This window comes from Streptomyces sp. ITFR-16 (genome assembly GCF_031844705.1).
Lineage (GTDB): Bacteria > Actinomycetota > Actinomycetes > Streptomycetales > Streptomycetaceae > Streptomyces.
In genome coordinates this window covers 7,764,122-7,819,083 of sequence record NZ_CP134609.1, presented here as the reverse complement: position 1 = coordinate 7,819,083, position 54,962 = coordinate 7,764,122, and the positions used below count along the sequence as shown (strand labels likewise).

General features: G+C 71.3%; 53 protein-coding genes and 1 pseudogene (2 of these 54 running past the window's edge). 20 read left to right on the top strand and 34 right to left on the bottom strand.

All coding sequences use genetic code 11. The annotated features are described in order from the left end of the window. Window position 1, bottom strand: partial view of an ArsR/SmtB family transcription factor gene (locus tag RLT58_RS34600; RefSeq protein WP_311314314.1) — a 1-nt sliver only. It extends 536 nt beyond the left edge of the window; just 1 of its 537 coding nucleotides falls inside the window; only part of the start codon is in view: it crosses the left edge, with 1 base visible at window position 1; its stop codon lies beyond the left edge, outside the window. Between the two features lie 384 nt (window positions 2-385). Between RLT58_RS34600 and RLT58_RS34595 the strand changes: the two genes are divergently transcribed. Next, window positions 386-1,978, top strand: a complete 1,593-nt coding sequence (locus tag RLT58_RS34595; RefSeq protein WP_311314744.1) for an RICIN domain-containing protein — start codon at window positions 386-388, stop codon at window positions 1,976-1,978. A 60-nt stretch (window positions 1,979-2,038) separates the two neighbouring features. On the opposite strand, the gene RLT58_RS34590 is transcribed toward RLT58_RS34595, so the two are convergent. The 4 genes from RLT58_RS34590 to RLT58_RS34575 all read right to left on the bottom strand — a co-directional run bounded on the left by RLT58_RS34590 (window position 2,039) and on the right by RLT58_RS34575 (window position 7,169). Next, window positions 2,039-3,862 carry a glycoside hydrolase family 2 protein gene (locus RLT58_RS34590; RefSeq protein WP_311314313.1) on the bottom strand — a complete coding sequence of 608 codons (1,824 nt, stop codon included), beginning with the start codon at window positions 3,860-3,862 and terminating at the stop codon, window positions 2,039-2,041. A 70-nt stretch (window positions 3,863-3,932) separates the two neighbouring features. Then, window positions 3,933-4,832, bottom strand: coding sequence for a carbohydrate ABC transporter permease (locus RLT58_RS34585; protein ID WP_311314312.1), 900 nt, complete (start codon window positions 4,830-4,832; stop codon window positions 3,933-3,935). Between the two features lie 2 nt (window positions 4,833-4,834). Then, a complete protein-coding gene (locus tag RLT58_RS34580) occupies window positions 4,835-5,773 on the bottom strand; it encodes a carbohydrate ABC transporter permease (protein ID WP_311314311.1) in 939 nt (312 codons plus the stop codon). Window positions 5,774-5,795: 22 nt separating this feature from the next. After that, window positions 5,796-7,169 (bottom strand): extracellular solute-binding protein, encoded by a 1,374-nt coding sequence (locus RLT58_RS34575; RefSeq protein WP_311314310.1) that lies wholly within the window; start codon window positions 7,167-7,169, stop codon window positions 5,796-5,798. Window positions 7,170-7,437: 268 nt separating this feature from the next. On the opposite strand from RLT58_RS34575, the gene RLT58_RS34570 reads away from it, so the two are divergent. The 3 genes from RLT58_RS34570 (at window position 7,438) to RLT58_RS34560 (ending at window position 9,930) form a co-directional block, all read left to right on the top strand. Continuing rightward, window positions 7,438-8,508: a LacI family DNA-binding transcriptional regulator gene (locus RLT58_RS34570; RefSeq protein WP_311314309.1), complete on the top strand. Its 1,071-nt coding sequence runs from the start codon at window positions 7,438-7,440 to the stop codon at window positions 8,506-8,508. A gap of 113 nt (window positions 8,509-8,621) precedes the next feature. Beyond that, window positions 8,622-9,149 (top strand): ferredoxin family protein, encoded by a 528-nt coding sequence (locus tag RLT58_RS34565; protein ID WP_311314308.1) that lies wholly within the window; start codon window positions 8,622-8,624, stop codon window positions 9,147-9,149. Window positions 9,150-9,381: 232 nt separating this feature from the next. Continuing rightward, window positions 9,382-9,930 carry a hypothetical protein gene (locus RLT58_RS34560; RefSeq protein WP_311314307.1) on the top strand — a complete coding sequence of 183 codons (549 nt, stop codon included), beginning with the start codon at window positions 9,382-9,384 and terminating at the stop codon, window positions 9,928-9,930. A 187-nt stretch (window positions 9,931-10,117) separates the two neighbouring features. Here RLT58_RS34560 and RLT58_RS34555 read toward each other — a convergent pair whose 3' ends face one another. The 3 genes from RLT58_RS34555 to RLT58_RS34545 form a co-directional block, all read right to left on the bottom strand. Then, window positions 10,118-10,384 carry a DUF4235 domain-containing protein gene (locus RLT58_RS34555; protein WP_311314306.1) on the bottom strand — a complete coding sequence of 89 codons (267 nt, stop codon included), beginning with the start codon at window positions 10,382-10,384 and terminating at the stop codon, window positions 10,118-10,120. Next, window positions 10,381-10,842: a DUF3618 domain-containing protein gene (locus RLT58_RS34550; RefSeq protein ID WP_311314305.1), complete on the bottom strand. Its 462-nt coding sequence runs from the start codon at window positions 10,840-10,842 to the stop codon at window positions 10,381-10,383. Before RLT58_RS34550 ends, RLT58_RS34555 begins: the two co-directional genes overlap by 4 nt. 447 nt (window positions 10,843-11,289) lie before the next feature. After that, entirely contained in the window at window positions 11,290-13,164 is a 1,875-nt protein-coding gene (locus tag RLT58_RS34545) for a transketolase (RefSeq protein WP_311314304.1), read from the bottom strand. 221 nt (window positions 13,165-13,385) lie between these two features. Between RLT58_RS34545 and RLT58_RS34540 the strand changes: the two are divergent. Continuing rightward, window positions 13,386-13,616, top strand: a pseudogene (locus RLT58_RS34540) (DUF664 domain-containing protein); the annotation flags it as partial. 81 nt (window positions 13,617-13,697) lie between these two features. Here RLT58_RS34540 and RLT58_RS34535 read toward each other — a convergent pair. Then, complete coding sequence (locus RLT58_RS34535) at window positions 13,698-14,213, bottom strand: hypothetical protein (RefSeq protein ID WP_311314303.1); 516 nt, start codon at window positions 14,211-14,213, stop codon at window positions 13,698-13,700. Window positions 14,214-14,477: 264 nt separating this feature from the next. On the opposite strand from RLT58_RS34535, the gene RLT58_RS34530 reads away from it, so the two are divergent. Then, complete coding sequence (locus tag RLT58_RS34530; protein WP_311314302.1) at window positions 14,478-15,518, top strand: hypothetical protein; 1,041 nt, start codon at window positions 14,478-14,480, stop codon at window positions 15,516-15,518. A gap of 1 nt (window position 15,519) precedes the next feature. Here the strand turns inward: RLT58_RS34530 and RLT58_RS34525 are convergent, their stop codons facing one another. The 3 genes from RLT58_RS34525 to RLT58_RS34515 all read right to left on the bottom strand — a co-directional run bounded on the left by RLT58_RS34525 (window position 15,520) and on the right by RLT58_RS34515 (window position 17,346). Then, complete coding sequence (locus RLT58_RS34525; RefSeq protein ID WP_311314743.1) at window positions 15,520-16,071, bottom strand: S1 RNA-binding domain-containing protein; 552 nt, start codon at window positions 16,069-16,071, stop codon at window positions 15,520-15,522. Window positions 16,072-16,078: 7 nt separating this feature from the next. After that, window positions 16,079-16,315, bottom strand: a complete 237-nt coding sequence (locus tag RLT58_RS34520) for a hypothetical protein (RefSeq protein ID WP_311314301.1) — start codon at window positions 16,313-16,315, stop codon at window positions 16,079-16,081. A 101-nt stretch (window positions 16,316-16,416) separates the two neighbouring features. After that, window positions 16,417-17,346: a DUF5937 family protein gene (locus RLT58_RS34515; RefSeq protein WP_311314742.1), complete on the bottom strand. Its 930-nt coding sequence runs from the start codon at window positions 17,344-17,346 to the stop codon at window positions 16,417-16,419. A 136-nt stretch (window positions 17,347-17,482) separates the two neighbouring features. Here RLT58_RS34515 and RLT58_RS34510 point away from each other — a divergent pair, with 136 nt between their 5' ends. After that, complete coding sequence (locus RLT58_RS34510) at window positions 17,483-18,391, top strand: aldo/keto reductase (RefSeq protein WP_311314300.1); 909 nt, start codon at window positions 17,483-17,485, stop codon at window positions 18,389-18,391. A gap of 61 nt (window positions 18,392-18,452) precedes the next feature. Here the strand turns inward: RLT58_RS34510 and RLT58_RS34505 are convergent, their stop codons facing one another. Continuing rightward, a complete protein-coding gene (locus tag RLT58_RS34505; RefSeq protein ID WP_311314299.1) occupies window positions 18,453-19,376 on the bottom strand; it encodes an NmrA family NAD(P)-binding protein in 924 nt (307 codons plus the stop codon). A gap of 122 nt (window positions 19,377-19,498) precedes the next feature. On the opposite strand from RLT58_RS34505, the gene RLT58_RS34500 reads away from it, so the two are divergent. Beyond that, complete coding sequence (locus RLT58_RS34500) at window positions 19,499-20,062, top strand: TetR/AcrR family transcriptional regulator (RefSeq protein WP_311314298.1); 564 nt, start codon at window positions 19,499-19,501, stop codon at window positions 20,060-20,062. 67 nt (window positions 20,063-20,129) lie between these two features. On the opposite strand, the gene RLT58_RS34495 is transcribed toward RLT58_RS34500, so the two are convergent. Both RLT58_RS34495 and RLT58_RS34490 read right to left on the bottom strand, forming a co-directional pair. Next, a complete protein-coding gene (locus tag RLT58_RS34495) occupies window positions 20,130-20,618 on the bottom strand; it encodes a hypothetical protein (protein WP_311314297.1) in 489 nt (162 codons plus the stop codon). Between the two features lie 223 nt (window positions 20,619-20,841). Beyond that, window positions 20,842-21,195 carry a hypothetical protein gene (locus RLT58_RS34490; RefSeq protein WP_311314296.1) on the bottom strand — a complete coding sequence of 118 codons (354 nt, stop codon included), beginning with the start codon at window positions 21,193-21,195 and terminating at the stop codon, window positions 20,842-20,844. Window positions 21,196-21,373: 178 nt separating this feature from the next. Between RLT58_RS34490 and RLT58_RS34485 the strand changes: the two genes are divergently transcribed. Beyond that, complete coding sequence (locus RLT58_RS34485) at window positions 21,374-22,162, top strand: restriction endonuclease (RefSeq protein ID WP_399131771.1); 789 nt, start codon at window positions 21,374-21,376, stop codon at window positions 22,160-22,162. Window positions 22,163-22,192: 30 nt separating this feature from the next. Here RLT58_RS34485 and RLT58_RS34480 read toward each other — a convergent pair whose 3' ends face one another. Then, complete coding sequence (locus RLT58_RS34480) at window positions 22,193-22,642, bottom strand: MarR family winged helix-turn-helix transcriptional regulator (protein ID WP_311314295.1); 450 nt, start codon at window positions 22,640-22,642, stop codon at window positions 22,193-22,195. 214 nt (window positions 22,643-22,856) lie between these two features. On the opposite strand from RLT58_RS34480, the gene RLT58_RS34475 reads away from it, so the two are divergent. After that, a complete protein-coding gene (locus tag RLT58_RS34475) occupies window positions 22,857-23,531 on the top strand; it encodes a nitroreductase family protein (RefSeq protein WP_311314294.1) in 675 nt (224 codons plus the stop codon). 224 nt (window positions 23,532-23,755) lie between these two features. Here the strand turns inward: RLT58_RS34475 and RLT58_RS34470 are convergent, their stop codons facing one another. Further along, window positions 23,756-24,733, bottom strand: a complete 978-nt coding sequence (locus tag RLT58_RS34470; RefSeq protein WP_311314293.1) for a GlxA family transcriptional regulator — start codon at window positions 24,731-24,733, stop codon at window positions 23,756-23,758. Window positions 24,734-24,893: 160 nt separating this feature from the next. Between RLT58_RS34470 and RLT58_RS34465 the strand changes: the two genes are divergently transcribed. Then, on the top strand, window positions 24,894-25,874 hold the full coding sequence (locus tag RLT58_RS34465) for an NADP-dependent oxidoreductase (protein ID WP_311314292.1): 981 nt from the start codon (window positions 24,894-24,896) through the stop codon (window positions 25,872-25,874). Between the two features lie 18 nt (window positions 25,875-25,892). On the opposite strand, the gene RLT58_RS34460 is transcribed toward RLT58_RS34465, so the two are convergent. After that, window positions 25,893-26,963 (bottom strand): glycoside hydrolase family 43 protein, encoded by a 1,071-nt coding sequence (locus RLT58_RS34460; RefSeq protein WP_311314740.1) that lies wholly within the window; start codon window positions 26,961-26,963, stop codon window positions 25,893-25,895. 222 nt (window positions 26,964-27,185) lie between these two features. Between RLT58_RS34460 and RLT58_RS34455 the strand changes: the two genes are divergently transcribed. From RLT58_RS34455 to RLT58_RS34445, 3 genes are all read left to right on the top strand, one after another. After that, window positions 27,186-27,623, top strand: a complete 438-nt coding sequence (locus RLT58_RS34455) for a glutaredoxin domain-containing protein (RefSeq protein ID WP_311314291.1) — start codon at window positions 27,186-27,188, stop codon at window positions 27,621-27,623. Window positions 27,624-27,800: 177 nt separating this feature from the next. Further along, window positions 27,801-29,309 carry a hypothetical protein gene (locus RLT58_RS34450; protein WP_311314290.1) on the top strand — a complete coding sequence of 503 codons (1,509 nt, stop codon included), beginning with the start codon at window positions 27,801-27,803 and terminating at the stop codon, window positions 29,307-29,309. 79 nt (window positions 29,310-29,388) lie between these two features. After that, window positions 29,389-31,383 carry a hypothetical protein gene (locus RLT58_RS34445; protein ID WP_311314289.1) on the top strand — a complete coding sequence of 665 codons (1,995 nt, stop codon included), beginning with the start codon at window positions 29,389-29,391 and terminating at the stop codon, window positions 31,381-31,383. Between the two features lie 77 nt (window positions 31,384-31,460). On the opposite strand, the gene RLT58_RS34440 is transcribed toward RLT58_RS34445, so the two are convergent. The 4 genes from RLT58_RS34440 to RLT58_RS34425 form a co-directional block, all read right to left on the bottom strand. Then, window positions 31,461-32,636: a spore photoproduct lyase family protein gene (locus tag RLT58_RS34440; RefSeq protein WP_311314288.1), complete on the bottom strand. Its 1,176-nt coding sequence runs from the start codon at window positions 32,634-32,636 to the stop codon at window positions 31,461-31,463. Window positions 32,637-32,720: 84 nt separating this feature from the next. Then, the gene (locus RLT58_RS34435; protein ID WP_311314287.1) at window positions 32,721-34,235 is read right to left on the bottom strand and encodes a cryptochrome/photolyase family protein; all 1,515 of its coding nucleotides are present in this window, start codon (window positions 34,233-34,235) and stop codon (window positions 32,721-32,723) included. Continuing rightward, window positions 34,232-35,404, bottom strand: a complete 1,173-nt coding sequence (locus RLT58_RS34430) for a serine hydrolase domain-containing protein (RefSeq protein ID WP_311314286.1) — start codon at window positions 35,402-35,404, stop codon at window positions 34,232-34,234. The genes RLT58_RS34435 and RLT58_RS34430 overlap by 4 nt, the downstream gene beginning before the upstream one ends. A gap of 134 nt (window positions 35,405-35,538) precedes the next feature. Next, window positions 35,539-36,795, bottom strand: a complete 1,257-nt coding sequence (locus RLT58_RS34425) for an NAD(P)/FAD-dependent oxidoreductase (protein ID WP_399131766.1) — start codon at window positions 36,793-36,795, stop codon at window positions 35,539-35,541. Window positions 36,796-37,012: 217 nt separating this feature from the next. Between RLT58_RS34425 and RLT58_RS34420 the strand changes: the two genes are divergently transcribed. Both RLT58_RS34420 and RLT58_RS34415 read left to right on the top strand, forming a co-directional pair. Continuing rightward, entirely contained in the window at window positions 37,013-38,152 is a 1,140-nt protein-coding gene (locus RLT58_RS34420; RefSeq protein WP_311314285.1) for a serine hydrolase domain-containing protein, read from the top strand. A gap of 329 nt (window positions 38,153-38,481) precedes the next feature. Next, window positions 38,482-39,507, top strand: a complete 1,026-nt coding sequence (locus RLT58_RS34415; protein ID WP_311314284.1) for a C40 family peptidase — start codon at window positions 38,482-38,484, stop codon at window positions 39,505-39,507. A gap of 40 nt (window positions 39,508-39,547) precedes the next feature. On the opposite strand, the gene RLT58_RS34410 is transcribed toward RLT58_RS34415, so the two are convergent. Then, complete coding sequence (locus tag RLT58_RS34410) at window positions 39,548-39,886, bottom strand: hypothetical protein (protein WP_311314283.1); 339 nt, start codon at window positions 39,884-39,886, stop codon at window positions 39,548-39,550. Window positions 39,887-39,939: 53 nt separating this feature from the next. Next, window positions 39,940-40,515, bottom strand: coding sequence for a type II toxin-antitoxin system RelB family anti-toxin (locus RLT58_RS34405; protein WP_311314282.1), 576 nt, complete (start codon window positions 40,513-40,515; stop codon window positions 39,940-39,942). 168 nt (window positions 40,516-40,683) lie between these two features. Here RLT58_RS34405 and RLT58_RS34400 point away from each other — a divergent pair, with 168 nt between their 5' ends. Both RLT58_RS34400 and RLT58_RS34395 read left to right on the top strand, forming a co-directional pair. Further along, a complete protein-coding gene (locus tag RLT58_RS34400) occupies window positions 40,684-41,094 on the top strand; it encodes a RidA family protein (RefSeq protein WP_311314281.1) in 411 nt (136 codons plus the stop codon). A gap of 75 nt (window positions 41,095-41,169) precedes the next feature. After that, window positions 41,170-41,514 carry a hypothetical protein gene (locus RLT58_RS34395; RefSeq protein ID WP_311314280.1) on the top strand — a complete coding sequence of 115 codons (345 nt, stop codon included), beginning with the start codon at window positions 41,170-41,172 and terminating at the stop codon, window positions 41,512-41,514. A gap of 29 nt (window positions 41,515-41,543) precedes the next feature. Here the strand turns inward: RLT58_RS34395 and RLT58_RS34390 are convergent, their stop codons facing one another. Together RLT58_RS34390 and RLT58_RS34385 are read right to left on the bottom strand one after the other, a co-directional pair. Then, the gene (locus RLT58_RS34390; protein WP_311314279.1) at window positions 41,544-42,122 is read right to left on the bottom strand and encodes a hypothetical protein; all 579 of its coding nucleotides are present in this window, start codon (window positions 42,120-42,122) and stop codon (window positions 41,544-41,546) included. A 20-nt stretch (window positions 42,123-42,142) separates the two neighbouring features. After that, the gene (locus tag RLT58_RS34385) at window positions 42,143-43,060 is read right to left on the bottom strand and encodes a hypothetical protein (RefSeq protein WP_311314278.1); all 918 of its coding nucleotides are present in this window, start codon (window positions 43,058-43,060) and stop codon (window positions 42,143-42,145) included. Window positions 43,061-43,154: 94 nt separating this feature from the next. On the opposite strand from RLT58_RS34385, the gene RLT58_RS34380 reads away from it, so the two are divergent. Both RLT58_RS34380 and RLT58_RS34375 read left to right on the top strand, forming a co-directional pair. After that, on the top strand, window positions 43,155-44,051 hold the full coding sequence (locus RLT58_RS34380) for an NAD-dependent protein deacetylase (protein WP_311314277.1): 897 nt from the start codon (window positions 43,155-43,157) through the stop codon (window positions 44,049-44,051). Between the two features lie 143 nt (window positions 44,052-44,194). Beyond that, complete coding sequence (locus RLT58_RS34375; protein ID WP_311314276.1) at window positions 44,195-44,656, top strand: Asp23/Gls24 family envelope stress response protein; 462 nt, start codon at window positions 44,195-44,197, stop codon at window positions 44,654-44,656. 18 nt (window positions 44,657-44,674) lie between these two features. On the opposite strand, the gene RLT58_RS34370 is transcribed toward RLT58_RS34375, so the two are convergent. The 8 genes from RLT58_RS34370 to RLT58_RS34335 all read right to left on the bottom strand — a co-directional run. Further along, complete coding sequence (locus RLT58_RS34370; RefSeq protein ID WP_311314275.1) at window positions 44,675-45,544, bottom strand: RNA polymerase sigma factor SigF; 870 nt, start codon at window positions 45,542-45,544, stop codon at window positions 44,675-44,677. 140 nt (window positions 45,545-45,684) lie between these two features. Then, window positions 45,685-47,736 carry a CocE/NonD family hydrolase gene (locus RLT58_RS34365; RefSeq protein ID WP_311314274.1) on the bottom strand — a complete coding sequence of 684 codons (2,052 nt, stop codon included), beginning with the start codon at window positions 47,734-47,736 and terminating at the stop codon, window positions 45,685-45,687. 35 nt (window positions 47,737-47,771) lie between these two features. After that, window positions 47,772-49,085, bottom strand: coding sequence for an ATP-grasp domain-containing protein (locus tag RLT58_RS34360; RefSeq protein WP_311314273.1), 1,314 nt, complete (start codon window positions 49,083-49,085; stop codon window positions 47,772-47,774). 91 nt (window positions 49,086-49,176) lie between these two features. Next, the gene (locus RLT58_RS34355) at window positions 49,177-50,046 is read right to left on the bottom strand and encodes a 3-hydroxyacyl-CoA dehydrogenase family protein (RefSeq protein WP_311314272.1); all 870 of its coding nucleotides are present in this window, start codon (window positions 50,044-50,046) and stop codon (window positions 49,177-49,179) included. 141 nt (window positions 50,047-50,187) lie between these two features. Next, on the bottom strand, window positions 50,188-51,300 hold the full coding sequence (locus RLT58_RS34350; RefSeq protein ID WP_311314271.1) for an FUSC family protein: 1,113 nt from the start codon (window positions 51,298-51,300) through the stop codon (window positions 50,188-50,190). 16 nt (window positions 51,301-51,316) lie between these two features. After that, window positions 51,317-52,741, bottom strand: coding sequence for a glucose-6-phosphate dehydrogenase (gene zwf, locus RLT58_RS34345; protein ID WP_311314270.1), 1,425 nt, complete (start codon window positions 52,739-52,741; stop codon window positions 51,317-51,319). Between the two features lie 53 nt (window positions 52,742-52,794). Beyond that, a complete protein-coding gene (locus tag RLT58_RS34340; RefSeq protein ID WP_311314269.1) occupies window positions 52,795-54,246 on the bottom strand; it encodes a sugar porter family MFS transporter in 1,452 nt (483 codons plus the stop codon). A 136-nt stretch (window positions 54,247-54,382) separates the two neighbouring features. Continuing rightward, on the bottom strand, window positions 54,383-54,962 hold the 3' portion of the coding sequence (locus RLT58_RS34335; RefSeq protein ID WP_311314268.1) for a hypothetical protein. Its footprint extends 191 nt past the window's final position; 580 of the gene's 771 nt are visible here — the last part of the coding sequence; the start codon falls outside the window, past its right edge; its stop codon occupies window positions 54,383-54,385.

Genomic DNA, 54,962 nt, shown 5'->3' with positions numbered 1-54,962 from the left:
TGCGCGCAATGGTCAACGATTCTTGACCATTGCGCAAGGGGATTCGCCCGGGTCGCACCCCTGCGGCCGCCAAAGACGCGGGGCGTCCGGGAGTGCACGCCTGTTTACATCGATGTACATGCGGCTCTACTGTGGCGCCGCCAGCAGGCCCGTACGCCCCCGTGCACCACTGACGTCAAAGCGCCTCGCCCTTGCGCAGATCCGAAGCGATGACAGCCGCGGCTCGTGCCGCGGTCCCCCTGTCACGCCTCCGTGCCCCCAGGGAAGGAAGCCTGTGCTCTCGCTCTTCTTACATCGAACGCCCCGCCCCGGAAGTCAACCCGTCTCCCCCGGACGCCGCCGTGCCCGGTGGGCGGCGTATGCCGTGGTCGCGGATCTGGCCACGATGCTGGGCCTGTCGCTCGGGCCGGCGGCGGCCTCGCCCGCATCCCCCGTCGCCTCCGTCTCGGCCACCGGCACGCCCCTGGGCAGCGGGACCGGCCTCTATCCCCGGGCCATCCGGCTCGAGCACAGCGGAGCCGCCAACGGCCGGGTGCTGGCGAGCGTCGTGACGTTCGACGGCGACAACGGTGTCGGCGCCATCCATGAGAGCACCGACGCCGGAGCGACCTTCCGGCAGGTGGGCAGGGTCGCCGACCCGGAGTCGGCCGGCGGGCAGGGGCTGTGCTGCTCCACGCTGTTCGAACTGCCCCGCCAGGTCGGCGCGTTGCCCCCGGGAACGCTGCTGTGGGCGGCCTCGGCCGGGCAGGACGAACCGGACCGGCGCATGGCCCTGCGCATCTGGAAGAGCGGCGACGTGGGCCGCACCTGGTCCTACCTGTCCTCGTGCGCCACCGCCGCCGGGACGGGCGGGCTGTGGGAGCCGGAGTTCTCCGTGGCCGCCGACGGCGCGCTCGTCTGCCACTACGCCGACGAGACGGACCCGGCCCACAACCAGAAGCTCGCCGCGGCCCGCAGCTACGACGGGGTCAACTGGCAGGACAGGCGCAACACGGTGGCCGGCGCCTGGGAACCGGACCGGCCGGGCATGCCCGTGGTGCGCAAGCTGCCGGACGGCACGTACTTCATGAGCTATGAGATCTGCAATCCCGGCGGCCAGTACCAGTGCGTGGTGCACTACCGCACCTCTGCGGACGGGTGGGACTGGGGCGACCCCGCTTCGCTGGGGTTCCGCCCGGAGACCGTGGACGGCAAGTACTTCCGCGCCGCGCCCACCATCGCCTGGGCGCCCGCGCCCGGCGGTGGACCGAACGGCCGGATCCTGCTCGTCGGCCAGCAGCTCCTCAACCGCGACGGCACGCCCGCGGCGGACAGCGGGCGCACCATCCTCGCCAACACGGAGAACGGCACGGGTCCGTGGTACGAGATCGAGGCCCCGGTACGGGTCACGGCACCGACCGCGACCTACTGCCCCAACTACAGCTCACCGCTGCTGCCCTCGGCGGACGGCCGTACGGTGCTCGAGATCGCGACGGACTGGGACGGCAGCGTCTGCCGTCCGTACGTGGCCACCGGCCCGGTCACCGGCAGCGGGGACGCGGCCGGAGTCGCGGACGGGGCGCTGTACCGGCTGGTGAACACCAACAGCGGTCACTGCCTGGACGTGGCCGGTGACTCCCGTGCCGCAGGCGGCAACGTCCAGCAGTGGACCTGCAACGGCCTGGGCCCGCAGGAGTGGACCCTGCGGGCGCGCGGGGGCGGGGACTTCACGCTCACCGGGCGCAACAGCGGCCTCTGCCTGGATGTGGAGAACGGTTCCGCCACCCCCGGTGCGAACGTCCGCCAGTGGAACTGCAACGCCCAGCCGGCGCAGGACTGGCGGTTGGAGAACGCCGGACGGGGCTACTACCGCCTTGTGGTGAAGTCCGCCGGGCAGTGCCTGGACGTCGCGCAGGGCTCCCGTACGGCGGGGGCCAATGTCCAGCAGTGGACGTGCAACGGCCGGCAGCCGCAGCTCTGGCGGCTCGAACGGCTCTGAGACACGGGAGACGAGGGTGCCCGCCCCGTGCGGGATCGGGCACCCTCGTCCTCGGACCGGTCAGCCGGCGTGCGGCCCCTCGATCGCGGCGGGCCGCAGCTGGGCCTCCCGGACGCGGGCGACGTCCAGCTTCGTGCCCCGGTCGAAGCGGTAGACGCCGTTCTGCTCCTGGAAGACGTCGGTCAGCTGGGTGTAGCAGTAGCCGAACATCTCCGGATCCTCCAGCAGCACGCCGGTGAGCCCGGCGAAGCGCTCGTGGAACTCGTCCTCGGTGCGCACCCGGTCGCCGTACCCCCAGGAGACCGTGCGGTCGCTGCCGGACTGCTCTGCTGCGGCCTCCGGGTCCCACCAGATCCCGCCGAACTCGCTGACGAAGTACGGCTGGCCCCGGTACGGCTGCGAGTAGGCGGCGCCGTTCTCGTAGGCGTTGACGAAGGGCTCGCCCTTGGCGAGTCCGGACACGAGCTCGCGGAAGGCGGCCGGGTCCTGCTCGTAGGTGTGGGAGTCGTAGATGTCCGTCTCCAGGACCCGGTGGGAGTAGCCGGAGGCGTCGACCACCGGGCGGGAGGTGTCCATGGCCTTGGTGGCGAGGAACATCGCCCGGGTCACGTCGTCGAGCTGGGTGATGCGGTCGTGGAGCTTCTGGTACGTCTCGTTCAGCGGGCACCAGCCGATGATCGAGGGGTGCGAGTAGTCGCGTTCCACGGCTTCGAGCCACTGGGCGACGAAGGAGGCGTCGGGCCGCTGGTTGTCGCCCGAGGACCCGCCGGTCTCGCAGCCCCAGTCGCCGAACTCGCCCCAGACCAGGTAGCCGAGCCGGTCGGCGTGGTACAGGAAGCGCTCCTCGAAGACCTTCTGGTGCAGGCGGGCCCCGTTGAAGCCGGCCTCCATGGCCAGTTCGATGTCGCGGACCAGGGCCTCGTCGGAGGGGGCGGTCATCAGTCCGTCCGGGTACCAGCCCTGGTCCAGGACGAGGCGCTGGAAGCGGGGGCGGCCGTTGAGGAGCACCGCCCTGCCCCGGATGCCGACGGCGCGCAGGCCCGCGTAGCTCTCGACGGTGTCGGCCGCTTCGCCCGCGGCGTCCAGGAGTTCGAGCCGCAGGCCGTAAAGGAAGGGGTCCTCGGGGCTCCACTCGCGGCGCCGGTCGTGCGGGAGGGCCAGGTGCAGGCGCGGTGCCAGGTCCAGGTCGGCGCGCGCCTCGGCGCGGCAGACCTCGCCCGCTTCGTCGCTGAGGACGGCGCGTACGCGGTGGCCGGGGCGGTTGGCCGAGAGGGGCAGTTCGAGGGAGAAGGCGGCGCCGGCCAGGTCGGGGGTGATGCGGGGGCGGCGCAGGTGGGTCTCCGGGACCGGTTCGGCCCAGACGGTCTGCCAGATGCCGGTCGTCCGGGTGTAGTTGCAGTCGTGGTTGGCGTACTGGGTCGCCTGCTTGCCCCGGGCCTGGGGGCCCGACTTCGGGTCGCGGGCGCGGACGGTGATCTCCACTTCCCGGCCGGCCGGGGCGAGGTCGCCGAGGTCGGCGGTGAAGGGGGTGAAGCCGCCCCGGTGGCGCACCACTTCGGTGCCGTCCACCCAGACGGTGGTGTCGTGGTCGACCGCGCCGAAGTGCAGGAGCACCCGCCGGCCGGCCCATTCGGCGGGCGGGGTGAAGCGCCTGCGGTACCAGACGGCTTCCAGGAAGTCGGTGTCGCCGACGCCCGACAGTGCGGACTCGGGGGCGAAGGGCACGAGGATCTCGCCGGTGAGGTCGCGGTCGAGGAGTCCTCGTTCGAGGCCGCTGTCCCCCTGGTCGGTCTCGAACTGCCAGGTCCCGTTGAGGTTGAGCCAGTCGCGACGGACGAACTGCGGTCGCGGGTACTCCGGACGGGGGACGGAGGGGGTGTGCACAGGGGCTCCAGTCTGGATGGTGGGGGCGGCCGGCCGGGAGGCCGGCGCGCGGGACGGGGAATGGGTGGGGTCAGGTGCCGCCGAGGCCGGTGGTGGCGACGGAGTTGACGATGCGGCGCTGGAAGAGGAGGAACATCACGATCAGCGGGAGCGCCGCGAGGAGGGCGGATGCCATGGACTGGGCGTACTGGATGCCGTAGGCGTCCTTGACGGTGGCGAGGCCCACCGGGAGCGTCATGAGGTCCGGGTCGTTGGTGACGATGAAGGGCCACATGAAGTTGTTCCAGGCCCCGATGAAGACGAAGATCGCGACGGCCGAGACGATCGGGCGGGACAGCGGGAGCACGATCGACCAGAAGACCCGGAGTTCGGAGGCCCCGTCGATGCGGGCGGCGTCCTCCAGTTCGCGGGGGATCCCGTCGAAGAAGCGCTTCAGGATGAAGACCATCATGGGGGCCACGACCTGCGGCAGGATGACGGCCGCGTACGTGTCGACCAGGTGGAACATCGTCATCTGCTCGAAGAGCGGGACGATGAGCAGCTGCGGCGGGACCATGATCGCGGCGACGGTGAGGGCGAGGAGGGTGCGCCTGCCCCGGAAAGTGCCCCGGGAGAATCCGTACGCGGCGAGCGTCGAGACGGCGACGGTGAGCGCGGTGACCAGGGCGGCTGTCAGGACGCTGTTGAAGGCCCAGGTCGGAACGTTGCCTCGGTCCAGGATCTGCCGGTAGGCGGAGAGTGTGAAGGCTCCCTTGAACGGCGACAGTCCCGACTTCATCACGTCCTGCTCGCTCTGCACCGAGGTGGCGACCGCCCAGAGGAGGGGCAGCAGCCAGGCGGCGGCGAAGACGGTCAGCGCGGTTCCGGCGAGCACGCGGGGCAGCCGTCCGTGGCCGAGCAGCAGGGGCGACCCGGGCTGCTCGGGGCGTGGCCGGCGCGGTCGGCGGACGGGGGTGGAGACGGCGGACACGGTCAGCCCTCCTGACGGAAGAAGCGGAGCTGCACGACGGAGATGACGATGACGATCGCGAAGAAGACGTAGCTGACCGCCGAGGCGTAGCCCAGCCGGTATCCGGTGAAGCCGACGTCGTAGACGTACTCGAGGATCGGCCGGGTGGAGCCGTTGGGGCCGCCCTTGGTGAGGATGTAGATCTGGTCGAACACCTTGAGCGAGGCGAGCACCTGGAGCATGGCCACGAGGACGGTGGTGTGGCGCAGCTGGGGCAGGGTGACGGACCACAGCCGCCGCCAGGCGCCGGCCCCGTCGAGGGCGGCGGCCTCGTCGTAGGTGACGGGCAGGGACTGCAGGGCGGCGAGGTAGAGCAGGAAGTTGAAGCCGACGGTCCACCAGACGGTGAGGGCCGCGACGGACCACATGGCCACCGACTCGTCGGAGAGCCAGCCGACGGGCTCCATGCCCAGGGACGTCAGCAGCTGGTTGCCGAGGCCGATGTCGGGCTGGTAGAGCCACGTCCAGATGAGTGTGACCACCGTGACGGGGAGCAGGTACGGGGCGAAGTAGGCCAGCCGCCACACCCATTGGCCGGCGAGGCCGCTGTGGACGAGAAGGGCCATGGCCAGGGCCACCAGGACGAGCGGTACGCAGGAGATCACGGTGAAGAAGACGGTGTTGCCGAGGCTGCTCCAGACGTCGGGGTCGCCGAACGCCTCGGTGTAGTTGGCGAAGCCGACGAATTCGGTGTCGCGCAGGCTGAGCGAGGCGTCGGTGAGGCTCATCCAGATGCCCTGGACGACGGGCCAGACCAGGAAGAGCCCGAAGAACACCAGGAAGGGCAGGACGAACAGCCCGCCGCCGCCCGTCAGGGAGAGGCGGCGCCGGGGCGCGGCTGTGGTGTCGGACGGGGGCTGGTGCGCTGGTGCCGTGGTTCCGGCGGGCGCGGTGGTGGTCACGATGCGGCTCCTTCGGCTGTCGTCAGGCGACCGGGTTGGGCCGGCGCAGCAGGGTGTCCGCTTCCCGGACCATCTGCCGTACCGCCTTCTCGGCGGAGGTGTTGCCGAGCAGCGCCGACTGGAGCGGCTGGCACATGCGGTTCTGAAAGTTGCCGCCGGCGCCGGCGAACCAGTTCGGCGGGTCGAGTACGGCGATCTCGCCGGCGGCCGCGTAGGAGGACTGGGGGTCGAGCCGGGCGTACTGGGGGCGGGCCTGTACCGGCAGGAAGGCGGGGATGTGTCCGGCGCTCGCCCAGGTCAGGCTCTGTTTGACGATCTCGGCGATGTACCGGTGGGCCTCGCGGCGGCGGGCCGGGTCGGGGTCGTCCTGGTGCGGGGTGACGAAGCTGTGCGAGTCGGCGTAGACGGCCGGCCGGTCGAAGACCTGCGGGAAGGGGGCCGCCCCCAGGTGCTTGATGCCGGACTTGCGGAACGTCGGCAGTTCCCACTCCCCCGCCATGATCATGCCGCCGCGGCCGTCCATGAAGGCGGCCATCGCACCGTTGTAGTCGAGGTTGTTGGGGTTGGTGCGGCCGTCGAAGAGCTGCTTCATGAAGCTGACGACCTTCACCGCGGCGTCGATGTCGATCTTCGGCGGGCCGCCGTCGGGGAGGGTGAAGGAGGCGCCGGTCTGGGCGTACAGCGCGGCGAACTGGCGCCAGCTCTGGGCCGTGTCGGTGACGTGTCCGAAAAGGACCCCGGACTTGCCGGTGACCTCGGCGAGCTTCTTCCCGGCGTCCAGGAACGCTTCGGGCGAGCCCATCGGTGCGAGGTGGCCGGACGGGTCGAGCAGACCGGCCTTGTCGGCGGCGTCCTTGTCGTAGAAGACGATGAACGGGTGTACGTCCAGGGGGATTGCGTAGACCGTGCCCCGGTGCTGGGCACGCTTCCACACGGCGGGGGCGAAGTCCTTCTCGGCCACGCCGAATTCGGCCAGGAGGTCCAGGTCGAGGGGGTCGAGCAGGCCGCCGGGGGCGTATCCGGCCAGGCGGGACAGGTGCAGGACGGCCACGTCCGATGCCCGGCCGCCGGCCGCCGACATGGCGAGCTTCGTGTAGTACGAGGGCCCCCAGTCCAGGATCGTCCGGTCCACGTCGAAACCGTGGGGCCCCCGGGAGACGGCCGCAATCATCTCGTCCATCAGCATGCCGTCGCCGCCCTGGAACAGGTCCCAGACCTTCAGCGCGGAGGCCTCACCGGCGCGGGCCGGCGAGGCGCAGCCGGTCAGCGGGCCCCCGGCCAGCAGCGCCGCCGCTCCGGCCGTCCCGTACCGCAGCAGCCGGCGGCGGCCGATGCCGGCCGGCCGGCCGGGGTCCCAGGCGCCGGGCAGCCCGCGGGCAGGAGGTGCAGAGTTCATCACTGACCTTTCGACGGCCGGAAGACGTGCCCGGCCGATGGCAGGGGCCATCGGCACGGCAGCCGTGGGCCGCCCGTGCACATCGGGGTGATCCGCACCGGGTCCGCCGGTGCGGTGACCTGTTTTTACATCGATGTACATTGGCTGTAAAGAGCTGTGTCATCACCTGTGCCGGATGCACCCCCTCGTCCGACGCTCCGGAAGCGTCCCGGGCCCCCCGGAAGGCACCGCATAGACTCGGCGCGAACCAGGGGCGGGGAGGTTGCGGGTGGCACGGCCGAGGATCAAGGACGTCGCACGGCATGCGGGGGTGTCGGAGAAGACGGTGTCCAACGTGCTCAACGACTACGTCCACGTGTCCGACCGGACCCGGCGGGTGGTGCAGGAGGCGATCGACCACCTCGGTTACCGCATCAACCTCGCCGGGCGGCATCTGCGCAGCGGGCGGACGGGCATCATCGCGCTGGTGGTGCCGGAACTCGACGTCCCGTACTTCGCGGAACTGGCCCGGCACGTCGTCCGGGAGGCCGAGAGCCGCTCCCTGACCGTGCTGATCCACCAGTCGGGCGGGGACCGGGAGCGGGAGCAGGCGGCGCTGGGCGGTTTCGGTTCGGACTTCGTGGACGGTGTCATCCTCAGCCCGCTGGCTCTCGCGCCGGAGGACCTGCGCGCGCATGCCGGACCCCCGCCGACCGTCCTGCTGGGCGAGCTGCTGACCGAGGGCGCCGACCATGTGGCGATCGACAACGAGCGCGCGGCCCGCGAGGCGACCGAGCACCTGCTCGCGCTGGGGCGCCGGCACATCCTCGCCGTCGGCGGACGGGACGACGGGTACGTCGGCACCGCTCAGGCGCGCGCCCGCGGTTTCCGCCTCGCGCTGGCCGGGGCGGGTCTCGCGCACGATCCGGCGTCCCTGCTGCCGGTGGCCGCGTTCCACATGGGTGACGGGGAGGCGGCCGTGCGCCGGGTACTGGACGAAGGGATCCGGCCCGACGCCCTGCTGTGCCTCAACGACCAGCTGGCGCTGGGGGCCTTGCGGGCGCTGCACGCCTACGGGGCGCGGGTGCCCGAGGACGTGGCCGTCATCGGCTTCGACGACGTCGAGGGCGGCCGGTTCAGCGTGCCGTCCCTGAGCACGGTCGCCCCGCACAAGGAGGCGGTGGCCCGGGTCGCGGTCGATCTGCTCCTTCGCCGCATCGACGAGGCCACCCGCCCGGAGCCGGGTCCGGGCGGCACGGGCCGGCCCGGTTCGGCGCGCCCGCAGGACCGCGTCGTGGCACATCGGCTCGTCCTGCGCGAGAGCACGGAGGGAGCCGTGGGACCCGGCGGGGTGTGGTGAGCGCCGGGCCCACCGCGTACCCGCGTGCGTTGCCGCCGATGAGCGACCCGGCACCGTGAGAGGGCACCGGGCCGAGTCCGGTGGACGGTACGGCAGCTGGCTAACCTTGCGCCATGGAACTCTACTTCGATCCGGTACCTGTGCTCGGCGATGCGCGCGAAGCCTTCCGGGGCCAGTGGCCGGACCGGAAGTGGCTCAATGTGCCCGGACCGTTCTACGGGGCGGACACGGACAACTGTGGCACCGGCCGTATCCACGCGCCGGGGCTCGTGCTGTACGAGGCCGACCACTTCACCGAGTACGTGTACCGGCAGCCGCGGACGCCGGACGAGCTTGAGCAGTTGGTGGAGGCAGCAGTGGCCGAGGCGTTCTCCGGCTACGGCTGTGACGGCGACGCCCACTGGACGCCGGCGGCGGTGCGGGAATGGTGGCACGACCGGAGGCGGATCAGGGAGTATCTGGCGCGTCACCGAGCCGACTGGGAGGATGACGACGCGAAGGCCGGGCAGCGGGTGGCCGAGGCTGCCAGGAGCTACGCCGCTTACCTCGACGGCGAGTTGGCATCGCACCTCCGCGTCTATCTCTTCTGGCTCGAGGAGCGACGCTCTCCGACGGGAGCGGACCGCCTGCCGCAGCTCTGATGGCGGTGCGGAGCTGAGGCGTCTTCAGCTCCTGCGTGCCGACGTGCCGCCCTGCCCATGAGTGGCTGTCAGCGAGCGCTGGTTGTCTCCGGTACGTCGCGGACCTCGGCAAACGGACGTGGGATCCGTGTTCCGGGGTACGCGCATCATTCTCGCGCCGTGTCCTGCGGTCAGCGTGACGGTGTCGCTCGGCCGTTGGTGGTCGGCGGACGTACGGAAGACGTGGAACTGGATGACGTTGACGCACGGTATCTACGCGGCGGCAGGCATCGCCGTACTGCTCGCCGCTGTCCTCCCCCCTCTGGTCCGCCGGCGGGCCTTTTCCATGCCGATGGTGTTCCTCCTCGCAGGCGCGGCGGTCGCCCTGCTGCCGCTGGGCATACCCGTCGTGGACCCGGTGCACGACCGGGTCTGGGTCGAGCATGTGACCGAGGTCTGCGTGATCGTGTCGCTGATGGGCGCGGGGCTGGCGATCGACAGGCCGTTCGGGTGGCGTGCCTGGGCCGGTGCCTGGCGTTTCGTGGCGCTCGTCACCGGCCCGGTCGCTGTCGCCTCGGCCCAGGCCGGATGCCAGTACAAGGTCGTGTGGCCGACCGCCGGGGTGTACGAGAACCCGAATCCGAACAGCGTCGTCGTCAAGACCAAGTACGCCGGTGACATCGTCGGCGCTTCGACCTGCGAGGGCGCCTCGTACAACGAGTACGGCTATGTGCTGGTCACCACCGACGCGGCTGCCGACGGGCGGGGCTGGATACGCGAAGGAGCGGTCGTCGCTCTCTGACGGCCCCGTCGGGTGAGCCGCCCGTGTGGTGCACCTGCCCGCCCGGGCAGGTGCACCACACGGCTTACGGGTGGGAATGGGCAACGAGCCCGGTGGCATGTCGTGGGCCCGCCGGCTCTGGGTGGGCTGTGAGGGCTCTGTCCCGGTACGCATCCCATGCCGCCGGCGGCAGATCGGCGGCCGTTCCTCAGCCCGGCCAGGTTCCCGTCAAACGTCTCGTGGCCACGGCGCCCGAGCGCTGCACCGCGGCCTTGACCACAGCGAAGATCGCGCCCTGGACGGCGGCGGCGGTCAGGATCTGCTGCCAGGAACGATCCTCGTCCATGGCGTCGGGCGCGTCGCCCTCGCCTTCGATGATCTTCCAGGTCCGCTTGAACGCGACCCCCGCGACCAGACCGCCGGCGGCGCCCAAGGCCAGCCCGACCGGCTTGTAGGCGATCTCGGCCCCGTTCATCGGCGGCTGCGGCGCACCAGCAGCAGGGCCGCGAGCAGCACGCCTCCCGCGATGACCGGCGTGCGGTTGGCCTGGGCGAGAGCCGCGGCCTGCCCCAGCTTCTCGCGGAGCGGGTCGGGGGTCCTGGCCGCCGCGTAGTGCCCCGCCCGCCCGGTGCTTTCACGCACCTGCGCCGCCGCCTGGGTCGCCTTCGCGAGGATGGGGTCGGGCGTCGTCTCCTTCACCAGTCGCGCGGCCTGCCCGGCCTTCTCGCGGATCTGGTCGGAGACGAGCGCGGCCTTTTCAGCGGTCTGTTCCTTCACGGCAGTGGTCCTTTCCTTCGCCTGCGCCTTGATGTCGGCCTTGGCCGCCAGTGCCTCGATCGTCTGCCCGAGTTCGTCACGCGTACGCTCGACCTTTTCGCGCAACTCCTCGGGGGCGGGGTTGCGGCCGGCGCCGGTCCGGGGTTCGTCGGTCATCGGTGTGCCTCCGCCCTGATCTCGGCCGGCTCCGCCCTGAGCTGTCCTCGGTCCGTTCAGGTGGCCGGGGCTCCGGCCTCGTCGCTTCGCCTCGTGTGTACCCCGCCCTTGCACCCGTATCCGCTCCCTCCTTCGCCCGTCCACATTGGTCTCGCCCTCGCGTCGGCGGGAGGCTTGCCCCAGGTCGTCCCTGGCTGAGGACCACGTGCGGAGACGGCCTCCGGGCATGCGGCCCGAACGGGCGGCGGCTCGGCGGCTGCTTGGCGGCTGCTTGGGCGGAAGGGAGCGGAGGTGAGCGGTGAGGACGGGCTGCGGACCTATCGGGGAAGCGTCACTTCGAGCGGACCAGCGAGCCGAGCGGCGCGGCATGCGCTGCGGAGTCCCCCGTGCTCCCTCAGGCGGGGGACTCCGCGGACATGGCCCCGGCGGGTGGGCGGGGCGGGTGCTTCAGCGGCCCTTGACCAGGGCCCGTGCGGACTCGGCGATGTGGGAGCGGGAGATGCCGGCGGCGTCGAGGAGTTCCTCGGTGGTGCCCGATCCCGGCAGGGTGGTGACGGCGAGATGGGCGAAGGCGGGGTGGCTGCCGGACGCCGCGAGGGCCGAGAGGACCGCCTCGCCGATGCCGCCTTCGGGGTGGTGGTCCTCTGCGACGACCAGGGCGCCGGTGTCCGACGCGGCGCGGGCCAGGGCGTCGGCGTCGACGGGCTTGACCGAGTAGAGGTCGATGACGCGGGCCTGGATGCCGTCGGCGGCGAGTTCCTCGGCGGCGGCCAGGCACTCGTGCAGGGTGACACCGGCGCCGATCAGGGTGACCCGGTCGTCGCCACCGCCCCCGCGCGGCGTCTTCGATCCTCCCGGCGGGAAGGTTTCGTCGCCGGCGTACAGGACCGGGTAGGCGCCTCGGGTGGTGCGCAGGTAGGAGATGCCCTCGATGTCGGCCATGGCGGCCGTCAGGGCGGCGGCCGAGGTCGCGTCGGACGGGTACAGGACGGTGGACCCGAGAACGGCGCGCATCATCGCGAGGTCCTCGACGCCCATCTGGGAGGGGCCGTCGGCGCCGATCTCGACACCGCTGTGGGTTCCGCACAGGGCCATGGTGATCTCGGAGACGGCGGCCATCCGGATGAAGTCGTGCGCCCGGGTGAGGAAAGCGGCGAACGTGGTGGCGTAGGGGCGGTAGCCGCGTACGGCCATGCCGACGGCGGTGGCGATCATCTGCTGTTCGGCGATGTAGGTCTGGAAGTACCGCTCCGGGTACGCCTTCTTGAAGTCCTCGGCGTGCGTCGAGTTGCCGACCTCGGCGTCCAGGGCGACCACGTCGGGGCGGGCGCCGAGGGCGGCCAGCGCCTTGCCGAAGGCGACGCGGGTGGCGACTTCGTCCCCGATGTCGTAGCGGGGCAGTTCGACGGGGCCGGCCGCCGGCGTCGGTACGGGGGTGGCCTCGGGCGGCCGTGGGCCGCGTACCCGCAGGTCGCGGATGCCGCCCAGTTCTTCCACGGCCCGCTCGGCGAGATCCTCGGGCAGCGGTTTGCCGTGCCAGTTCTCCTTGTCGGCGACCTCGCTGACGCCCTGGCCCTTGACGGTCCTGGCGACGATGACGGTGGGGGCCTGCCCGTCGGCGGCGGTGGTGAGGGCCCGGTCGACCTCTTCGAGGTCGTGTCCGTCGACCACGAGGGCCCGGCAGCCGAATGCCTCGGCACGCCGTGCGTATGCGGCCGTGTCCCACTGGAGCTCGGTGGGCCCGCTCTGCCCGAGCCTGTTGACGTCGACGATCGCGGTGAAGTTGGCCAGCTGGTGGCGGCCCGCCTTGTCGAGTGCCTCCCAGACGGATCCTTCGCTCATCTCGCTGTCGCCGCAGAGCACCCACACCCGGTAGGGCTGCTTCTCCAGGTCGCGGCCCGCCAGCGCGATGCCGACTCCGTAGGCGATGCCCTGGCCCAGGGAGCCGGTGGCCACGTCGACCCAGGGCAGGACCGGGGTGGGGTGACCCTGGAGGCGTTGGCCGAACCGGCGGTAGGTGGTCATCAGTTCCTCGTCGCCGATCACTCCGACGGCCTTGAACATGGCGTAGAGAAGGGGCGACGCGTGCCCCTTGGAGAAGATCAGGTGATCGCCGGCGGGGTTGTCCGGCGCGGACCAGTCGTAGTGGAGGTGGCGAGCGAGCAGTACGGCCATGAGGTCGGCCGCGGAGAGGCTGGAGGTGGGGTGCCCGGATCCTGCGGACGTGCTGGCGCGCACCGAGTCCACGCGGAGTTGCTGGGCCAGCTCGAAGACCTGGGGCAGGTCGGTGCTGGAGTCGAGGGTGGTCGGTCGGTTGGACATGCCGGGCCTTTCGCTCGGGGCGGCGATGCGACGGGAGAAGAGTTCCCCGGATTCGCCCGGACCATCACGCGGGCTGGGCCGCTTGGCGGCGTCCGGGTGTGGGCTGAGGGGTACTCGGGCGGTGGTCGTACGGTGCGGGGCCGGGACCGGTCCGACGTGCTCGCCGGGGCCGGTATCCGGCAGCCCGGGCCCACGGGCGGAGCGCTCCCCCGGCTGCGGTCCCGGAACCGCCCCCGGCCCGCGACGTCTACGAGGACTACCTCAGGGCCTGCGAGGAGTCGCGGCAGATATGCGCGAAGGTGACCATGGACCTCGATCGCGTCGTTCCGAACCCTGAATTCGGTGACACCGACGTGCGGTTCATCCTTGAGCACGTGATCGAGGAGTACGCCCGTCACGTGGGCCATGCGGATCTCCTCCGCGAGGCCATCGACGGCGCGGCCGGCGAGTAGACAGCTGCGGCGCCCCCGAGCATGCCCGAACGGGCACGTTCGGGGGCGCCGGCCCCGTCCCAGCCCCGAGCTCCAGCCGAGTCAGGTCTTCCGGATCGTCATGGTGTTGTCGTTGGCGGGGAGTCCGTACTTGTACTGCTGGCAGTCCATGGACTTCGACCGGCTGACCACGTTCCACCCGGCCGGCACTTGCAGAAGACCGCAGATCGTGGTCGTGGTGCCCGCCGGGAGACCGGTGAGCTTCACCAGATCAACCCGGTTGTGATAGTCGCTGGTCGCGCTGGTCCGGTTGCAGTCGGAGATCGACGAGTACTTGGTGACGTAGAACCCGGCCGGGACGGGGCTGTACGTACACGCCTCCACGGTGCCTCCGGCCCCCACGCCGCTGGTGTCCACGATGCGCTTCGTGTTGTACATGCCCCCGCCGGTCGCCCCGCAGGAGAAGCTGTCCCAGTACTTCACCTCGATCCATCCGGCAGGTGTGCTCGACGACCCGCACACCTCCTGCGTGGTCGCGGCGGCGGCTGTTCCCGACACCGTCAGCCCGCCCAGCAGCGATGCGGCCAGCACAACAGCGGCGCGTCTGTGCCAGATCATCCGGAGACCCCCATCTTTTGAAACGTTTCGACCTCGGTCAGGCAGGATTCTGCTCCCTTGCCGCACGCTTGTCCGCGACTTTGTTGAACACTGGTCCCGTTTCGACCTCGGGCTCATGCGTGACGCAGGACAGCGTGGGTACCCGAGCGCTTCCGTTGACGAGCCTCGCCAGCTGAAGGGCTGAATTGGCAACTGCGGCGCTGAGCCGGTTGTGTGGGGGCCCAGCACCAGGAACGAACCCGGAACGGACACAAGGCTCGCCCTATGACACGCACTACACCGCACGACCGCGCCACCTCACCGTCAACCATCAGCCCGCAACGCGGCGTCGCCGTCACGGCGTTCGCCGTCCTGCGGCGGCATCGGGGGGATCTGGCGGGAGCGACGGCTCGTGTCGTCGGGCTGGCCGGCCTGGGCGGGTTGTTGATGACGGCCGCGATATTCGCTCTCTCCTGGCCCCTGTTCACCCGGATGCGGAACCAACGCATCTGGTACCACCAGCTTGAGGACCCCTACCTGCACGACCCCACCGACCTGGCGCTGGTCGCCGTGTGGACGCTCCCCCTCTTCCTGCTCCTCCTTGGCATCGGCAGTGCGGCCGTGCAGCGTGTGTGCTCCCGAGCTGTGGCAGCCGAGGATCGCGCACCCATGAAGGACGACCGGTCGCGGCCCCGAGCGGATCGCGGCCTGCGACCCATACTCGCCGTCTACGCACTGCGCGGCCTGATCGTCTGTCCCCTGCCGCTCCTCGTCGGATACGTGGCGGACAGGCTCACCGGATACCAGCTCGACACGCCGGAGCCCCTGGAACGGGGGTCCTTGCCCTACACGCTCGTCTCGGCCTCCCCGGCGGTGGCCGTGCTCGTCGCCGTGGTGCTGCGCCTGGGGCTCGCCCTGGCACCGGCCGCTGCGGCAGCGGGCCTCGGCCCCCGTGAGGCCCTGCGCCGCTCCTGGTCGCTGGCGTGGACGCGGTCCGGAGGGGCCCGCATCCTCGCCCTCGCACTGCCGCTGGCCGCTCTCACCGCCGGGGTACTCCGGCTGGTGGTGCAGCTCGCCCTGCCGCTGCGGCCCCTCGTACGAGGTCTCGTCGAACAGAGCACGGGCAACTTCTTCGCCGCGTACTACGCCGGCATCCTCGCCCCGGTCATCGTCGGCATCCTGGTCACCGCAGCCGTGGCCGTCCCTCTCACCTGCACGGCCTTCGCCGTGCTCCACGACCGGCTTTCCGCTCGGGACGGTCTGCACAGCACCCCGGCATCGGCGAGTGGGATCAGCAGCCCTCGCGACGCGCACGGGGCGGGGTGAACTACTCCGCCCGGGAGAGCGCCAGCCGGCGCCGTTCCCGGTCGATCTCGGTGACGACGACCGTGATCTCGTCGCCGACCTGTACGACGTCTGCGGGAGATTGCACGGGATCCCGTGTGAGCTCCCGTAGGTGGACCAGGCCCTCGATTCCGTCGGCCACCTCCACGAAGACGCCGAACGGGATCAGTTTGGTGACCGGGCCTGTCAGCTTCTGTCCGGCCGGCACGCTGTCGACGAATTCCTGGAAGGGGTCAGGCTGCGTCGCCCGCAAGGACAGCCTGGCTTCGAGGTTCCAGGTGTCGAACTGGAGGAACTCGCAGGAGACCCGCCCGCCGACCTGTACGACGTCGTAGGCCGATTCGATACGGTGCCAGGACAGTTCGGGGATCGTGATGAACCCGACGCCGGGGAAGACGGGGTGGGCCGGGCCTTCGTCCAGTGCCACGAATACACCGAATCGCTCAATCGCTGCGACTGTTCCGCAAAGGCGCTCGGCCCCGTGCAGTGACTCCAGGAACTCCCAGAGTTCCGGGTGTTCGGCCCGTCCGCCCATCATGCGCTCAGTTTTTCACACGGAGCCGTGTCCCGGCCTGCCCGTGGAAACGTTCCACACGGGGGTGGCAGGGTGCCCGCCGTGCGGCGCCGGCTCGGCACCGTAAGTGCGCGGAGGCTCCGAATTCGGCGTGCCGTGCGAGCATCGCGTACTCGCCTTCCTCGTCCGCCGCGGGCGAGAGGCGTCCGCGATCGGCTTCCGTGCAGGCTTGCGCCATCAGCTTCTCGAATTCCTCGTCCGTCATGCTCCTCACCTGATCCGTGCCTGGTCCGTGCCCGGTCAGCGCCCGATCCGCGTCGTGTGCTTTCGGAGCCCTTCCAGCTCCTCTCCACATGTAGTCCGTAGCTACGGAAGGAACGGATTGGTCAGGAGTACCTCGGCCGCGGTGGTGCGGGCGTACAGCACGGAGCGGCCCGTGCGGTGGGCGCTGACGAGGCCCGCGTTGCGCAGCGCGGTGAGGGACTGGGACACGCCTGCCGGGGAGAGGCCGGTGCGGTGGGCCAGTTCGGTGGTCGAGGCCGGGGATTCCAGCTCGGCCAGCAGGAGTGCGCGCGTGCGGCCGAGTACGGGGGCGAGGGTGTCGGTCCGGGGTGCGGGGCGTGCTTGCCACAGGGAGCCGACACCGCGTGCCGGGTAGGCGAGTTGGGGTGGATCCGGTGGTGTGGTGCGGGTGCGCAGGGCCGGGCCGGTGAAGACGGACGGGATCAGGAGCAGGCCGGTGCCCGCCGTGCGGCGGGTCAGCGGTTGCTTTCTGCGGGCCATGCGCAGTCCGTTGTCGTCCCAGCTCACCGAGGCGTGCAGGTCGTTGAAGAGACGGCCGGCGCCGTGCTCGGCGACCGTGCGGGCCCGGTGGAAGATGTCGGCGTCCAGGACGGTCCGGATGCGCGCCCAGTAGGGGGCGAGGGCCAGTTCCCAGTACGTTTCGATCTCCTCCGTGACCTTGGCCAGGCGGGTCTCGGGGTCGGCGTGCAAGGTCCGGAGCAGAGGTCCGAGGCTGCCCTGGTGGCGGGCCAGGTGGTCGAGGTCCTGGCGTACCCGGTCGGCGGACGAGGCCCGTATCGCCGCCCACTCCGTCTCGGGTGCGGGAGCGGGTCCGGCAGGGGCCGGGTTGAGGAAGTCGGGGACGTAGCCGGTGGGCGGGATCAGCTCGCTGAGCCAGCCTCGGTCCAGGCCGGCGGCCATCATGCGGGGCCTGACCTGGTCGGCCCACCGCCGGTGGACCGGGTGCGTGGCGGCCGACCGCAGCAGCCGGTAGCCGGGGGCGACCTCCCACATCGGTGAGACGGTGAAGCGCACCTGTGCGAGGTCGCTCGCCGAGAACGCCAGCTCTGCCAGGTCGACCCCTCCTCGATGGATTCAGGCATGTACGAATCAATGGCGGGCCAGCCTACCGTGTGGAGATCATCTCGCCATGACCTCACAATTGACCACCGCGGCGGCATCGGGCACCTGGGCGCTCGGTGACCGCACCGTCCGTCGCATCGGGTTCGGTGCGATGCGTCTGCCCCAGCACGGCGAGGCGTTCGGCACGGATGCCGTACCGCGCGATCGCGACGAGGCCGTCCGTGTGCTGCGCCGGGCCGTCGGGCTCGGCGTGAACCACATCGACACCGCCGCGTTCTACTTCTCCCCCCTGCGCTCCGCCAACGAGCTGATCAACCGGGCGCTGGCCCCCTACCCGGACGACCTCGTCATCACCACCAAGGTCGGCCCGGGGCGCGGCCCCTCCGGTGCGTGGCTGCCCCATGCCACCCCTCAGCAGCTGCGCGGCCAGGTCGAGGAGAACCTGCGCCAACTCGGCCGCGACCACCTCGACGTGGTGAACCTGCGGATCGTCGGCACCGATTCCGTCGCCGAACGGTTCGGCGCACTCGCCGAACTCCGTACGGCCGGACTCATCCGTCACCTGGGGCTGTCCAACATCCACCCCCACCATCTCGCCGAGGCGCGGAGCATCGCGCCTGTGGTGTGCGTCCAGAACATGTACGGCCTCGGTGCGTCGCCCGAGCAGAAGGAGTTCCTGCGCCTCTGCGGCGAGCAGCGGATCGCGTTCGTGCCGTTCTATTCGATCGCCGGGACCGGGCGCACGGCCGGTGCGGTCGGCGACGACCGTGGCGAGGTGCGTGCCATCGCCCGCGCCCACGGGGTGAGCACAGCCCAGATCCGGTTGGCGTGGACGCTGCACCAAGGCCCCCATGTCCTCGCCATCCCCGGCACCGGCGACCTCGAACACCTCGTTCAGAATGTGGCCACAGGGGCTCTGCGTCTGTCCGGCGGTGAACTCGCCGTGCTGGACTCCCTCCACGACGGGGCGGCGTGAGCGGGAGCTCGGGCGCTGTGCGCGGCTTTCGGTGAACGGCTCGGCAGGATGCCCGAGGTGTTCAGGCGGTGGCCGTCAGCGTTTCTTGCGCCCACTGCTCGAAGCTGGTCAGGTCGATGCCCAGGGCGCGGGCGAACTCCGGACGGGCCGGCTGGCCGACCACCTCCATGAACTCGTGGGTCGCGCCCATGTCTCCCATGCCGGCGGCACGGGCCTGTTCCTCGGTCATGTCCGGCGCGCTCACGGGGACTCCCAGAGCACGGGAGAGGACAGCGGCGATCTCGGTCATGGTCAGGTAGTCGCTGGCGAGTTCCAGTTCCAGCCGGTGGAAGTCGGCGGGTGCGGAGAAGGCGGCCGCCGCGGCGCGGCCGACGTCCTTGGCCGCTACGAGTGCCAGGTGCGTGCCGGGTTTGAGGACGGTGACCAGACCGCCTTCGACGCCGCGCGGGAAGTAGAACCGCATGGATGGCTCGAAGTTCTCCATGAAGAACGACGGCTTGAGCAACGTCCAGCAGGGGAAGTCGAGTTCGCGCAGCCGGTCCTGGATCGCGGCCTTCGTGCCGAGCGGGGTCTCCATGACGGCCCATCGCCCTTCGGCCCAGCCTGGAGCATCGACGTGCTGCCCCACTCCGCTGGTGGAGGACTGGACGAACTGCCGCACCCCTGCGGCTCGCGCGGCGGTCATGAGGTTGTCCGCCTGTTCGACCTCGCCGGCGAAGTCGAATCCCGGCCCGATGTATGCGGGCATCTGCACGGAGAAGACGGCTCGCACCCCGTCCACGGCGGTCTTCAGGGTCGCCGGGTCGGTGAGGTCGCCCACGACCAGTTGTGCGCCGAGTTCCTCGACGGCTCGTGCGCGCGGCGCGCTCGGGTCGCGTACCAGGGCGCGGACCGGTGTGCCCTGGGCGAGCAGGGCGCGGGCGGTGGCTCCTCCTTGCCGGCCCGTGGCGCCGACGACGAGAACCGGTGTTGCGGCAGTGGTCATGAGTCCGTCTCCTCAGGGTCCCGCGCACGCACGTGCTGCTGCGGACACAAAACGGCGGGGCCCGCCGTTTCATGTTCGCTACGATACGGCGGGGGCCACCACTTATCAACGTTGGGGAGAACATGACCGGCCAGCGCTCGGACGCCCGCCGCAATTACGCGCACATCCTCGCCGTGGCCGAGGCCGAGGTGGCCGCTCGAGGGGCCCAGGCCTCCCTGGAGCAGATCGCCCGCACCGCAGGCGTGGGGTCGGCCACCGTGCGGCGCCACTTCCCCACCCGCAAGGCCTTGCTCGAAGCCGTCTTCAGGCAGCGCGTCCACGCCCTGTGCGAGCGCGCCCGCACACTCTGCGGCGAGCAGGACAGCCGGGCGGCGCTGCTGGAGTGGCTGCGCGAGCTGCTCGCCTACTCGCTCGCCGCGCGCGGCCTGGCGGACGTCCTCGCGTACCAGCCCCTCCAGGACGAGGCCGCCCAGGACTCCTGCGCGGCGGACCTCGGGGCGGCCGGCGACGCGCTGCTGCGCAGAGCCATCGCCGACCGGGGTGTCCGGGCGGACATCACCATCGACGATCTGCTCACACTGATCATCGGCATCGCCCTGGCCACCGAGAAGTACTCCGACCCTGCAGCCCGGGCGGACCGCGCCTTCCGGATCGCCGTCGCGGGAATCGGCACCACCGGCACATAGGCGTGTGCGCACGGCCTGCGCGGTCCCGCCCGGCGCGCCGAAGCCGCGGCGCCCGTCCGCAGCGGTGTCAGCTCTGCGGGGTGCGGGGGCGCAGTTGCTTCTCGTACGTACTCCAGTCGGCCGGCGGATACGTCGCCTCCGGGGCGGCGATGGCCACGTCGATCGCGTCCCGGACGCCCTCGTTGAAGAAGCCGAGGTCGCGCACCATCTCCATCGCCCGGATGGCGTCCGCGCCGAGGGGGCGCGCCATCCGGTCGGCCCCGTCGGGGAAGGACACCGGGTTCATCTTCGCCAGCTTCAGCGCGTGAACGGCCCGTTGGTCCAGGCCCACCGCCGCGTACCCGGCGGCCAGAGCGACCCACTTGACCTTGTCGGTCACGGCCGAGGCGAGATCCCGGATGCCGTGCAGCGTCTGCGTGGGGCTGCCGGCGACGGTGTCGCCGTACGGAGTCGGACCGTAGTGCTTCTCCAGGCGCTCCTGCTCCGCCTTCAGCAGGCAGTGCGCCTCTTCCAGTACTTGGGCGACATGGGTCAGCTCGGTCAGGTCATGGATCATCGCTGAGTCTCCTTCCCGTCAACTGGCCCGACCTTATGAGGTGGTGCGGCCGTAGGCAGACAATCACTCATAGTCGGCCCGATGTAGTGACAGTCAGATCAAAAGCGGCCATGCGGGCGCCGGGATGTGGCAGCCCCGGGACGTCCTCAGAGGGTGGAGGTGTGCGACAGGAACAGGACGGCTGTCGACAGGGCGAGCGGTGAGGGCCCGGGTTCCCGCCGCCTCAGCGGAACTCGTGGACCACCTGGATCTCGCCGACGATGTGGGCGTTGAAGTCGTCCAGCTCCTCGGCCGGGACCCAGAGTTCGAGGATCGTCCGCCCGCCGGCCTGCTGGACGGGATACCGGGCCAGGAAGTCCGTCTCGACCTCGAAGCGCGTGACGAAGCCGGCACCGTCGTGCTTCACGTTCCAGTCGCGCGCGATCCTGATCGCGTAGTCCTCGTTGAGCACCGGGTAGAAGATCGGCTGCTCGGGCAGACGGGGCGGCCAGGCACGCCAGTCCAGCTCGCGGACCAGGTCCAGCTCCTTGGGGCCGGTGGGGCGCCAGAGGGTCGTGGTCACTCGGCGGCTGGTCATCTCTGTCGCTCTCTGAAGGCGGGGCGCGCGGTGCGGCGGGGCCGGAAGACCGGACGATACCGGCACCGCCCGCTCAGCGCCCAGGTGTTTCGGCGCGACTCCGGTCCTAGTGATCATGGTTTGGGGAGTTCGGGGCAGGTGCGGGCGAAGACGTTTGTGCCGATGCGAGGGAGGGTCCGTGACGATACGGGCGAAGAGAATCGACTCGAACGACCATCGCGGGGCGGCGGGTTCGCTCCGCGGTCCCTTCGTTGCCCTTGCCCTGACCGGCGCTCTGCTCTGCGGCGCCGCTCTGCTCTTCGTCCGCTTCGCCCACTGGGCCGGGGCCCATCCGGTCGCCGCCGTCCTGCTGGCCCTTCTCGCCGTTCCCCTCCTCTACACCCTGTTCCGGGCGATGCCCCGGACCCGTGAACTGCGGCGCGCGGCCCGTGCGGGAACGGCCCGGCGCGACGAGGAACCCGTCGGGGCGGCGGTGACCGGCGGCGGGGCGGACCCGGCGGCCGATGTCCTGCCCGCCCCCTCCCCCGCGCAGGACGGGTTCACCGCCGTGCTGTCCGCGCCCGCCCCGGACTTCGGCGCCCTCGATCCCGATGGATTCGAGGCGGCGGTCGCGGCGTTGTGCGAACGGGACGGCTGTCAGGAGGTCGAGGTGGTCGGCGGCGCCGGCGACCTCGGTGCCGATGTCCTCGCCGTCGCACCCGACGGGCGGCGCGTCGTCCTGCAGTGCAAGCAGTACGGGCCGGGACACAAGGTGGGCTCCCAGGATCTGCAGCGCTTCGGGGGTACGTGCTGGACGGTGCACGGAGCCCAGCTCGCCGCCGTGGTGACGACCAGTGAGTTCACCGCGCCGGCCCTGGAGTACGCGGAGGCCTGCGGCATCCGCTGTGTGGACGCCGCCTCGCTCGACGCCTGGGCACAGGGCGCGGGGCCGGCCCCCTGGGGGCCGGCCATGGTGGACGCGGGCTGAGCGGTCAGCCGGGTCCGGCGGCCCCCGGCGCTACAGGAGCTTGCCGAGGAGCGTCGAGAGCTGCTCGCGTTCGGCGGGGGTGAGATCCTTGAACGTGTCGTAGAGGAAGGCGGGGACCAGGTCCTCCGCGCGGTCGAGCAGGCGGCGGCCGGAGTCGGTGAGCGTGACGGCGTAGGCGCGGCGGTCCCCCGCGTCGCGCTCGCGCCGTACGTGCCCCGCCTGTTCCAGGCTGTCGCAGAGGCCGACCATGACGCTGCGGTCGATGCGCAGTTCGTCGCTCAGGACCCGCTGCGAGCTGGGGCCTACGGCGGCGAGCATCTTGAGCACCAGGTGCTGGCCGACCCCGATCCCGGTCTCGTTCGCCCGGGCCTCCGCCGCGCGGGCGACGGCGCTCGATGCCCGGCAGAGCGCGATGTCCAGGCGCTCGGCGGCGAGCCTCGGAAAGTACACGGACCCGCGGTCCGCGGCTCTGGCTGACATGCGACCGGCCTCCTCGGTTACTGCTGCGGTCGGCGGCCACCCTACCAAGATTCGTCTGCGCTCAGATTGTTTGCATGCCACTCATCGCATTTGCATGATCCCAAATCATCTGCCACCAGATTGTCTGCGCAGAGATGGATATCCGGCGCGTCCGACCCACCCGACCTCACCGTCCGACCTCACCGTTCGAGCGAGACAGAAGCGAGGAAGCCGTATGACTCTGGACCTGACCCCCGATCAGCTCCTTTCGACCACACGCGCGGTACGCAAGCGCCTGGACCTGGACCGGCCGGTCCCCCGCTCCCTGATCGAGGAGTGCGTGGACCTGGCGACGCAGGCGCCGACCGGACGCAACCGGCAGCGCTGGCACTTCGTCGTCGTCACCGAACCCGCCCAGCGTCGGGCCGTGGCCGACATCTTCCTGCGGTCCCTCCCCCTGGCCTCCGGCCAGCCGCTGACCGAGCGCGACGCGTGGCGCATGAACTACCACTCCGCCTCCACCGAGCGCGTCTTCGACGGCCTGCGGCACCTGGCCGCCCACATCCACCGGGTCCCCGTCTTCGTCATCCCCGCCGTGGAAGGGCGCACCGATCACGCCCCGGTGGCCACGCAGGCGGGGGCCTGGGGCTCGATCCTGCCTGCGGTGTGGAGCTTCATGCTCGCCGCCCGGGCCCGTGGCCTGGGCACGACGTGGACGACGGCTCAGGGGCCGCTGGAGCGGGAGCTGGCCGGGGTGCTCGGCGTTCCGTACGACGAGGTCATGCTGGCCGCGTTCCTCCCGCTCGCCTACACCATCGGCACCGACTTCAAGCCGGCCCGCCGGATCCCCCGTGAGCACGTCCTGCACTGGGACCAGTGGAAGCCGAGCCCTCCCGGACCCACGGAGTAGGCGCGGTGGCATCACGCGTACGGACGCAGCTGAGGAAGTACAGCTCGTCGCGGTGGAATCCGTAGCGTCCGCCGTCGTCGCCCCCGGCCCTCGGCCCCTCGAACCGTGGTCCGCACGGCAGGGGCGGCCCGGGCTCGCACGGCTCCGGGGCGCTCGCACTTTACGTATCCGTTCCGCGCGCGGTGAAGCGTATCCACGGTGATTCCGGACCCGGTCCGGACCTCTCAGAAGCCTGTGGACGGGGACGTGGGGCGGAACGTGCGGCGGTAGGCCAGGGGTGTGACCCCGAGGGCGGCATGGAGGTGCCGGCGCAGGGACACGCCCGTACCGAGCCCCGCCCGTTCGGCGACTCGGTCGACGGGCCAGTCCGTCGTCTCCAGGAGATGGCGGGCCAGGTCGACGCGCTGACGGACGAGCCACTGGCCCGGGCTGGTGCCGACCTCGTCGCGGAAGCGGCGGGTGAAGGTGCGCACGCTGACGTGGGCGTGCGCGGCCATGTCCGCCAGGGTGACGGGGTCGGCGAGGCGTTCCAGGACCCAGGCCCGGGTGGGGGCGGTGCCGGAGCCGGCGGGATCGGGCACGGGGCGCCGGATGTACTGGGCCTGGCCGCCGTCGCGCCAGGGCGGGACGACGCAGGAGCGGGCGACCTCGTTGGCGGTCTCGCTGCCGTGGTCCCGGCGGACGATGTGCAGGCACAGGTCGACACCGGCGGCCACACCGGCGGAGGTGAGGAGGTCGCCGTCGTCGACGAAGAGGACGCCGGGGTCGATGCGCGCGGTGGTGAACATGCGCTGCAGGCGGTCCGCCTCGCGCCAGTGGGTGGTGGCCGGGCGGCCGTCGAGCAGCCCCGCGGCGGCCAGGACGTAGGTGCCCGTGCAGATCGCCACCATCCGGGTTCCGGGGCGGACGGCGGCCAGGGCCTCGCGCAGCGGACCGGGCAGGCGGCCCTCGTCGCGGATCGGGCCCAGGGCGTGGGAAGGCGGGATGACGACCGTGTCGACGGCAGCCAGTAGGGAGGCGTCGTGCGGGACGGTGAGCCGGTAGTCGGCCTCGGTGCGGACGGGGCCGCCGTCGAGGCTGCACGTGGTCACGGAGTAGAGGGGGTTCCCCGCGCCGTCACGGGCGGCTCCGAAGATCCGTGCGGGAATGCCGAGTTCGAAGGCGAAGACGCCTTCCAGGGCCAGAACGCCGACGCGGTGCATGACCCGATTCTTTCATTCCGTGGCCATCGGGCCACTACGGGGCGCCCTGAGGTCCCGGCAGGGTGGAGGTGTGCCCGGCGGAACGGCACGCAGGACAGACAGAACGGCTTACGGACAGCACGGCTTACGGCCGGCCCGGCTTCGGAAAGAGCACATCATCATGGATCAGGCCACCACCGCCCTCACGACCATGCGCGCCGTCTCCCAGGACAGCGCCGGGGCGCCGGACGTACTGAAGGTCATCGAGACGCGGCGCCCGGTCGCCGGCCGGGGCGAGATCCTGGTCCGGGTGCATGCGGCAGGCGTGAACCCGGCGGACTGGAAGACCCGCGAGCGCGGCGAGTTCGCCGACGGGACCAGGCCGCCCTTCACCCTGGGCTGGGATGTCGCCGGGGTGGTCGCGGCGGTCGGCGACGGGGTGACGCTCTTCGAGGTGGGCGACGCGGTGTTCGGGATGCCTCGCTTCCCGCATCCGGCGGGCGCGTACGCCGAGTATGTCGCCGCCCCGGCCAGGCACTTCGCTCCGCGCCCCGAGGGCCTGGACCACATCCGGGCCGCCGCCCTGCCGCTGGCCTCGCTGACGGCCTGGCAGGCCCTGGTGGACACCGCGCACGTGCGGCCGGGGCAGCGCGTGCTGGTGCACGCCGCCGCCGGAGGCGTCGGCCACCTGGCCGTGCAGATCGCCAAGGCCCGCGGCGCCTACGTCATCGGGACGGCCAGCGCCGCCAAGCACGAGCTGCTGCGCTCACTGGGGGCCGACGAGCTGATCGACTACCGCGAGCGGGACTTCACCGAGACCGTGCGCGACGTCGATGTCGTCCTGGACGGCCTCGGTGGCCGCACCTGGGCCCGGTCGCTGCGCACGCTGCGGCCCGGCGGCACGCTGGTCTCGATCCTGCCGCCGGACGACAGCTTCCCCGTCGCGGAGGCCGAGGCGGCCGGTGTCCGGGCGGTGTTCATGCTCGTCGAGCCCGACCACGCGGGGCTGCGCGCGATCACGTCGCTCGTCGAGAGCGGCCGGCTGCGCGTCGTCGTCGACCGGGTCCTCCCGGTCGAAGAAGCCGCACAGGCCCACGTCCTGGGCGAGGCCGGCCGCACCACGGGCAAGATCGTTCTCTCCGTCCGCGACAGTTCCGGCTGAGCCGCCGTCTGCGGGGTTCTACTCGAAGAACTTCAGGCTCCAGCCCACGTCGGCGGTCGGTCCGGGCACGTTGGCCCGGCTGTAGGTGGTGTTGCCCCACCAGCAGAACGAACCCGTGTACCAGGACCGGTTCGCCCAGGAGTACGGCGTTCCCTTCGGGACGGCGTGGAACATCAGGGGGAACGTCGGGCCGGCGGGCGGGCTGGTGGCGATGTCGCCGTCGAGCAGGACGAAAGTGTGGTGACCGGGGCCGTTGACCTGGAGGGTGGGGTCCCAGCCCGGCATCATCGTGGCGCGGTTGGACCCGAACAGGCAGCCGTTGGACTTGTACCAGTCCCAGACGTACGTCGGGTCTCCCCCGGCGCGAAGCCTCAGATCGGCCAGGCAGTACTGCTCGCTCCAGCTCCCGTTGGCGGAGTAGACGATGTGCAGTTGCCCGTTCGGATCCTTGATCGCTTCGGGGGCCTCGTTGATGAACGGATTCCCGACCACGCGCTCCCAGCTCTCGCGCGGCTGCGAGATCACGTGCCGCGCGCCGGTCGGCGTGGTCGGGGAGCTCATCGGGGCGATGTAGAGGTTCTGCTCGACGTTGGTGTCACCGGCCCAGCCGGACCAGACGAACCAGCGGCTGCCGTTGAAGGTGAACATGGTGCCGTCGATGGCCCATTTGTCGTCCGGCAGGGCCAGCTTCGTCTCGGCCGTGTATCCGCTGTCCGGACTGGCCGAGCTGATGACGTACATCCGGTGCGCCGACGCGCGGCCCGCCGAGAAGTAGATGTAGTAGCGGCCCCCGTCCCGGACGATCTCCGGGGCCCAGACCTCACCGCGGTCCTGCGTGTCCGACCAGACCTGCCGGGCGGGGGCGTCGGCCAGCCCCGCCGTCGAGGACGCCTGGCGCACGACGATGCCGCCGCCTGCGGACTGCACCGCGATGTAGGTGGACCCGACGCGCAGCACGCTGGGGTCCGCCGCGCGGAGTGTGGTCTGGCCGGCCGCCGCGGGTCCGGCGGACGACAGGGTCAACGCCACAGCCAGGAGCCCCGACAGCACGAAGGCGGCCATGCCGGAAATGCGGCGAGCGAGGTTCATCATCCCGATCCATCGGTTCGTCTCCGCTTCGGCTTCCCGCCGTCACACACGGACGGAAGCCCGGCCCGGGCTGCGTCGGAGGGAGCCGCAGGGGCAGACAGGGCCGTCGACACCAGAACGATTACATCGATGTAAGAACGCGTTCCCAGAATCGCGAGTTGCGCTGAGCATGTCAACAGTGCGGACGGGGCCCGCACCCCCGCGGTCGATAGCCTGCCCCCCATGATGCGTAGGTGGGGCCTGTCGATGATGTTCGTGCTCTGCGGCTCGGCCGTCGCGGCCGGTCAGTTCCTCCAAGGAGGCACGGTCGGAGCCGTGGCGGGCCTGGTGGCGTTCGTTCTGCTCGCGGGCGTGTACTCGCCCCTGGCCTTTCCTCGGCCGGTCGGAGCACTGGAGGCCCAACGCCGCAGCGCGGCCGACGGCCGGCCGATCGTCTTCTGGCGGCCGGGCTGCACGTACTGCCTGCGGCTGCGCATCCGGCTGGGACTCAACGCCCGCCGGCTGCACTGGGTCGACATCTGGCGCGATCCCGAGGGTGCGGCCGCGGTGAGGGCGGCCAATGGCGGCAACGAGACCGTTCCGACCGTCGTCGTGGCGGGCCGCTGCCATGTGAACCCGGATCCCGCGTGGGTGCGCGCACAGGCCCACCGGCCCAGGTGATGCGCGCCCCGCGCGGGCGACCCGGGACGCCGTACGCCACCCTCGGTGCGCAGGAGCATTATAGTTCCGGTTTGTCATCAAAGGTCCGATGCGCATAGATTCCTGCGAACTGTGCGCTCTCGGATCGCAGTTGAGCGACCAGGTGACCGTCATCCTCGGCCGGGAGGGCCCATCCACATGCACGGAACCGTCGACCGGGGAGCTTCCACGTTGCGCGGAGCCTGGCGGAACGGCACGTTGTGGCCCTGGTGCCTGGCCGCCGTCGCGGCGGCCTGCGGCTTCGCCGTGGCCACCGTCTTTCACCCCGGGTATCTGAGCGCGGACAGCAACACCCAGCTGTGGCAGGCGCTCGGCGACGAGCCCATGAACGACTGGCATCCGCCGGTCATGGCGCTCCTGTGGCGGCTCCTCATCCGGATCACCGGGGACTTCTCCGCCATGGCCGCCGTTCAGGCGGCCGTGCTGTGGGGTTCGCTCTGGGCCCTCGCCCGGTTGACGTGGAGGAGAACGGACAGCCGGGCACTGTCGCTCGCGGTCCTGGCCGTCGGGTTCGCGCCCCACATCGTGAACCTCACGGGAGTGGTGTGGAAGGACGTCCACCTGGCGTACGCGCTCCTCGCGGTCTTCGCGATCGCACTGACCGTGCGTGAACTGCCGCCGGACCGCACCCGGACCCGCTGGGCCCTGCTCGCCCTCGGGGTGCTGTTCCTCGCGTACGCCGCGCTCGTACGGAAGAACGGCATCCCCGCCGTGATCCCGGTGTTCGCCCTGCTGGTCCTCGCGGCGTGGCCCGCCCCGGGCCGGCGTCGCTGGCTGGCCGCCATCGGTGTCTTCGCCGCGGTCGTGGTCGCCGCCAACGGGGCGGTGTCCATGGCCGCCGCCCCGTTGGCCACACGTGTGTACGCGGTGATCCCGGTGGACGACCTCGTCCATGTGCTCACCCCGGCGCAGGTGCGCACCGCCGCCGAACAGGCCGGCGCGAGCCAGGACATGCGGGAGCGCCTGGTCGCCGCCGCGACGGACTGCCAGAAGCGGCACATCACCTCCGACGCATATCTCCAGTGCTACCCGCAGGCCGAACCGTTCGACGTGACGTATCTGGACCGGCACGCCGATGTCCTCGTACGGATGTGGACGCAGCAGATGCCGCGGCACTGGAAGGGCTACGCCGAGTACCGGGCGCGGGTCTTCACGAAGCTGCTCTTCCAGAGCAACCAGCGGTTCTGGGACGGCACCCGTGTCAACGCCGGTGCCCGGCTGCACCCCGAGGTGAAGCGGGAGCCGGTGAACGACACGCTGAGGTTCGCCCTGCGCAACTACGTGACGGGCTTCACCCGCGACCTGCCGATGCTCTTCCAGGGCTGGTTCTGGCTGGCCGTCTCGCTGGTGCTCGTGCTGCGGCGCCGGTGGCCCGGCCCGTACACCCGGGAACTGCGGCTCCTCGGGGGCAGTTCCCTGCTGTACATCCTCGCCTATCTGCCCACGGCGCCCGAGTCCAACTACCGGTACGTGTACTGGCCCGCACTCTCCGGGACCGTCGCGCTCGCCCTCATCGCGATCGCCGCCGTCGCACGTCGCCGTGCGGCGGCAGCCGGCCGCTTCGGTGATCCTGAGGTGTCCGGCGCGCGGTCCGCCCCCGAAGCCCCTCAGGCCGGACCGCGCGAGGACGCCGACGCCGTCGTGTGAGATCCGTCCGCCCTGACGTGCGGGGGCCGCTGACAGAATGTCCGCCGGGGCACTGATCTGCGGGGTCGAAGGAGCACGGGTGACGGGCAGAACGATCGAGGGCCTGGACGACGTCCCGTGGGGGCGGTTGGAGTCGGCGACCGCGCACCACCCGCCCGAGGCGATGCGGCGCGCTCTGCGCCGGCTGGCGCTCACGGGCCCTGCGGCGACCGAGGAGGACTGCTACCCGCTCTACGACTGCTTCGCGCTGGAGGCCGGGCGGGTGGCCTCCGTCGAGACCGCCGCCCTGCCGTTCGTCGTCGCCCTCGCCGGGGACCCAGGCATGGGTGCGCGGGTGGCGCTCGTCCAGCTGCTGGCGGGGTCGGTCCGGGCGGCGGCCGACGCCGCCCCGGGGCTGGTGGACACGGGGTGGCGCGAGGCGTGGCGGCTCCAGCGCCCCCGGGTCCGGGCGCTGCTCGCGGATCCCGTGCCCGGGGTACGGAGGGAGGCCCTGGCGCTCGAGGAGGATCCCGGCGTGCTGCTGGAACGGTGGTACGCCGAGAAGGACCCGGCGGTCCGCCTGTCCGTACTGCTCGCGCTGGGAAGAGCCGCGGCCGGCTCCGCCGGAAGCGATCTGGTGGACCGGGTGCGGGCGGTGGTGGCCGAGGTCCTGCGGACGGAGGGTCCCGTCATGCGGGTTGCGGGCGTGCACGCCTGGGCGGCGTTCGACCCCGAGGCCCCGGTCCGTGAGCGGGACCGGCTCGTGGAGATCCTGTCCGACCCGGAGGTGCGTCCGCGCTTCGAGGGGATCTGGTACATACCGGAGGTGGAGGACGCCCTCACCCGTGAGGATGTCGTCGCCCGGACGGTCGACCTGTTCGCAGGGGTGCCGCACACGGCGCTCGACTTCGTCGTGCGGCTCATCGGGGCCGCGCACCGAACCGGGGACGCCCTGCTGTGCCGGGCCGCCCTGGACGAGGGATGGCAGCTGCTGGTGGTCCTGCCCTCGGCGGCATCCGCGCTGCTGCCACTGGCGGGCGCGCTGCTCTCCGACCCCGACGACGGCGTACGGTACCGGGCGGCCCATCTGCTGGCCGTGCTGGGCTCCCGGGCCGCCCCCTACGCCGATGAGCTGGCAGCGCTCCTCGACGACCCGGGCGAGGCCGAATTCCTTGAGGGCACCATCGGCGACCACGCCCGCTGGGCACTCACCCGCATCGGCGACGAACGCGCCCTGCCGGGGCTCGTGGAGCGGCTGTACGCACCGTACGAAGGGCAGTACTCGCGCGGATACGTCATGGGCGACCCGCGCCTGCCGGAAGTCGAGGATGTCCTGGCCCCGCTGGGGGCGCACGCCGGGGTTCTGCTGCCCGCGGTGCGGAGACTGCTCCGGGACGACGGCGTGAACGGGTCACTGACCGGCAGCTTCCTGACAGTGCTCGAGGCGTGGGGGCCGGCCGCGGCGCCCGCCGTGCCCGAAGTCGTGGCCCTGCTGGACGACGCCCGGTACTCGCTGGGCGCGGTCGACGCGCTGGTGGCGATGGGACCGGCCGCGGCATCGGCCGCGCAGGCTGTGCGCCGGTGCACGGTCCTCGACTCCCCGAGGAACCGCCACAAGGTGGCGTGGGCGGTCTGGCGGCTGGGCGGAGACCGGGACACGGCACTGCGCGTCATCGGAGAGGCGGTCCTGACCGAGGAGGGCCCGCACTACGGGCCCGTCGACCTGCTCGGCGATTTCGGACCGGCGGCCGCGGTCTGTGCCGACCGGCTGCGCCACATCATGCGGCACGGTGACGCCTGGCTTCGGCTGCGTGCGGCGGTCGCGCTGTGGTCGGTCACCGGCGAACCCGAGCCGGCCCGTTCCGTCCTGGAGGAGTACCTTCTTCCCGTGGCCGACGGGGGCGACGGCTACGGCTCCTTCCTCGACGCACTGCGCGCCCTCGCCGCGATCGGCGCCGTGTCTCCCAAGGCGCGGGGCACACTGCGCAAGGTCCGGGCGTCCGACCGACGACTGGCGACGTACCGGGACCACCGGGCCCTTCTCCAGGACGAAAAGATCCGTTCGGCGATCGACGACGTCCTCGCCCTGCCGTGACGTCCGCTGGAACGAGCCCGTCGGAGCGAGCGTCCGCCCTCAGCGGTTGCGGCGCAGGCGGCGGGGCCGGCTCGTCGTCAGAAGGCGTATCTGATGTGCAGCCAGGGAGCGTGGTCCGACAGCAGCTGCCGGATGCGGGTCAGGGCCGCCTGCTTGATCTCCAGGGCGTAGCGGACGTTGACGGCTCCGTTCTGGGAGCGCTTGGTCTCCTGGGCTTCCGGCTGCCACAGCACCTCTTCGGCGCGGGGGTGCCAGCCCAGGTTGACCTCGTGGAGTGCCTGGTTGTGGGTCAGCATGATGATCTCCGCCGCCGCCTGCCGCTTCACACGGGCGGGCAGGACGTCGTCGAGGTGGGCGAGCAGGTCGGCCCAGTCCCGCTGCCAGCCCGGTCTCAGGACGACGGGCGACAGGTTGAAGTGGACCTCGTAGCCGGCGTCGAGGAAGTCGGCGGCCGCCGCGATCCGCTCGGCGACCGGGCTGGTGCGGATGTCGAGCAGCCTGGCGTCGTCGGGCGGCATGAGGGAGAACCGCACCCGGGTACGGCCCTGCGGGTCGAGTGCGAGCAGGTCGGGGTTGACGAACTTGGTCGCGAAGGAGGCCTTGGCCGTCGGGAGGCCGCGGAAGGCGGCGACGAGGTCTGCGGTGTTGTCGCAGACCAGCGCGTCCACGGAGCAGTCGCCGTTCTCGCCGATGTCGTAGACCCAGGCCCGGGGGTCACACTGGTTGGGTTCCGGCTTGGGTCCCTGGGCCCGTACGTGGCGGCGGACATGGGCCACGATCGCCTCGATGTTGGTGAACAGCGTGATGGGGTTGGCGAAGCCCTTGCGCCGGGGAACGTAGCAGTAGGCGCAGGCCATCGCGCAGCCGTTCGAGGGGCCCGGGGCGATCCAGTCGGCCGACCTGCCGTTGGGGCGGGTGCGGAGCGTGTGTTTCACGCCGAGGACGAGGGTGTCGGTCTTGATGCGTACCCATCGGGCGATGTTTCCGTCGTTGCCGTGGAGGGCGGGGATGCGCCAGTGGTTCGCGACCTCGGTCACGCGCGCTTCCGGCAGCCGGGACATGATCTGCCGCCCGCGCGGGGAGTCCAGCGCGGCCGGCTCGGCGTAGATCTCCCGTACGTCGAGCATCCGGCGTGCCTCCGGGCTGTCGCGGAACGCTGAGCGCGTGGCCGGCTCCGGTTCGGTGTCCGGCCATCCGAAGAGCGCCTGTTGGCGGGGCACTTCCCGGCCGGATTCCGCCGGAGGCTGGTCCACGTGGCTGTCCTTTCTGCGCGCTGCGGCGGGGGCGGGTGCTCGCGCCTCGGTCGGGGTCGTCCGCGCGCGGCGAGAGAGGAGCGGTCAGTCGGCGCGGTCGCGTTCCTGTTCCAGCAGGGCGTCGAGATCACGGAGCCTGTCCAGCCCTCGCACCGCGCGGACCATCCGCACGTTGTGCTCGAACCTCTCCCGGTGCCTGTGCAGGAAGTTCCAGTATCCGGCGGTGAAGGGGCAGGCGTCCTCACCGACCCGCACGGACGGCTTGTACCGGCAGGGGCCGCAGAGGTCGCTCATCCGGTCGATGTAGGCGCCTGCGGAGGTGTAGGGCTTGGTGGTCATCCGGCCCCCGTCCGCGTACTGCGACATCCCCACGACGTTCGGGACCATGACCCAGTCGTAGCCGTCGACGAAGCTTCTGTGGAACCAGTCGGTGACGGCCCGGGGCTCCCAGCCTCGTTGGAGGGCGAAGCTGCCCAGGATCATCAGCCGGGGGATGTGGTGGGTCCAGCCCGTCGCCCGTACGTGTTCCAGGGTCCGGGAGAGGCAGTTCGCCTCGGTGCCCTCCGGGGACAGGTCCGTGAACCAGTCCGGCAGCGGCTCGTGATGGCGCAGGGCGTTGCTCGTGCGGTAGTCCGTACCGAAGTACCAGTACAGGTGCCAGACGAACTCGCGCCATCCAGCGACCTGCCGTACGAACCCCTCGGCGCTGTTGAGCGGCACCCCGCCCGACCGCCAGCGGGCCTCGGCCCGCTCGACGCATTCGGCGGGGTCCAGGAGGCCGAGGTTGAGCGAGGTGGAGAGCAGGCTGTGGCTCATCGTCGCGTCCCCGGCCAGGACCGCGTCCTCGTGTGCGCCGAAGGTGGCGAGCCGGTGCTCCACGAAGCGGCGGAGGGCAGCGAGTGCCTCCCGGCGTGTGGCGGGAAAGCCGCGGGGGCCGTCGTCGCCGACGAACTCCACGTCCCCGTCGCGCGACCAGCGGTCGAGGTCGGCCCGCACCTCGTCGTCGATGTCGCTCTCCCGGGGGCGGTACGGCGCCGGCAGGCCGAGGCCGGTGGCGCCGCGGGGCGGGGGCTGCCGGTTGTCGTGGTCCAGGTTCCACCGGCCGCCCGCGGGACTGTCGCCCTCCATCAGGAGGTCGTGCGTCCGGCGGACCCAACGGTAGAAGTCCTCCTGTCGGAGCTGTTTCGTGCCCCGGCCGTCCGCCCAGGTCCTGAACTCGTCGTGGGTCACGAGGAATCCGCGCGCAGGCAGGACACGCACGGAGGGCAGTGCGTGTACGAAGGCGTGGGCCGCACGGGAGGTGGGGTGGTGGACGGTCACCTCGGCGTCCCCGACCGCCTCCTCCAGACCCTGGCGGTAGGTGTCCGCCCTGACGTACCGCACGCGGTCACCGAGTTCGGCGGCCCGATGGCGCATCGCCGAGAGCACCAGGTGTGCCTTGGCGCGATGGAACCGTCGCCGCCGGAAGACGCTCCGGGACTCGATCATCAGCAGCGGGGCGTCCCGGTGCGGTCCGCCCCGCGCCGGGTCGATGAAGTGGGGGCCCAGCTGATCGCCGAACAGCCAGTGCACCGCGCGGGGGTCCGCTTCCCTTGTCACGGCTTGCGCAGCAGGGCGCAGACGAAGTTCTCCTCCACGGTCCGAAGCCGTTGCAGCAGTGCGGGCCTGTTCGTCTGGTTGACCTGGGTGGTGAGGGAGAAGGTCAGCGACCGCTTGCCGTCCCGGTCGGCCGCGATCAGCTGGGTGTAGCCGGGGAAGTTGCCCGTGTGGCCGTAGACCGTCCCGCACCGGGTGGCGTACCGGAAGATCCCGAGCCCGGCGCTGTTCCTGCCGGGTCCGGCAGGCTCGGACGCGCCGTTCACCCAGGTCAGCTGCTGTCGGCGGGTCCGTTCGGAGATCAGCCTGCCCCCGGCGTAGCCCCGGACGAAGGCCGTCATGTCCTTCGGGGTCGAGATGATGCCGCCCGATGCCCACACACCCGAAGCGCTGAGTACCTCGCTGACGTCCTCGGGCGGGTTCGGCGGGGTGACGTCGTAGCCGTGCATGTACGGGGCGGGCATCCGGTAGCCCTGCGGGAGGCTGGTGCCGCGCAGGCCCAGCGGGTGGTACACGGACCGGGCGAGCAGGTCCTCGTAGCGACGGCCCGTCACCGCCTCCGCCATCAGGGCCACGGCGATGTTGTCGGAGTTGGAGTAGCGGTAGCGGGTCCCGGGCCGGAACTCCGTCGGCCGCCCGGCCACGAAGTCCAGCAGCCGGCGGGAGTCGAAGTGCCGGCGCGGGTCCGCGGTCAGCAGCTTCAGGAACGGCGGGGCCGCCGAGTAGTCCGGCAGTCCGCTGGTGTGGTTCAGGAGCTGCCGCAGTGTGACCCGGTGCCAGGCGCGCGGCAGCCGGGGAAGGACCTTGCCGATGGTGTCGTCCGGACGCAGTCGTCCGCGATCGACGAGCTGGAGGGCGACCGCTCCGCTGTACGCCTTGGCCGTGCTGGCGATGCGCATGTGGTCGGTGACCTCGATCGGGCGGTCCGTGCCGGTCTCCGCGACGCCGGCCCGGTAGACCTCGGTGCGGGGGCCGCGCCGGAGGACGGCGATCACTCCGGGCGGCCCGCCGGGGGCGGCGGTCAGCTCCCGCAACTGGCGGCTGAGTGCGAGGTCGTGGCCGGCGGGCAGCTCTGCGGCCAGGGCGGGGGCGTGGACGGGTCCGGCCATGCAGGCGGCGGCCAGCAGGGCGGCAAGGGGCACGCGGATCCGGAGCGGGCTGGGAAGCGGCATGGAAGGACTCCTGAGGCGTCAACGCGTTGGAACGCCCAGCTTCACCCGACGGTCCGCGGGCTGCGCGCGCCCGTGCTCCATCCAGCCGACGACCACGACCGGCAGGGGCGGCACGCGGCCCCGGCCCGCTGTGCTCATGGTGAGAGGTCCGGGCGTACGGCGAGAACCTCCCGTGCGGCTCGGGTCCCTGACGCCAGTGCTCCTTGCACGGAACCCGTCGCCCGGTGGTCGCCGCAGACGTGGCGTCGCTCGGCGAATCGGGTCGTACGGCTCAGCGGCCAGGGCGGCCGCATCGCGGGCAGAGCGCCCTCCACCGTGTAGGTGGCGACCGGCTGCCATCCGCTCGTGTCCGTCGCGTACAGCTCGGCCAGGCGGCGGCGTACCGCCGCTTCCGCACCCGGCGGGTCGCCACCGAGGACGGAGGTCGACACCAGGGAGGTGCCCGGCGGGGCGTAGCCGGGGGTGACCTCGGTGAGGACGCACGTGTTCAGGACGGCCAGGGTGCTGTCCACGACGAGCGTCGGTTCGGCCAGGGGGGACGCCATGGCGGCGTGGTAGTACGTCGTGACCGTGCGGCCGTCCGGTACCGCGAGCCCCGGCAGCAGGCGGGCGGCCGCGGCCGCTTCGGTCGCCACCACCACCGTGCCGGCCGGGCGTTCCCGTCCGTCGGACAGGAGCACTCCGTCGTCGGTCACCGCGGCGACCGGGGATTCGAGCCGCAGCACACCGTCCGGCAGTCCCTCGGCCAGCTGGGCGGGCACGGCGCCGATGCCCTCGGCCGGCAGACACAGGGTGCCGCGCGCCATGCTGCGCCACACCAGGTGGAAGAAGCGGGCGGAGGTCTCCATCTCGTCCTCCAGGAAGACCCCGGCCAGGAAGGGCCTCATCAGCTCCTGGCGGGCGCGGGGCGACAGCCCGTAACGGGCGAGGTCCTCCGCGGTGGTCCGGTCCGGCCGGCGTACGAGCCGGCTCGCGGGCAGGACCGTGTCCTTCGCCGTCATGGCGGCGAGCGCGGCGAGATCGCGGGCCGGGAGGAACCGTCCGGGCAGCAGGCTGCCGGCCGACCTCGGACGCCGGGTGGGGTCGGCGACGCGGAACGTCCCTGTCGGGGTGTGCGTGAGCAGGCCGGGGGTGAACGCCCGCAGCCGCAGCTCCCGCAGGGCGAGACGGCGCTTCACCTGCGGATAGGAGGTGTTGAACACCTGGAAGCCCCGGTCCAGCAGGAAGCCGTCCCTGCGGTCCGTGCGCATGCGTCCGCCGACACCGTCGGACGCCTCGAGCAGTTCCACGCTCCGTCCGGCGCGGGTGAGGTCGAGTGCGCAGGCGAGGCCCGCCAGTCCCGCGCCGATCACGATCGTGTCGGGGCGTCGGTGCTGCTGGTGGGTCACCATCCGTCTCCTTCGCGGGCAGGGGTGGTCCGATGCCCGCCAGCCGATCACGTTCCGTACGCCGGTTCCAGACGCCTTGCGGGCGGGGTGCGGGCAAATGGGTTGTCGGCACCTTCGCCGAGGCGTACGGCCGCCGGTCCTCGGAACGGTTGCGGTCGGCGCCGCGTTGGGAGCGGTGAGAGGCCGTGATCGCGGTCCCCGTAGCGAAGGGGGAGGATCTGTGCGCACCAGCACAGTGCCGGACGGCCTGGCTCAGCGGCGCGCCGAGGAGATCCTGGCGGAGCTGACGGGCTCGGGCGTGGAGACCGGGGTGCAGGTGGCGGCCTGGTACGAGGGCGAGTTGGTGGTCGACGCCTGGGCGGGGACGGCCGATGTGGCCGAGGGGCGGCCGATGGGTCCCGGCACGCTGGTGCCGGCGTGGTCGACCGGCAAGGGTGTGGCGGCGGCCCTGGTGGCGGTGCTGGTGGACCAGGGGGTGCTGGCGTACGACGCGCCGGTGGCGCGGTACTGGCCGCGCTTCGGGGCGGCCGGGAAGGAGCGCCTCACTCTGGGGCACGTACTCGGTCATACGGCGGGACTGGCCCGGCTCCCGGCGGACCTGACTCCGGAACGGCTCCTCGATCTGCCGGCGATGGCCGGGTGGATCGCCGGGCAGCGCCCGCAGTGGGAGCCCGGCAGCGCGGTGGGATATCACGTCTGGACCTACGGACTGCTCCTGGCGGAGATCCTGCACCGCGCCACGGGCCGGACGTGCGACCGGTTGCTCCGCGAGGAGCTGGCCGGCCCGCTGGGGATCGGTGACGAGCTGCTGTTCCACGTTCCGCAGGGCCTGGAGGGACGGACGGCCACGTGTTACGAGGGTGGCTGGGCGGCACGGCTGGCGCGGATGCCGGCCGGGGCCCCGTTCTTCGACTGCGTCCCCCACGGGGTGCTGCCGGTGGCGGAGTTGGGCAACCGGGACGACTTCCGGCGCACGGCGCTGCCGGCCAACGGGATCATGACCGCGCGCGGGGCCGCCCGTCTGTACGCGGCGCTGGCGTGCGGCGGTGAGCTGGAGGGCGTACGGCTGTTGTCTCCGGCGACGTTGAGGAGGGCGGCCACCGGGTGGGTGAGCGGGGTGGACCGGGTGATGGGTACGGCCGGCACCCGGGGCGGCGGCTTCGTGATCGGGGACGGCGGGACCGATCCGGTACGTCCGCCGGGCGGTTACGGCCACAGCGGATCGGGTGGCAGCACGGCCTTCGCCGACCCGGCGCACCGGTTCTCCTTCGCCCTGGTCAAGAACCGGATGACCGTGGCCGGGCTGGACGCGCGGCTGGTGAGCGAGATCCGTTCGGCGCTCGGCATCACGGGCGGCTGACCAGGTGTGACCGGTGTGGCCCCGAAGCGGCTTTCGCGAGCCTCGTGAAGATTGTCCGGCCTTCACGGAAAACACAGAACACACCGTCAATCGGTCACTACACGCTGTGCGATGCAGGTAAAGAAGTACCTCCTGTGACTAAATTGTTCCTGTGAGGATTTGAACAGATCACAAGATGGTCACTAAGGTCAGGGCTCGAACCTTCGCACGGTTGATCACCCACCCGGGGTGGCAGTGAAGGAACCGCCGCATCCGTGAAGTGTACGGAGCCGGGGAGTCCTCCCCCCCATAGCCCGGTAGGCGGCTCGAGGAAGAAGGAGCTCGCCTTCGTGGCGTCCCACCGTCGTCCCAAGCAGCCGAGCCGCACCCGCGTGACCGTGCTCACCGCCACCGCCGCCGCAGCCGTGGCTCTCACCTCCCAGGCCGCTCACGCCGACCCCAAGCCGACCAAGAGCGAGGTCAAGGCGAAGGTCGACAAGCTCTACCACGAGGCGGAAGAGGCCACCGAGCAGCACAGCCTGGCCAAGGAGAAGCAGGACAAGCTCCAGAAGCAGATCGGCGCGCTGCAGGACAAGGTGGCGCGCGGCCAGCAGGAGCTCAACAACCTCCGCTCGGGCCTGGGTTCCCTCGCCGCCGCACAGTACCGCTCCGGAGGCATCGACCCCTCCGTGCAGCTCTTCCTCGCCTCCGACCCGGACAGCTTCCTGGACCAGGCCTCCGCGCTGGACCAGTTGACGGCCAAGCAGGCCGAGTCGCTGCAGAAGGTCCAGGAGAAGCAGCGGTCCCTCGCGCAGGAGCGCAAGGAGGCCCAGGACAAGCTGAGCGACCTCGCCGACGTCCGCAAGACCCTCGCCGCAAAGAAGAAGAAGCAGCAGACCAAGCTCGCCGAGGCACAGAAGCTGCTCAACACCCTCACCGCCGCCGAGCGCCAGAAGTTGCGCGAGGACGACCAGCGCTCAAGCCGCGCCGCCGGCGAGCGGGTCGAGCTCGGCAACGAGGCCCCCGCATCGGCCCTCGGCGCCGCCGCTCTTCAGGCCGCCGCCACCCGGATCGGCAAGCCGTACTTCCGCGGCGCCACCGGACCCAACTCCTTCGACTGCTCGGGCCTGACGCAGTGGGCCTACGCCCAGGCCGGTGCCCAGATCACCCGCACCACGTACACCCAGATCAACCAGGGCACCCGGATCGGGCGCAGCCAGCTCAAGCCCGGCGACCTGGTCTTCTTCCACAACACCACGCACGTGGGCCTCTACGCGGGCAACAACACCGTGCTGCACGCCCCGCACTCGGGTGCCTACGTCCGCTACGAGTCGATGGACACCATCGGTGGCTTCCAGGCCGCCGTGCGCATCTGAGGCGCCCCGGACATTCAGCCGCCCCGCCGGAGACCAGAGGTCACCGGCGGGGCGTCGTCGTGTGTGCGGGACCCGCGAAGGGCAGCCACCACCGGCGCCGCCGGACGGGCTCCGGATCGGCTGCCGGGGCCAGGGGCGCGATGGTGTACGCGGGGGCTGTCCGGTCCGGCTCCAGGCCGACCTTGCCCGGGTGCACACAGACCGGGGTGCGGTCCTCGACGGTGTACCGGAATCCGTCTGCCGCGTCGAACGGCCAGTCCCGGCTGGGCCGGTCCGCGACGAGGAAGCCCGTACGCGGAAGCCGGAGTGCCGGGCAGAACCAGCAGCAGGGGTAGTCCGACTCCGGGTCGATGAAGGGCGCCGCCGCCTCGTCGTTCATACCTCCCGGAGACTAGCGCAGCGCGCGGCGCCGGCCCCCGCCGGGCGGGTCGCCTACTCCTTGGCCGCCTCGTCACGCTGATGACCACGGCGGGCGTCGCGGTCGAAGATGCCCAGGATCTCGCAGGGGCCGCCCTCGGCGCCGATGGCGTGCGGAAGCATGGTGGGGAACTCGGCGGCCTGGTTGGTCTCGACGCGCAGGCGGCGGTGGCCCAGCAGGAGGACCGCCGTGCCGGAGAGGACGACGAGCCACTCCCGGCCGGGGTGCGCGCGCATGCGTGCGGGGTTGTCCGGCGGCGGCCCGGTCATGCGCTGCCGTACGACGCTCATGCCCGGATCGCCCTTGATCGGCCAGCGCATCAGTCCGTGGGCCGCGTCGATCACCGGGCTGATGACGACGTCGTCGGAGGCTGTCTCGACCAGCTGGTCCAGGGTCGTGTCCAGGGCGCGGGCGAGGGTGACCAGCTGGTCCAGGGCGAGACGGCGCCGGCCGTTCTCGATGCGGGACAGCGTGGACTGGCTGAGGTGGGCCCGGTTGGAGAGCTCCTCCAGGGACCACCCCTGAGCCACGCGCAGCGCCCGGATCCGTTTGCGTACCAGGCTGTCCAGCTCGCCATCATTTTGCGTCATGGGCAACAAGGCTCCTGCTCCCGGCGGCGTTCTGCGCGCTCGCCTGGCTGGTGTTCGCGGTGACGCGGCTGCCGGGAGCCGGGCCTCAGGGAAAAACGGGAGGTGGCGGCGGCGCACGGCTGGCAGGATGACCGCGCTCCGCACCCCGAGGGAAAGGACCCCACGACCGTGGCCCGTGCCATCACACTGATCCGCTCCGCCGACCTGTCCGATGTCGCCGAGTACGCCTACGCCGCGACGGCGCCCGCCGAGGCACGCCTGGTCTTCCTCGCCGGATCGTGTCCGCTGAACGAGGACGGCTCCACGGCGGCGGTCGGGGACTACGCCGGCCAGGCGGCCAAGGCCGTCGAGAACATGCGGACCGCGCTCGCCGCCGCAGGTGCGTCGCTCCAGGACGTCATCAGCACCCGGGTCCTCGTAGCCTCGTCCCGGCAGGAGGACCTGGTGACGGCCTGGCAGGTGGTCCGGGACGCGTTCGGGGACCATGACGTGCCGAGCACCCTGATGGGCGTCACCGTGCTCGGCTACCACGACCAGCTCGTGGAGATCGAGGCCGTCGCCGCCGTCCTCGATGCCTGAGACCGAGTATCCGTGCGGCCGGCCTGAGTACCCCGGCGGGTGCGCGGCACGGGCGGCTCCGCGTTGGATGGGACGATGAACACATCGTCACCCGCCACCCCCGCACCGTCCGACGAGGTACCCCGGGGCAGGAACCGCACCCGGCTGTGGGCCACCCTCTCGGCCGTCCTGTTCGTACCCGCGCTGCTGGCCACCGGAGTCCTGACCCTGGCGTCGGAGCGGGCCTCGCGGTGTCTGACGTACGGGGAGGAGTGCGCCTCCGGGCTCCCTGCCTGGCTGTTCGAGTGGAGTGCCGGCATCGGCGCACTGGCCTTCGTGGTCGCCCTGGCCGCTCCCCCGGTCCGGGTCCGGCAGGGAGCGCTCGCCGCCCAGGTGGCGGCCGAGGGCACGGCGCTGCTGGTCGTCCTCAGCCACGCCTGACCGCTCGTCCGCGTACCGGGGCCGGGGCTTCAGCGCAGGCGAGGGTTCAGGGCCTTCAGGTGCGCACGGAAGCCGGGGTCGGGCCGGTTCTCCTCGAACCGGCCCGTCTCCGGGTCGAGGTAGCCCCACGCACCGGTGCGGCCGGCGCCGCACACCAGCAGGGTCAGCGTCCGGCCGGGTGCCGAGACGCCGGTGACCTCGTGGAAGGTCGTCGGCGGGAGGTGGTTTCGCTCCCCCGCCTCGTGCACCCGGGTCGTCCTGTGCACCTTTCCCCGGACCGACTCGTACCGCTCCTCGGTGTATCCGCCGAGCAGGATGAACGCCGTGAACGGCCACGGGTGGTTGTGCGGCCTCGGGGCCGCGCCGTCGCGGAGGTCGGGGCCGAGCCAGAGGTTGATCTTGACGGTGCGTTCGCTCTCGCGGCGTACCAGGTACTCGGCCTTGTACCCGGCCCCCTGCGGGTCCGGGATCAGCGTCCAGTTCCGCTCGTCCGTGAAACTCTCCCAGGTCAGGCGTTCGTACGGGGTGCGCGCGGCCAGACCGCGTCCGGCCGCGGCGAACATCTCCTCGTCCACGGCCAGGCCGGGCACGATCTCGAACGGTTCCACGGTCCTCTCCCTCCCCCGGGTCACCGGCGGTCGATCTTCTTCTCCCGCATCAGTTCCTCCAACTCCGCGTCCGACAAAGGGCGCAGGCTGTCGAGGAGATGACGCAGTCCGGGTGCGTCGAGCGTCTGGCTGGAGACGGTGGCCTCCGCCCGGCCGATGCGGCGGACGACAGTGACGTCCACGCTGCCGGTGAAGGGGTGGCTGACGACCATGTCACCGTGCGCGTCCACCACACAGGTCTCGTCCTTGCGCACAGGCTCGGGGCACTGGAGCGAGGGGGTGATCGGCCGGCGGAGGTTGAGGTCCGCGGACCCCATCACGTCCTGCTTCGTGGGGCGGTACTCCACCGTGAAGTAGCCGGCGTCCGTATAGGCGCGGGCCACCGTCATGCCGGACGGCGCCGCGCCCATGTAGAGCAGTTCCTCCTGCTCCCGGTACTTCGCGATCTCCGCCTCGTGCCGGCGCTCCTGCGACTGGGCCGGGCCGACGAAGCCCCCGTAGACCACTGCGGCCACCAGCGCGGCCACCGCTGCGAGCCGGGTCCGGCGGCTCGGTACGAAGAACGCCGCGGCGACGGCGTACGGCACCCCCACCAGCGCGAAGCGCAGACCCGCGCTCCCCAGGTCGATGTCCTCGCCGTAGGCGGCCAGTCCCGCCGCGACACCGAGCGTGCCGAGGACGAAGACCGTGACCGCCCAGCCGAGCCGTCCCGGCACGGTCCCGCAGAGCGGGACGAAGGTCCGCGCCGATGCGCCCATCACGGCCAGCAGGCCCACGGTGAGCGGCAGGGACAGTGCGGCCAGCGGCACCATCGCCCCGGTCCCGCCGCCCCAGCCGGCCACCAGCAGCCCGAAGCCGACGGTCGGCACCACGGCCGCCATGGCCGCCCAGACCAGAAAGAGACGGAGGGGTATCAGCGCCCGTCTGTCACTCGTCATGGACCGGATCTTCGCAGGGGTACGTACGCGCCCACATGAGTTCCCGTACTCAGGAGGCAACCGCTCCGCCCGGTCCGTTCCGTACGCTGGGGGCATGCGGATGCGCCCCACTCTGAACTGGACCCCCACCGAGGACCTGTCGCCCGGCACCACGGATCTCGGGCCGGTCGTCGCGGCACTGGGCACGGGCGGTGTGCTGGTGCTCAGCGGGGCCGGGATCTCGACGGAGTCGGGCATCCCCGACTACCGCGGCGAGGGCGGGAGCCTGAGCCGGCACACCCCGATGACCTACCAGGACTTCACCGGCGGCGACCGGGCCCGGCGCCGGTACTGGGCGCGCAGCCACCTGGGCTGGCGTACCTTCGGCCGGGCCCGTCCCAACGCCGGGCACCGGGCCGTGGCCGCGTTCGGCCGGCACGGCCTGCTGTCGGGTGTGATCACCCAGAACGTGGACGGTCTGCACCAGGCCGCCGGAAGCGACGGTGTCGTGGAGCTCCACGGCAGCCTGGACCGGGTCGTCTGCCTGTCCTGCAAGGCGGTCAGCCCGCGCCGGGAACTCGCCGGACGGCTGGAGGAGGCCAACCCGGGCTTCCGTCCGGTGGCGGCCGGTCTCAACCCGGACGGCGACTCCGACCTCACCGACGAGCAGGTCGGGGACTTCCGCACGGTGGCCTGCGCCGTCTGCGGCGGCGTCCTCAAGCCGGATGTGGTCTTCTTCGGCGAGTCCGTGCCGCCGGAGCGGGTCGAGCACTGCCGCGCCCTGGTGCGTGAGGCGTCCTCGCTGCTGGTCCTCGGCTCCTCACTGACCGTGATGTCGGGGCTGCGGTTCGTCCGCCAGGCGGCCGAGGCCGGGAAGCCGGTGCTGATCGTCAACCGGGACCCGACCCGGGGCGACCGGCACGCCCTCACCCGTGTCGCGCTCCCGCTGGGACCGGCGCTGACGACCGTGGCCGGCCGGCTGGGTCTCCCCGAGGACGAAGCGGTGGCCTGAGCCCCTGGCACACCCGCCCGCCGCCACTCGAATGGCAGGTGTCCCGGCCCCGGAGGACAGTGGAAGTCGGGGCGCGGGGCGGCGGGAAACGTTCCGCCGGCCGAGTGCGTCTCCTCCCCGACAACTTGGTGTGTGAGGAACTCATGGCGACCAATGACACTCTCGGCGGTACCCGGCTGGGTTCGGACGACGCGGCCGGCGGAACGCGCGGAACCACGACCATCGCGGACACCGTGGTGGCGACGATCGCGGGCATCGCGGTCAGGGAGACCGACGGCGTCCACCGCGTGGGCACCGGGCCCTCACGGGCGTTCGGTGCCGTCAAGGACAAGGTCTCCCGCTCCAGCGACCCGGGGCGCGGGATCAAGGTGGAGGTGGGGACGAAGCAGACCGCCGTCGATGTCGGCATCGTGGTGGAGTACGGCGTGCCGATCCTCGACACCGCGCGCGCCATCCGTGCGAACGTGACGGACGCGGTCGAGACGATGACGGGCCTGGATGTCGTCGAGATCAACATCAACGTGCTGGACGTCCATGTGCCGGGCTCGGACGACGACGAGGACGAGGACGAGGAGACGTCCGCCGGGAGCCCCCGGGTCCAGTGACGACGGCCGGGACGGCCGTCAGTCCTCGGTGAGGATGCCTTCGCGGAGCCTGGCGAGGATGCGGCTGATCAGCCGCGAGACATGCATCTGCGACACGCCCAGGCGCTCGCCGATCTCGGACTGGGTCATCTCGTCCCCGAACCGCATCTGGACGATCGCCCGTTCCCGCGCGTCCAGCGTCTCCATCAGGGGGGCGAGTGCGTGGAGGTTCTCGACGAGTTCCATGCCCGGGTCGCAGTCACCGGTGATGTCGGCGTGGGTCCGGCTCACTCCGCCCGGCCCGTCGCCCTCCGAGCCGTCGACGGGCACGTCGAGGGAGTGCGCGGTGTAGCCGTTGGACGCGACGACACCCTCGGTGACCTCCTCCTCGGTGATGCCGAGGTGCTCGGCCAGTTCGGCGACCGTCGCCTCACGGCCGAGGACCGTGGCGAGTTCCTCCTTGGATTTGGCGAGGGTGACCCGGAGTTCCTGCAGCCTGCGCGGCACATGGACGGACCAGGTGGTGTCACGGAAGAACCGCTTGATCTCCCCGACGATGTACGGGATCGCGAACGAGGTGAACTCCACCTCGCGGGCGAGGTCGAAGCGGTCGATGGCCTTGATCAGGCCGATGGTGCCGACCTGGATGATGTCTTCCATCTGGCCGTTGCCCCGGTTGCGGAAGCGGCCGGCCGCGAAGTGCACGAGCGAGAGGTTCATCTCGATCAGGGTGTTCCGCGCGTACTGGTACTGCGCGGTGCCCTCTTCGAGAGTCTGCAACCGGTCGAAGAACAGCTTGCTGAGCGCGCGGGCGTCCTTGGGCGCGACCTTCAGCGGATCCTCGATCTCCGGGAGCGCCTCCGTGCCGGTGCCGGCACCCTGTGCGTGCACTGATACGGATATGGTCATCGCGTTTCCTTCCCTTGCAGCGGTAGCTCTTGAGTTCCGTTCCTCAGTTCCGTGCGCGCGAATCAGCAGCTGCCCGGAGCCATGCGTTCCACACGTGTCCTGGCACAAAGGCCTTGTGGAGGGCCCGAACGGACGGTGTCTCAGACACCCGACCGCGGCACGCTCTCGTTCCAGGTACGGGAGAAGACCCGGCGGCCGTCCTCGTACCCGTCCAGGGTGGCGTCGACGTGGAAGTCGGTCTCGTCCGACGTCAGAACCGTCCGGGTCTCCACCCGGACGTCCCACGCGGGACGCCTGAACCGCATGGTCCAGGCGGACTCCCCCGTCACGGACCCGAAGTCGTCCGCGACGGAGGTGTACTTCTCGCACGCGCGCAGTCCGACCTCGATCCCGTTCTCCTCGTACCGCTGGAGTCCCCGGTCCTTCACGATGTCGAGTGTGGAGTGGTAGTCGACCAGGTTCCTCGACACGGTCCATGCCTGTTCGGGCTCGGTCAGCTGGGTGACCGGGGGCGGCGCGCACCCCTCGGGCTCGCCGAACGGGGCGGCGGGCACGGAGTCGGGCGCCCCGGCGGGGCGCACCGGCAGGGTGAGGGAGCTGCCGGTCTCGTGGACGCTCAGGGCGGCCGGTGCGGGGGACGGCCAGACCAGCGGCCAGTACGAGGTGGAGAGCGACAGGCGGATGCGGTGCCCGGCCGGGAACGCCTGGGCCACCCCGTTGAGGGGGATCCGGACCCGGTAGGTCTCTCCGGGGACCAGCGGTTCGGGCCGGTCCCGGCCCGAGCGGTGTGCCAGGTTGAGGACGCCGTAGGTCACCCGGGTCGCACGGCCGTCGGGCCGCACGTCGGACAGCCGTACGGCGATCTGGGCGTTCTCCCGGGACGAGGAGACCAGCAGGTTCACTTCGGGCGCGCCGAGGATCTCCAGGCGCTCCGGCAGCGTACGCGTGTCGAAGACAAGGGAGCCTCCGTCCTCCTCGCGCTGGTCGTAGGGCAGGTCCGGCGGGGCGTTGTACGAGGCCCACTTTCCGGCGAACTGGCCCACGGACAGCGGTGACTGAACGGTGTGGACCGGCCCGTGCGACGCGCTTGCCCCGGCCGGCGCGCTCTCCCGGCTCCCGGGGGGCGCGAGGGCGTGGTCCTTCAGCGGGTGGACCGTTTCGCGGACGTGCGGCGAGGGCCAGCTCGGCTCCCCCACCCACCGGCCCGGCCGGTCCTCGTAGGACGTGGACGGCGGCACGCTCTCCTGCATCCAGGCCCGGATCATGGGACCGTCCATGACGCCGTTGTCGACGCCCTTGAGCCAGTGGTCCCACCACCGCACGACCTCCTGGAGGTATCCGATGGCCGGCCCCGGCTCGCCCAGGTGGGGCAGCTTGTGCGACCAGGGCCCGATCAGGCCCTTGCGCGGTACGTCGACATGGCTCAGGAGCCGGGTGACCGCGTTGGAGTATCCGTCCGCCCAGCCGCTCGATGCCAGGACGGGGCAGCGCAGGTTCCGGTAGTCCTCACTGAGCGAGGCGTGGCGCCAGTAGGCGTCGCGGTGCTGGTGCCGCAGCCATTCGAGGACCCAGGGGCGGGCGGTGTCCAGCCGTTCGTGCCACATGTCCCGCCAGCGCTCGCCGACGACGTCGGGGTCGGGCGGACAGGTGGCGTAGGCGAACATCGTCCCCGCCTCGGCCAGGTTGTCGGACAGCATGGCACCGCCGACGTAGTGCATGTCGTCCGCGTACCTGTCGTCCGTGAAGGAGGCGATGACGATGGCGCCCAGGCTCGGTGGCCGCCGGGCCGCGACCTGGAGGGCCGCGAAGCCGCCCCAGGAAATCCCCGTCATCCCCGTGCTGCCGTCGCACCAGGGCTGTTCGGCGAGCCAGGCGAGCACTTCTTCGGCGTCGAGCTGTTCCCGCTCCAGGTATTCGTCGAGCAGGACGCCTTCGGATTCGCCGGTGCCCCGCAGGTCGAGGCGTACGCAGGCGTAGCCGTGACCGGCGATGTAGGGGTGGTTGATCGCGTCGCGGGTGGAGGTCAGGTCGTTCTTCCGGTACGGAATGGCCTCCAGGATCGCCGGGACCGGCTCCCGGTCCGAGGATGCCGGGCGCCAGATCCGCGCCGACAGCCGGACTCCGTCCGACATCGTGAGGGTGACGTGGTCCTCCCGCCTGACCGCGTACGGCAGTCGGCCGACGTGTCGCATACCGATGGTGTGCTCCTTCCTGTCCGGGGTCCTGTTCACGAGGTCGTGCGGCCGCGGCCGCCGGGGGCGGTGTCGTCGAAGGCGAGTCCGAGGGCGGCGACGCACTGGTCGAACTTGCGCCGGAGGCCGTTCTCGTCGTCCGCGCCGGTGAAGATGTGGGCGATCTCGTAGCTGTAGCTGTCCTGCTGCGACACCTCGGAGAGCTTCTGTCCCTCGGCGGGCACGATGTCGATGCGGACGCCGGGTATGTCCCGTTCGATGGCGGCGAGTGCGTCGGGGGTGGGGACCTGGTGCACGGTTCCGTCGCCGAACCACCGGTAGTACCACTTGGCGGCCATGCGGTAAGGGCCCCGGCCGCCGGGTGCCCCGGGATCCTCGCCGAGGGCCAGCCGGATCATCCGGTGGTGGTTGGGGATGCCGTCGACGTAGCCGAACAGCTCCGCGTGCGACTGGGAGTGCCGCGGGTTTATCTCCAGCAGGCTGATCGCCCCGGTCTGCGGGTCGTAGAAGTACTCGATGCTGAAGGTCGCCGCGTCCATGCCTATCCGGCGCATGGTCCGCTCGCTGACCTCGTGCAGCTCCTGGATGACCGGGGCCGGAAGAGTGCTCGGGTACTGGTGGCGCAGGAAGCAGGGCGAGTCGGGGTAGTTGATCGAGTCGAGCACCCCGTAGACGGTGATGTCGCCGTCCTTCGCATAGCCCTCGACAGCGACCTGGATGCCGGTCATGGCTTCCTCGGCCAGGCAGATCTGTCCCCCCACGCCCGACATCTCCGGGGGCAGGTCGAGCAGTTCGAGCACCGAGTCGAACGGCTTGCCGACCCGGCCGATCCCCTGCCGTATCTCGTCGACGGCCGTCCGGAACTCCGCCATGTCCTTCACGGAGTAGGCGAGTTCCGAGGAGTAGGCCAGAGCGGGCTTGAGCCACATGGGGAAGTCCACGCCCTCGGGCGGGCGGGGGTCCGGGCTTTCCAGGTCGACGCGGCCGAACTTCGGATACGCGTCGATGACCTTCTGCTGTTCGAGCCGGCTCCAGTACTTGTGCTCGCACTTGACGACGGACTCCAGGCTCGTCGTACGGGTGCCGTATTCCCTGCCGAGCATGGGAACGAGGGTGCTGACCGGGAAGTCCCAGTAGCCGACGATCGCGTCGACGGTGCCGTCGTGCGCGTCCAGGACCGCCCGGGCCCGGCGCATGAGATCGGCCACCGACACCTCGCCCTCCTGCAGTTCGCCGATGCTCAGCAGGGGGTGGAATCGGTACCTTGCGGCATCCGGTACGGAGTTCAGCGTCGGCAGGTTCGCCTCGTCGAGGCCGAGAACGAAGATGTTCTTCCGCTGCGGAGACACGGCGTGGTCCTCTCGTGGGGGGTCCACGGCGCGTACCCGCCGTCGCCTCCGCCAACCACGGGCCGGGGTCTGCTGCGGTGTCCCGGACCGCTCAGGAGGGGGTGTCGTGGGTGTAGAAGCCCTGGCCGGTCTTCACGCCCAGGTGCCCGGCGTCGACGTACTTCTTCAGCAGCTCACGCGGGCCGGCGGGCAGTGCGGGGTTCTCGGCGGCGTAGTGGTTCTCGATGTCCAGGACGACGTCGAGGCCCACCTGGTCCATCATCCGGAACGGCCCGGCCGGCGTGCCCATGTTGATCTTCCACATCTCGTCCACGTCCTGCGGGGTCGAGACTCCCTCCGCGACGACCGAGAGGGCCTCGCGCTTGATGGCGGCCCAGATGCGGTTGAAGATGAAACCGGTCGACTCCTTGTGCGCCTCGAAGGGGTGGACGCCGTACCGGGGCAGCCGGGCCTTGAGCAGGTCCATGATCGCGGGGTCGGTGTGCCCGTCGGACATGATGTCGATGGCGTTCTGCACGGGCGGCATGTAGAAGTGCATGTTCAGCACCCGTTCGGGGTGCTGGACCCGGTCGATGAACTCGCTCGTCGCGTACGAGGAGGAGTTGCTGGCCAGGATCGCGTCCGGGGCGGCTTCCCTGTCGAGTTCCCCGAAGATCTCCTTCTTCAGGTCCAGGCGCTCGGGCACCGCCTCGACCACGAGCCAGGCATCCGCCAGCGCGTCCGGCATGTCGTCCGTGATCACGACCCGCCCCGGCTTTCCGCCCTCGGTCCTCGCCGCGACCGGCGCCATGTTCTCGTCGAGATAGGCGCGTGCCGCGTCACCCGCCTTCGGTGACTTGTCGAAGATCCGCACCAGCCCGCCCTGCGTGGTGAACATCAACGCGATCCTGCGCCCGAGGGTCCCCGCTCCGATCACGGCGACCGGACGGTTCTCGATGTCGGTGGGGAGGGTGAAGGCCATGGTCCGTCCTGCTCTCGATGGCGCCGCACGGGATACCGGTGCGACGGGCGATGACTGCGTGCCCGCCCCAGCTTGGTGCGGCGCTCCCGGCCCGGCCATCGGGACGCGGCCAGGTGGCGGGTGGGACGCGTCCCTCGGGGCCTACACCGAGGGGCCGGGCGGGCGGCGGCGCCGCGGCCGTCGGGCGGACCACCGCAGTTCCGGCGGGGTGGCGACGGGGACCTCGGCGGTTCCGTCGTGCACGGCCTGTTCGGCGGCCTCGGCGCCGGCTCCGGTGAAGACGAGGATGTCGCGGGCGACCAGCCGGGCGCTCTCCCACGCGGCGACCGGGACCGCCGGTCCCGCTGCCGGGGCGTCACGGACGACGTCGAGGGCCCATCGGGTCGCGTGCCGCCGTACGGCAAGGCTCCCGGGGGCCGCGGCCAGGGCGCCCAGGGCCCCGGACAGTCCCCGTACCGCGTCGGCGAAGACGTCCCGGTGGGCCGGGTCGACGGCCTCGACACCGCGGATGAGGGTGAGGCAGCTGTTGGCCAGCAGATCCAGGTGCCGGGTGGCCGCGACCTCCTGGTGGACCGGCTCCTGGCGGCCCCGCCAGTGCGGGGTGCGCCGGACGACGGCGATGGTGTCGTCGCGCGTCGTGCCGAGGTCGTTCAACAGGGTGTACACGGGGCGCAGTTCCGCCCGGGGCAGGACGGCCCGTTCCTCCTCCGTGCCGTCCAGCGTCCTGGCCGTCAGCTCCAGCGCCCGGGCCAGGCCCGCCAGGGTGTCGGCCTCGGCACGCCGCAGCAGTGTGAGCGGGTGCGGCGGGAAGAGGAACTGGCTGAACACGAGCGCGACGCCCGCGCCGAGCAGCGCGTCCTCGACCCGGACGATGCCGGCCTGCTGCCCGGCCGCGACGGAGATGACCGCGCCCACCGCCGCCTGGGCCATCGTGATCCGCTCGCCGTCGAGGAGGAGTCCCACCAGGAGCGCGCACAGCACGGCCACGCCCACGGAGACGGGTCCGTTGCCCATGAGACGGAAGGCCAGCTGTCCGACGACGACGCCCGCGATGACACCGCTCACGACCCGCACCGCGTTGGTGCCGCGTCCTCCGACGGGGGTGTTGAGCGCGACGAGGGTGGCGATCGGGGCGAAGAGCGGGACGTGGTGGTCGAAGACGAGCCGGGCGATCCACCAGGAGAGCGCGGCGGCCGCGGCCTGTTGCAGCACCGGCCACAGGTTGGTCCTGACGCGGAGCCCTACGTCGTGCATGTCGTCCGGGTGCGGTTCAGGCGGAGTCGAAGAGGCGGCGGCTCGGCTGGTGCCACCGCTTCAGGCCCGGGAGCGCGTCGGCCGCCTCCGGGCCCCAGCTCCCCGGCGCATAGGGCAGCGGCGCCTCGGCGGGGGCCAGTACGGGGTCCACGATGCGCCAGCACTCCAGGATGCCGGGGAAGAAGGCGAAGCACTCGGGGTCGCCCACGACGGCTCCGTGGAGGATGTTCTCGTACGGGAGTTCCTGCCTGCCCAGGACCTGGGCGAAGTCGACTCCGACGGGGACGGTGACCGGACCGCTGTCGCTGTCGGGTTTGCGCAGCATCAGGTCCGCCCTGATGCCGGTGTCGCCGTCGATGCGGAAGCGGATGAGGTTGGAGGAGGGCTGCGTGTTCTGGCCGCCGAAGAGTTCCAGGGGCGGCTTGCGCAGTTCCACGACGACTTCGGTGGCGGACAGGGCCAGGGCCTTGCCGCTGCGGAGGTAGAAGGGCACGCCCGCCCAGCGCCAGTTGTCGATGAACAGGCGGGTAGCGAAGTAGGTCTCGGTGGTGGAGTGCGGCGCCACGCCCTCGACGTCCCGGTAGCCGTCGTACTGGCCGCGCACGGTCTCGGCCGGGTCCATCGAGCGGGTCGCGTGCAGGACGCGCCACTTCTCCAGGCCCTGTGCCCGGGCGTTGGTGACGCTCGGCGGGTCCATCGCGAGGAGGGCCAGGACCTGGAGCATGTGGTTCTGGACGACGTCCCGCAGGCAGCCCACGGCGTCGTAGAAGGAGCCTCGGTCGGCGACGTCGAAGTCCTCGACGAGGGAGATCTGGACGTTGTCCACGTAGGCGCGGTGCCAGATCGGGGCCAGGAGGGTGTTGGCGAAGCGGGAGACCATCAGGCTCTCGACGGCGCGGTTGCCCAGGAAGTGGTCGACCCGCAGGAGGTGGTCGTCGTCGAAGTGGGCGCCCAGATCGTCCTGGAGCTTCCGCGCGGAGGCGGTGTCGTGTCCGAAGGGCTTCTCCACGACCAGGCGGGCGTCGCGGTTGAGGCCCGCCCCGGCCAGCGCGGCGGCGACCGTGGTGAACAGGGCGGGCGGGATCGCCAGGTAGTGCGTGACGAATCCGAATCCGGTCAGGGCCTCACGCAGACGGGCGAAGGTGGCGGCGTCGGTGAAGTCGCCGGTGACGAGGGACAGACCGGCGGCGAACCGGGCGAAGACCTCCTCGTCGATGTCCGCTCCCCCGGCGGTGATCGCCTCGCGCGCGTGTGCGCGCAGTGCGTCGTCGTCCCAGTCGGTGGCCGCGACCCCGATGACCGGCACGGTGAGCCTGCCGGACTCGGTGAGCCGGTAGAGGGCGGGCAGCAGCATCTTCTTGGCCAGGTCGCCGGAGATACCGAAGAGCACCAGGGCGTCGGAGCGTTCGAGCTCGGGCGGGCTGATGAGGGTGTCGCTCATCGTGAGCGTCCTTTCTGCGGGACGGGGTGCCGGTCGGCGGCCGGGGCCGGACGTCAGACGGTCTTGGCGGGCTGGGTGTCGGGCGTGTGGCCGAAGCGGGACTGCAGCGCCGCCTCGATCTGCTCGGGGTCGCGGTCGCGGGTCTCCGGCACGTAGCGGCTGACGAAGACGAAGGCGAGGACGCAGATCCCGGCGAAGATCCAGAAGGTCTCGCCCTGGCCGATGGCGTTGGCCAGGGGCAGGAAGGCGAGGCTGATGATGAAGTTGGCGATCCAGTTGACGGCCGTGGACAGGCTGGAGCCCTCGGCCCTGACGGAGGGCGGGAAGATCTCTCCGAGCAGGGTCCAGAAGACCGGGCCGAGGCCGCCGGCGTACGCGGCGATGTAGATGACCATGAAGAGCAGGGTCAGCACCGAGTTCATCCCGACGATGAACGCCAGCCCCAGCATGAAGATGGACACGGCCATCAGGGCGAGCGAGACGAGGACCATGGGGCGGCGGCCCGCGCGGTCGACCAGGCGGATCGCGACGAGCGTCATGACGAGGTTGATGACGCCGATGAACACGGAGTAGAAGATCGAGTTCGACGCGTTCATGCCGGTCTGCTGGATGATGGTCGGTGCGTAGTAGATGATCGTGTTGATGCCGCCGAACTGCTGTACGGCGGCCAGGGTCAGCCCGACGACGAGGGCCGGCCGGACGTCCGGGGCGAGGAGCCGCCTGGCGCCCTGGCCGCCGGTGGCGGCGTTCTGCTTCCGCTTCTCGCGGTCCGAGCCGATCCGCTGCTGGGCGCGTGCGATCAGCTCGTCCGCCGTGGCCTCGTCGGTGACCGAGGCGATGCCTCTGCGGGCGCGTTCGACCTGGCCGTGGGCGATGAGCCACTGCGGGGACTCGGGCAGCAGCCACAGCGAGGACGCCACCAGCAGCGCGGCCGGAATCGCTCCGACGGCGAACATCGCCCGCCACATCTCGCTGCTCGCGAACGCGAGGTTGACGAGGTAGGCGACCAGGATGCCGAGCGTGATCATCAGCTGGTTCATGGTGAGCAGCCGGCCGCGGATCTTCGTCGGTGAGATCTCCGACAGGTAGACCGGTACGGTCGCCGACGCGGCTCCGACGGCGAGGCCGAGAATCACCCGGCCGGCCATGAGCATCACGTAGCCGCTCGCCGCGGTGACGATCGCCGTGCCGAAGATGAACACCACGCCGATCGCGCCCAGCAGCTTGCGCCGGCCGTACCGGTCGGACAGCCGGCCGGCCGAGGTGGCGCCGATCACCGCGCCGATGAGCAGGACGCTGACCACGCTGCCCTGCTCGAAGGAGTTCAGGTGGAAGTCCTTCTTGACGTAGAGCAGGGCACCCGAGACCACGCCGGTGTCGAAACCGAACAGGAAACCGCCCACGGCGATCGCGGTCGCCCACAGGGTGATCTTCCGCAGTCCCTCCGGCGGCACCTCGGTCAACGGCCCGTGGGTGCCCGGTTCCCTGGAGAAGCCCTGAACCATGTCATGTCCTCACATCTCGACAGCCCGTCGGGCCAACGTCACCACCCGAGGGCGGGCGGGGACATTTATGCGAGCAATCGAGTGATCAGATGGCCGCGTGCCGATGACGGCGCTCCCCCGGCGCCGGGCCTCGGCCTCAGCCGCGCCACCAGGGCGCGCGGACGACGTCGTCCTCGTCCGTGGCACAGCGGTTTCCGTTGGCCACCTCGCCGTGCGTGATGTCCCAGCCGACGACACCGTCGCCCTTGCGTTCCAGCTCGATCATCCGGGCCCGTTCGGCTCCGCCGCCGGTGTCGACGTCGCACCGGACCACGCCGGCCCAGGACCGTCCGTCCACGGCGGCGGTGAGGGACAGCAGGGGCAGCACGACGACCCCCAGCACGAGCACCGCGATCCACAGCACGTCGGCCGCGCGCTGAAGGCGGGTGCCGGCCTTCTCCTTCGAGCGTCTGCCGGTGGTGGCGTGGCGCCGGCCGGTCGCGTACTCGGCGATCACACCGAGCCGCACCACATAGGCCAGGACGCCGCAGGCAAGGCCCCACCACACGCCGTTGAAGGAGCCGACGACCAGGGCCAGTGCGGCCGGCACGAGCGCGGCGATGCCCGCGACCGCCGGGGCGGGGGTGTTCCGGCGGGCGGCCGCCCCGCCCCTGGCCGCGATGTAGGCGTAGACGGCGTGCGAGACGACCACGGCCAGCACCGTCGCGAGCAGCGGC

What these genes read in the sequence shown, in the direction of transcription:
- RLT58_RS34560 (WP_311314307.1), top strand. Translation starts at nt 9,382, where the DNA reads ATGACGTTGACGCACGGTATCTACGCGGCGGCAGGCATCGCCGTACTG.
- RLT58_RS34490 (WP_311314296.1), bottom strand. Translation starts at nt 21,195, where the DNA reads ATGACCAGCCGCCGAGTGACCACGACCCTCTGGCGCCCCACCGGCCCC.
- RLT58_RS34535 (WP_311314303.1), bottom strand. Translation starts at nt 14,213, where the DNA reads ATGATCTGGCACAGACGCGCCGCTGTTGTGCTGGCCGCATCGCTGCTG.
- RLT58_RS34355 (WP_311314272.1), bottom strand. Translation starts at nt 50,046, where the DNA reads ATGGCCTTCACCCTCCCCACCGACATCGAGAACCGTCCGGTCGCCGTG.
- RLT58_RS34505 (WP_311314299.1), bottom strand. Translation starts at nt 19,376, where the DNA reads ATGACCACTGCCGCAACACCGGTTCTCGTCGTCGGCGCCACGGGCCGG.
- RLT58_RS34380 (WP_311314277.1), top strand. Translation starts at nt 43,155, where the DNA reads ATGCGGATGCGCCCCACTCTGAACTGGACCCCCACCGAGGACCTGTCG.
- RLT58_RS34475 (WP_311314294.1), top strand. Translation starts at nt 22,857, where the DNA reads ATGACTCTGGACCTGACCCCCGATCAGCTCCTTTCGACCACACGCGCG.
- RLT58_RS34370 (WP_311314275.1), bottom strand. Translation starts at nt 45,544, where the DNA reads ATGACCATATCCGTATCAGTGCACGCACAGGGTGCCGGCACCGGCACG.
- RLT58_RS34555 (WP_311314306.1), bottom strand. Translation starts at nt 10,384, where the DNA reads ATGAACGGGGCCGAGATCGCCTACAAGCCGGTCGGGCTGGCCTTGGGC.
- RLT58_RS34350 (WP_311314271.1), bottom strand. Translation starts at nt 51,300, where the DNA reads ATGCACGACGTAGGGCTCCGCGTCAGGACCAACCTGTGGCCGGTGCTG.
- RLT58_RS34340 (WP_311314269.1), bottom strand. Translation starts at nt 54,246, where the DNA reads ATGGTTCAGGGCTTCTCCAGGGAACCGGGCACCCACGGGCCGTTGACC.
- RLT58_RS34430 (WP_311314286.1), bottom strand. Translation starts at nt 35,404, where the DNA reads ATGCCGCTTCCCAGCCCGCTCCGGATCCGCGTGCCCCTTGCCGCCCTG.
- RLT58_RS34365 (WP_311314274.1), bottom strand. Translation starts at nt 47,736, where the DNA reads ATGCGACACGTCGGCCGACTGCCGTACGCGGTCAGGCGGGAGGACCAC.
- RLT58_RS34405 (WP_311314282.1), bottom strand. Translation starts at nt 40,515, where the DNA reads ATGACGCAAAATGATGGCGAGCTGGACAGCCTGGTACGCAAACGGATC.
- RLT58_RS34495 (WP_311314297.1), bottom strand. Translation starts at nt 20,618, where the DNA reads ATGATCCATGACCTGACCGAGCTGACCCATGTCGCCCAAGTACTGGAA.
- RLT58_RS34470 (WP_311314293.1), bottom strand. Translation starts at nt 24,733, where the DNA reads ATGCACCGCGTCGGCGTTCTGGCCCTGGAAGGCGTCTTCGCCTTCGAA.
- RLT58_RS34385 (WP_311314278.1), bottom strand. Translation starts at nt 43,060, where the DNA reads ATGACGAGTGACAGACGGGCGCTGATACCCCTCCGTCTCTTTCTGGTC.
- RLT58_RS34465 (WP_311314292.1), top strand. Translation starts at nt 24,894, where the DNA reads ATGGATCAGGCCACCACCGCCCTCACGACCATGCGCGCCGTCTCCCAG.
- RLT58_RS34510 (WP_311314300.1), top strand. Translation starts at nt 17,483, where the DNA reads ATGACCTCACAATTGACCACCGCGGCGGCATCGGGCACCTGGGCGCTC.
- RLT58_RS34410 (WP_311314283.1), bottom strand. Translation starts at nt 39,886, where the DNA reads ATGAACGACGAGGCGGCGGCGCCCTTCATCGACCCGGAGTCGGACTAC.
- RLT58_RS34565 (WP_311314308.1), top strand. Translation starts at nt 8,622, where the DNA reads ATGGAACTCTACTTCGATCCGGTACCTGTGCTCGGCGATGCGCGCGAA.
- RLT58_RS34450 (WP_311314290.1), top strand. Translation starts at nt 27,801, where the DNA reads ATGCACGGAACCGTCGACCGGGGAGCTTCCACGTTGCGCGGAGCCTGG.
- RLT58_RS34460 (WP_311314740.1), bottom strand. Translation starts at nt 26,963, where the DNA reads ATGAACCTCGCTCGCCGCATTTCCGGCATGGCCGCCTTCGTGCTGTCG.
- RLT58_RS34550 (WP_311314305.1), bottom strand. Translation starts at nt 10,842, where the DNA reads ATGACCGACGAACCCCGGACCGGCGCCGGCCGCAACCCCGCCCCCGAG.
- RLT58_RS34575 (WP_311314310.1), bottom strand. Translation starts at nt 7,169, where the DNA reads ATGAACTCTGCACCTCCTGCCCGCGGGCTGCCCGGCGCCTGGGACCCC.
- RLT58_RS34425 (WP_399131766.1), bottom strand. Translation starts at nt 36,795, where the DNA reads ATGGTGACCCACCAGCAGCACCGACGCCCCGACACGATCGTGATCGGC.
- RLT58_RS34520 (WP_311314301.1), bottom strand. Translation starts at nt 16,315, where the DNA reads ATGACGGACGAGGAATTCGAGAAGCTGATGGCGCAAGCCTGCACGGAA.
- RLT58_RS34500 (WP_311314298.1), top strand. Translation starts at nt 19,499, where the DNA reads ATGACCGGCCAGCGCTCGGACGCCCGCCGCAATTACGCGCACATCCTC.
- RLT58_RS34515 (WP_311314742.1), bottom strand. Translation starts at nt 17,346, where the DNA reads ATGTGGGAGGTCGCCCCCGGCTACCGGCTGCTGCGGTCGGCCGCCACG.
- RLT58_RS34530 (WP_311314302.1), top strand. Translation starts at nt 14,478, where the DNA reads ATGACACGCACTACACCGCACGACCGCGCCACCTCACCGTCAACCATC.
- RLT58_RS34395 (WP_311314280.1), top strand. Translation starts at nt 41,170, where the DNA reads ATGAACACATCGTCACCCGCCACCCCCGCACCGTCCGACGAGGTACCC.
- RLT58_RS34375 (WP_311314276.1), top strand. Translation starts at nt 44,195, where the DNA reads ATGGCGACCAATGACACTCTCGGCGGTACCCGGCTGGGTTCGGACGAC.
- RLT58_RS34455 (WP_311314291.1), top strand. Translation starts at nt 27,186, where the DNA reads ATGATGCGTAGGTGGGGCCTGTCGATGATGTTCGTGCTCTGCGGCTCG.
- RLT58_RS34545 (WP_311314304.1), bottom strand. Translation starts at nt 13,164, where the DNA reads ATGTCCAACCGACCGACCACCCTCGACTCCAGCACCGACCTGCCCCAG.
- zwf (WP_311314270.1), bottom strand. Translation starts at nt 52,741, where the DNA reads ATGAGCGACACCCTCATCAGCCCGCCCGAGCTCGAACGCTCCGACGCC.
- RLT58_RS34525 (WP_311314743.1), bottom strand. Translation starts at nt 16,071, where the DNA reads ATGGGCGGACGGGCCGAACACCCGGAACTCTGGGAGTTCCTGGAGTCA.
- RLT58_RS34480 (WP_311314295.1), bottom strand. Translation starts at nt 22,642, where the DNA reads ATGTCAGCCAGAGCCGCGGACCGCGGGTCCGTGTACTTTCCGAGGCTC.
- RLT58_RS34595 (WP_311314744.1), top strand. Translation starts at nt 386, where the DNA reads ATGCTGGGCCTGTCGCTCGGGCCGGCGGCGGCCTCGCCCGCATCCCCC.